The organism is Streptomyces sp. NPDC006435 (assembly GCF_040612315.1).
GTDB lineage: Bacteria > Actinomycetota > Actinomycetes > Streptomycetales > Streptomycetaceae > Streptomyces.
Genome location: NZ_JBEXPY010000004.1, coordinates 270828 through 328498, shown reverse-complemented (window position 1 = coordinate 328498; position 57671 = coordinate 270828). Strand labels below are relative to the sequence as shown.

Annotated in this window: 44 protein-coding genes and 1 tRNA gene (2 of these 45 cut by a window edge); 18 read left to right on the top strand and 27 right to left on the bottom strand. The window is 72.4% G+C overall.

Features of this window, described 5'->3' with window-relative positions; translation table 11 throughout:
• Positions 1 to 2396, top strand: the 3' portion of a protein-coding gene (locus ABZZ04_RS07460; protein WP_356931225.1) for a bifunctional FO biosynthesis protein CofGH. 187 nt of this gene lie to the left of the window's left edge; only the last 2396 of its 2583 coding nucleotides appear in the window; the start codon falls outside the window, past its left edge; it ends in the stop codon at positions 2394 to 2396.
• A 43-nt stretch (positions 2397 to 2439) separates the two neighbouring features.
• On the opposite strand, the gene ABZZ04_RS07455 is transcribed toward ABZZ04_RS07460, so the two are convergent.
• The 5 genes from ABZZ04_RS07455 to ABZZ04_RS07435 form a co-directional block, all read right to left on the bottom strand.
• A complete protein-coding gene (locus tag ABZZ04_RS07455; RefSeq protein WP_356931224.1) occupies positions 2440 to 3723 on the bottom strand; it encodes an MFS transporter in 1284 nt (427 codons plus the stop codon).
• Positions 3720 to 4901 carry a PLP-dependent cysteine synthase family protein gene (locus tag ABZZ04_RS07450; RefSeq protein WP_356931223.1) on the bottom strand — a complete coding sequence of 394 codons (1182 nt, stop codon included), beginning with the start codon at positions 4899 to 4901 and terminating at the stop codon, positions 3720 to 3722. Before ABZZ04_RS07450 ends, ABZZ04_RS07455 begins: the two co-directional genes overlap by 4 nt.
• A gap of 178 nt (positions 4902 to 5079) precedes the next feature.
• The gene (locus ABZZ04_RS07445) at positions 5080 to 5538 is read right to left on the bottom strand and encodes a hypothetical protein (protein WP_356931222.1); all 459 of its coding nucleotides are present in this window, start codon (positions 5536 to 5538) and stop codon (positions 5080 to 5082) included.
• Positions 5539 to 5625: 87 nt separating this feature from the next.
• Positions 5626 to 6264 (bottom strand): hypothetical protein, encoded by a 639-nt coding sequence (locus ABZZ04_RS07440; protein ID WP_356931221.1) that lies wholly within the window; start codon positions 6262 to 6264, stop codon positions 5626 to 5628.
• 75 nt (positions 6265 to 6339) lie between these two features.
• Positions 6340 to 6855 (bottom strand): MerR family transcriptional regulator, encoded by a 516-nt coding sequence (locus ABZZ04_RS07435; protein ID WP_356931220.1) that lies wholly within the window; start codon positions 6853 to 6855, stop codon positions 6340 to 6342.
• A gap of 199 nt (positions 6856 to 7054) precedes the next feature.
• Here ABZZ04_RS07435 and ABZZ04_RS07430 point away from each other — a divergent pair, with 199 nt between their 5' ends.
• The 3 genes from ABZZ04_RS07430 (at position 7055) to ABZZ04_RS07420 (ending at position 12026) form a co-directional block, all read left to right on the top strand.
• On the top strand, positions 7055 to 8230 hold the full coding sequence (locus ABZZ04_RS07430) for an MFS transporter (protein ID WP_356931219.1): 1176 nt from the start codon (positions 7055 to 7057) through the stop codon (positions 8228 to 8230).
• A 78-nt stretch (positions 8231 to 8308) separates the two neighbouring features.
• The gene (locus ABZZ04_RS07425; RefSeq protein ID WP_356931218.1) at positions 8309 to 10690 is read left to right on the top strand and encodes a tetratricopeptide repeat protein; all 2382 of its coding nucleotides are present in this window, start codon (positions 8309 to 8311) and stop codon (positions 10688 to 10690) included.
• Between the two features lie 220 nt (positions 10691 to 10910).
• Entirely contained in the window at positions 10911 to 12026 is a 1116-nt protein-coding gene (locus tag ABZZ04_RS07420) for an ADP-ribosylglycohydrolase family protein (RefSeq protein WP_356931217.1), read from the top strand.
• A 105-nt stretch (positions 12027 to 12131) separates the two neighbouring features.
• Here the strand turns inward: ABZZ04_RS07420 and ABZZ04_RS07415 are convergent, their stop codons facing one another.
• Complete coding sequence (locus ABZZ04_RS07415) at positions 12132 to 12914, bottom strand: SDR family oxidoreductase (RefSeq protein WP_356931216.1); 783 nt, start codon at positions 12912 to 12914, stop codon at positions 12132 to 12134.
• A 96-nt stretch (positions 12915 to 13010) separates the two neighbouring features.
• On the opposite strand from ABZZ04_RS07415, the gene ABZZ04_RS07410 reads away from it, so the two are divergent.
• Positions 13011 to 13850 (top strand): hypothetical protein, encoded by an 840-nt coding sequence (locus ABZZ04_RS07410; protein ID WP_356931215.1) that lies wholly within the window; start codon positions 13011 to 13013, stop codon positions 13848 to 13850.
• 199 nt (positions 13851 to 14049) lie between these two features.
• Here the strand turns inward: ABZZ04_RS07410 and ABZZ04_RS07405 are convergent, their stop codons facing one another.
• From ABZZ04_RS07405 to ABZZ04_RS07395, 3 genes are all read right to left on the bottom strand, one after another.
• Positions 14050 to 14256, bottom strand: a complete 207-nt coding sequence (locus tag ABZZ04_RS07405) for a DUF397 domain-containing protein (protein WP_148836628.1) — start codon at positions 14254 to 14256, stop codon at positions 14050 to 14052.
• A gap of 347 nt (positions 14257 to 14603) precedes the next feature.
• On the bottom strand, positions 14604 to 15473 hold the full coding sequence (locus ABZZ04_RS07400; protein ID WP_356931214.1) for a helix-turn-helix transcriptional regulator: 870 nt from the start codon (positions 15471 to 15473) through the stop codon (positions 14604 to 14606).
• 265 nt (positions 15474 to 15738) lie between these two features.
• A complete protein-coding gene (locus ABZZ04_RS07395; protein ID WP_093540017.1) occupies positions 15739 to 16461 on the bottom strand; it encodes a GPP34 family phosphoprotein in 723 nt (240 codons plus the stop codon).
• Between the two features lie 197 nt (positions 16462 to 16658).
• On the opposite strand from ABZZ04_RS07395, the gene ABZZ04_RS07390 reads away from it, so the two are divergent.
• Complete coding sequence (locus ABZZ04_RS07390; RefSeq protein ID WP_356931213.1) at positions 16659 to 19331, top strand: hypothetical protein; 2673 nt, start codon at positions 16659 to 16661, stop codon at positions 19329 to 19331.
• Positions 19332 to 19570: 239 nt separating this feature from the next.
• Here ABZZ04_RS07390 and ABZZ04_RS07385 read toward each other — a convergent pair whose 3' ends face one another.
• A complete protein-coding gene (locus ABZZ04_RS07385) occupies positions 19571 to 21178 on the bottom strand; it encodes a hypothetical protein (RefSeq protein WP_356931281.1) in 1608 nt (535 codons plus the stop codon).
• Positions 21179 to 21616: 438 nt separating this feature from the next.
• Between ABZZ04_RS07385 and ABZZ04_RS07380 the strand changes: the two genes are divergently transcribed.
• Both ABZZ04_RS07380 and ABZZ04_RS07375 read left to right on the top strand, forming a co-directional pair.
• Complete coding sequence (locus ABZZ04_RS07380; RefSeq protein ID WP_356931280.1) at positions 21617 to 22075, top strand: hypothetical protein; 459 nt, start codon at positions 21617 to 21619, stop codon at positions 22073 to 22075.
• A gap of 65 nt (positions 22076 to 22140) precedes the next feature.
• Entirely contained in the window at positions 22141 to 23403 is a 1263-nt protein-coding gene (locus tag ABZZ04_RS07375; RefSeq protein ID WP_356931212.1) for an ankyrin repeat domain-containing protein, read from the top strand.
• Positions 23404 to 23450: 47 nt separating this feature from the next.
• Here the strand turns inward: ABZZ04_RS07375 and ABZZ04_RS07370 are convergent, their stop codons facing one another.
• The 7 genes from ABZZ04_RS07370 to ABZZ04_RS07340 form a co-directional block, all read right to left on the bottom strand.
• Positions 23451 to 23774, bottom strand: coding sequence for a hypothetical protein (locus ABZZ04_RS07370; RefSeq protein WP_356931211.1), 324 nt, complete (start codon positions 23772 to 23774; stop codon positions 23451 to 23453).
• A gap of 273 nt (positions 23775 to 24047) precedes the next feature.
• Positions 24048 to 25547, bottom strand: a complete 1500-nt coding sequence (locus ABZZ04_RS07365) for an immunity 49 family protein (RefSeq protein ID WP_356931210.1) — start codon at positions 25545 to 25547, stop codon at positions 24048 to 24050.
• A gap of 133 nt (positions 25548 to 25680) precedes the next feature.
• The gene (locus ABZZ04_RS07360) at positions 25681 to 27042 is read right to left on the bottom strand and encodes a lanthionine synthetase C family protein (RefSeq protein ID WP_356931209.1); all 1362 of its coding nucleotides are present in this window, start codon (positions 27040 to 27042) and stop codon (positions 25681 to 25683) included.
• Complete coding sequence (locus ABZZ04_RS07355; RefSeq protein ID WP_356931208.1) at positions 27014 to 28294, bottom strand: cupin domain-containing protein; 1281 nt, start codon at positions 28292 to 28294, stop codon at positions 27014 to 27016. Before ABZZ04_RS07355 ends, ABZZ04_RS07360 begins: the two co-directional genes overlap by 29 nt.
• Positions 28291 to 29556: a hypothetical protein gene (locus ABZZ04_RS07350; RefSeq protein WP_356931207.1), complete on the bottom strand. Its 1266-nt coding sequence runs from the start codon at positions 29554 to 29556 to the stop codon at positions 28291 to 28293. Before ABZZ04_RS07350 ends, ABZZ04_RS07355 begins: the two co-directional genes overlap by 4 nt.
• Positions 29553 to 32132, bottom strand: a complete 2580-nt coding sequence (locus tag ABZZ04_RS07345) for a DUF4135 domain-containing protein (protein ID WP_356931279.1) — start codon at positions 32130 to 32132, stop codon at positions 29553 to 29555. Before ABZZ04_RS07345 ends, ABZZ04_RS07350 begins: the two co-directional genes overlap by 4 nt.
• Before the next feature lie 120 nt (positions 32133 to 32252).
• The gene (locus ABZZ04_RS07340) at positions 32253 to 32420 is read right to left on the bottom strand and encodes a hypothetical protein (RefSeq protein ID WP_356931206.1); all 168 of its coding nucleotides are present in this window, start codon (positions 32418 to 32420) and stop codon (positions 32253 to 32255) included.
• Positions 32421 to 32899: 479 nt separating this feature from the next.
• Here ABZZ04_RS07340 and ABZZ04_RS07335 point away from each other — a divergent pair, with 479 nt between their 5' ends.
• Positions 32900 to 34264: a cytochrome P450 gene (locus ABZZ04_RS07335; RefSeq protein WP_356931205.1), complete on the top strand. Its 1365-nt coding sequence runs from the start codon at positions 32900 to 32902 to the stop codon at positions 34262 to 34264.
• A gap of 62 nt (positions 34265 to 34326) precedes the next feature.
• On the opposite strand, the gene ABZZ04_RS07330 is transcribed toward ABZZ04_RS07335, so the two are convergent.
• From ABZZ04_RS07330 to ABZZ04_RS07320, 3 genes are all read right to left on the bottom strand, one after another.
• Positions 34327 to 36408 carry a restriction endonuclease gene (locus ABZZ04_RS07330; protein ID WP_356931204.1) on the bottom strand — a complete coding sequence of 694 codons (2082 nt, stop codon included), beginning with the start codon at positions 36406 to 36408 and terminating at the stop codon, positions 34327 to 34329.
• 637 nt (positions 36409 to 37045) lie between these two features.
• Positions 37046 to 37222, bottom strand: coding sequence for a hypothetical protein (locus tag ABZZ04_RS07325; RefSeq protein ID WP_356931203.1), 177 nt, complete (start codon positions 37220 to 37222; stop codon positions 37046 to 37048).
• A 53-nt stretch (positions 37223 to 37275) separates the two neighbouring features.
• Positions 37276 to 37351, bottom strand: a tRNA-Arg gene (locus ABZZ04_RS07320).
• 543 nt (positions 37352 to 37894) lie between these two features.
• On the opposite strand from ABZZ04_RS07320, the gene ABZZ04_RS07315 reads away from it, so the two are divergent.
• On the top strand, positions 37895 to 38527 hold the full coding sequence (locus ABZZ04_RS07315; protein ID WP_356931202.1) for a TlpA disulfide reductase family protein: 633 nt from the start codon (positions 37895 to 37897) through the stop codon (positions 38525 to 38527).
• Between the two features lie 15 nt (positions 38528 to 38542).
• Here the strand turns inward: ABZZ04_RS07315 and ABZZ04_RS07310 are convergent, their stop codons facing one another.
• Positions 38543 to 39820, bottom strand: a complete 1278-nt coding sequence (locus ABZZ04_RS07310) for a M6 family metalloprotease domain-containing protein (RefSeq protein WP_356931201.1) — start codon at positions 39818 to 39820, stop codon at positions 38543 to 38545.
• Between the two features lie 293 nt (positions 39821 to 40113).
• Here ABZZ04_RS07310 and ABZZ04_RS07305 point away from each other — a divergent pair, with 293 nt between their 5' ends.
• On the top strand, positions 40114 to 40776 hold the full coding sequence (locus ABZZ04_RS07305) for a helix-turn-helix domain-containing protein (protein ID WP_356931200.1): 663 nt from the start codon (positions 40114 to 40116) through the stop codon (positions 40774 to 40776).
• A 252-nt stretch (positions 40777 to 41028) separates the two neighbouring features.
• The gene (locus tag ABZZ04_RS07300; RefSeq protein WP_356931199.1) at positions 41029 to 42561 is read left to right on the top strand and encodes an MFS transporter; all 1533 of its coding nucleotides are present in this window, start codon (positions 41029 to 41031) and stop codon (positions 42559 to 42561) included.
• 204 nt (positions 42562 to 42765) lie between these two features.
• Here ABZZ04_RS07300 and ABZZ04_RS07295 read toward each other — a convergent pair whose 3' ends face one another.
• Positions 42766 to 43278 (bottom strand): MarR family transcriptional regulator, encoded by a 513-nt coding sequence (locus ABZZ04_RS07295; protein WP_356931198.1) that lies wholly within the window; start codon positions 43276 to 43278, stop codon positions 42766 to 42768.
• A gap of 135 nt (positions 43279 to 43413) precedes the next feature.
• Between ABZZ04_RS07295 and ABZZ04_RS07290 the strand changes: the two genes are divergently transcribed.
• On the top strand, positions 43414 to 44193 hold the full coding sequence (locus ABZZ04_RS07290; protein ID WP_356931197.1) for a class III extradiol ring-cleavage dioxygenase: 780 nt from the start codon (positions 43414 to 43416) through the stop codon (positions 44191 to 44193).
• 54 nt (positions 44194 to 44247) lie between these two features.
• Here the strand turns inward: ABZZ04_RS07290 and ABZZ04_RS07285 are convergent, their stop codons facing one another.
• A complete protein-coding gene (locus ABZZ04_RS07285) occupies positions 44248 to 45339 on the bottom strand; it encodes a questin oxidase family protein (protein WP_356931196.1) in 1092 nt (363 codons plus the stop codon).
• A 470-nt stretch (positions 45340 to 45809) separates the two neighbouring features.
• Here ABZZ04_RS07285 and ABZZ04_RS07280 point away from each other — a divergent pair, with 470 nt between their 5' ends.
• Positions 45810 to 46808, top strand: a complete 999-nt coding sequence (locus ABZZ04_RS07280) for a sigma-70 family RNA polymerase sigma factor (RefSeq protein WP_356931195.1) — start codon at positions 45810 to 45812, stop codon at positions 46806 to 46808.
• Between the two features lie 172 nt (positions 46809 to 46980).
• On the opposite strand, the gene ABZZ04_RS07275 is transcribed toward ABZZ04_RS07280, so the two are convergent.
• The gene (locus ABZZ04_RS07275) at positions 46981 to 47943 is read right to left on the bottom strand and encodes a YafY family protein (RefSeq protein ID WP_356931194.1); all 963 of its coding nucleotides are present in this window, start codon (positions 47941 to 47943) and stop codon (positions 46981 to 46983) included.
• A gap of 281 nt (positions 47944 to 48224) precedes the next feature.
• On the opposite strand from ABZZ04_RS07275, the gene ABZZ04_RS07270 reads away from it, so the two are divergent.
• Positions 48225 to 49838 carry an MFS transporter gene (locus ABZZ04_RS07270; protein ID WP_356931193.1) on the top strand — a complete coding sequence of 538 codons (1614 nt, stop codon included), beginning with the start codon at positions 48225 to 48227 and terminating at the stop codon, positions 49836 to 49838.
• Between the two features lie 259 nt (positions 49839 to 50097).
• On the opposite strand, the gene ABZZ04_RS07265 is transcribed toward ABZZ04_RS07270, so the two are convergent.
• The 3 genes from ABZZ04_RS07265 to ABZZ04_RS07255 all read right to left on the bottom strand — a co-directional run bounded on the left by ABZZ04_RS07265 (position 50098) and on the right by ABZZ04_RS07255 (position 53538).
• Complete coding sequence (locus tag ABZZ04_RS07265; protein ID WP_356931192.1) at positions 50098 to 50871, bottom strand: DUF6227 family protein; 774 nt, start codon at positions 50869 to 50871, stop codon at positions 50098 to 50100.
• Between the two features lie 133 nt (positions 50872 to 51004).
• Positions 51005 to 52183, bottom strand: a complete 1179-nt coding sequence (locus ABZZ04_RS07260; RefSeq protein WP_356931278.1) for a P1 family peptidase — start codon at positions 52181 to 52183, stop codon at positions 51005 to 51007.
• 203 nt (positions 52184 to 52386) lie between these two features.
• Positions 52387 to 53538, bottom strand: a complete 1152-nt coding sequence (locus tag ABZZ04_RS07255) for a low temperature requirement protein A (protein ID WP_356931191.1) — start codon at positions 53536 to 53538, stop codon at positions 52387 to 52389.
• A 305-nt stretch (positions 53539 to 53843) separates the two neighbouring features.
• Between ABZZ04_RS07255 and ABZZ04_RS07250 the strand changes: the two genes are divergently transcribed.
• The 3 genes from ABZZ04_RS07250 to ABZZ04_RS07240 form a co-directional block, all read left to right on the top strand.
• A complete protein-coding gene (locus ABZZ04_RS07250) occupies positions 53844 to 54911 on the top strand; it encodes an MFS transporter (RefSeq protein WP_356931190.1) in 1068 nt (355 codons plus the stop codon).
• A 146-nt stretch (positions 54912 to 55057) separates the two neighbouring features.
• Positions 55058 to 57283 carry a molybdopterin oxidoreductase family protein gene (locus ABZZ04_RS07245; RefSeq protein ID WP_356931277.1) on the top strand — a complete coding sequence of 742 codons (2226 nt, stop codon included), beginning with the start codon at positions 55058 to 55060 and terminating at the stop codon, positions 57281 to 57283.
• A 7-nt stretch (positions 57284 to 57290) separates the two neighbouring features.
• Positions 57291 to 57671, top strand: the 5' portion of a protein-coding gene (locus ABZZ04_RS07240) for a 4Fe-4S dicluster domain-containing protein (RefSeq protein WP_148836600.1). 222 nt of this gene lie beyond the right edge of the window; only the first 381 of its 603 coding nucleotides appear in the window; it begins with the start codon at positions 57291 to 57293; its stop codon lies off the right edge, out of view.

Genomic DNA, 57671 nt, shown 5'->3' with positions numbered 1-57671 from the left:
GGCCGGGGGTGATCACGTACTCCCGCAAGGTCTTCATCCCGCTGACCCGGCTCTGCCGTGACAAGTGCCACTACTGCACCTTCGTCACCGTCCCCGGCAAGCTCCGGCGCGCGGGCCACGGGATGTTCCTGTCGCCCGACGAGGTGCTGGACATCGCCCGCGAGGGCGCGGCCATGGGGTGCAAGGAAGCCCTGTTCACGCTCGGCGACCGGCCGGAGGAACGCTGGCCCGAGGCACGGGAGTGGCTGGAGGCCGAGGGCTACGACGACACCCTCGCGTACGTGCGCGCCATGGCGATCCGGGTCCTGGAGGAGACCGGGCTGCTGCCGCACCTCAACCCCGGGGTGCTGGGCTGGACCGACCTCCAGCGCCTCAAGCCCGTCGCCCCGTCCATGGGCATGATGCTGGAGACGACCGCGACCCGGCTGTGGTCCGAGCCCGGCGGCCCGCACCACGGCTCCCCGGACAAGGAACCCGCCGTGCGCCTGCGGGTCCTGGAGGACGCCGGACGTTCCAACGTGCCGTTCACCACCGGCATCCTCATCGGCATCGGCGAGTCGTACGAGGAGCGCGCCGACTCCCTCTTCGCGCTGCGCAGGACCGCCCGCGCCTACCACGGCATCCAGGAAGTCATCGTCCAGAACTTCCGGGCCAAGCCCGACACCGCGATGCGCGGCATGCCGGACGCCGAGCTGGAGGAGCTGGCCGCCGCCATCGCCGTCGCCCGGCACGTCCTCGGCCCGTCCGCCCGCATCCAGGCCCCGCCGAACCTCGTCGACGCCGAGTACGCGCTGATCGTCGGCGCGGGCATCGACGACTGGGGCGGGGTGTCACCGCTCACCCCGGACCACGTGAACCCCGAGCGCCCCTGGCCGCACATCGACGAACTCGCCGCCCGGACCGCCGAGTCGGGCTACACGCTCCGCGAACGGCTCACCATCTACCCGGAGTTCATCAAGCGCGGCGAGCCCTGGCTCGACCCCCGTCTCCTCCCGCACGTGCGGGCGCTCGCCGACCCGGAGACCGGGCTCGCCCGCGAGGGCGCGATCCCCGCCGGGCTGCCCTGGCAGGAGCCCGACGAGGAGTTCGGCGCCACCGGCCGCACCGACCTGCACCGCACCATCGACACCGAGGGCCGCACCGGCGACCGCCGCGAGGACTTCGACGAGGTGTACGGGGACTGGGAGGCGCTGCGCGAGTCCGCCGCCCCCGGCATGGCCCCGTCCAGGATCGACACGGACGTGCGGGCCGCGCTCGGGCAGGCCGCCGACGACCCGACGAAGCTCACCGACGAACAGGCGCTCGTCCTGTTCCACGCGGAGGGCGAGGCGCTCGACGAGCTGTGCCGGATCGCGGACACCCTGCGCCGCGACGTGGTCGGCGACGACATCACGTACATCGTCACCAGGAACATCAACTTCACCAACGTCTGCTACACCGGCTGCCGCTTCTGCGCCTTCGCCCAGCGGCGCACCGACGCCGACGCGTACAGCCTCTCCCTGGACCAGGTCGCCGACCGGGCCGCGCAGGCGTGGGACGTCGGCGCGGTCGAGGTGTGCATGCAGGGCGGCATCCACCCGGACCTGCCCGGCACCGCCTACTTCGACATCGCGCGGGCGGTGAAGGAACGCGTGCCCGGCATGCACGTGCACGCCTTCTCGCCCATGGAGGTCGTCAACGGCGCCACCCGCACCGGCCTGTCCATCCGCGACTGGCTGACCGCCGCGAAGGAGGCCGGGCTCGACTCGATCCCCGGCACGGCGGCCGAGATCCTGGACGACGAGGTCCGCTGGGTCCTCACCAAGGGCAAGCTGCCGACGGCGACCTGGCTGGAGGTCATCAGGACCGCCCACGAGGTGGGCCTGCGCTCCTCGTCCACGATGATGTACGGGCACGTCGACCAGCCCCGGCACTGGCTCGGCCACCTGCGGACCCTGGCCCGGCTCCAGCAGGAGACCGGCGGCTTCACGGAGTTCGTCACGCTCCCGTTCATCCACACCAACGCCCCGATCTACCTGGCGGGCATCGCCCGGCCCGGCCCGACCGACCGCGACAACCGGGCCGTCACCGCCATGGCCCGGCTGCTGCTCCACCCGCACATCACCAACATCCAGACCAGCTGGGTCAAGCTCGGTACGCAGGGCGCGGCCGAGATGCTGCGCTCGGGCGCCAACGACCTGGGCGGCACGCTGATGGAGGAGACCATCTCCCGCATGGCCGGGTCGGGTTACGGCTCGTACCGGTCGGTCCGGGACCTCGTCGCCATCGCCGAACTGGCCGGCCGCCCGGCGAAGCCGCGCACGACGCTGTACGGGGAGGTCCCGGAGGAACGGCAGCGGGCGGCGGAGGCGTCCGACGGGCACCTCCCGGAGCTGCTGCCGCTGCTGCCGGACTGACCCGCCCCGGCGGCGGAACCGGGGACGGCCACCCGACAGGCTCTCAGGCGGTGACGGGGCGCTCGGGCGGTGACGGGCGGACGGGGGGCGCGTGGAGCCGTCCGGTGCGGGCGAGCGCGGCGACCGCGGCCGCGCACGCGGCCCCGGTCACGGCGAGCGCGGTCCACACGAGCCAGGGCGCGTGGGCGCGGGTGGCGTCCCAGAGCGCACCGAGGGCGAGGTTGCCGAGGGTGATGCCGAGGCCGGAAACGGTGTTGTAGAAGCCGTAGTGGGTGGCGACCAGCCTGTTCCCGGACAACGCCACGACGGTGTCCATCTCGAGGGGGTAGACCACCGCCCCGGCGGCGGCGAGCACGGCCACGGACACGGCGAGGGCCGCGAGGGAGCCGATCACGGACCGGGCGGGGGCGAGGGCCAGAGGCACGAACGCCGCGCCCATCGCGGCGAGCCCGACGGCCAGCGCCCGGTGGGGCGTGAAGCGCCGCCCGGCCCAGCCGGTCAGCCGCAGCTGCCCGGCCACCGCCACCGCGGCCGAGATGACGAACAGCCCGCTCGTCGCCTTCGTGCCGTCCGCGCCGAGGGCGGCGTCGGCGGCCAGCGGCAGCACCAGGTAGACCTGGAAGGTCAGCACGTAGGAGCCGATCATCGCCGCGGAGAACAGCAGGAACGGCCGGTTGGCGGCGACCTGCCGCCACTGGCTCCACACGGTCGGCGTGCCCCCGTCCCCGGCCGCCGCCCGGTGGGGGTCGGTGGCGCGGCGGTCGGGGAGCGCGCGGGCCTGGAGCACGCTGAGGGCGGCGAAGACGACCGCGGCCACGGTGCACACGGTGCGGAAGTCGGCGGCCAGCAGCGCGAGTCCGACCAGCGGCCCGAGGAGCATGCCGGCCTGGTAGTGGACGTTGAACAGGGCGAACGCGTCCACCCGGCGGTCGCCCGCCTCGGCGGCGAGGTACGCGCGCACGGCCGGGTTGAACAGGGCCCCGGCGAACCCGGTCGCCGCCGACGCCACGATCAGGGCGGGGAGGCCGTCGACCCAGCCCAGGAGGGCGAACCCACCGGTGCGCAGGACGCAGCCGACCAGGATCGGGGTCTTGTAGCCGAGGCGGTCGGCGATGGTGCCGCCGATGAGGAACATGCCCTGCTGGGAGAGGTTGCGCACGCCGAGGACCAGGCCGACCGCCCACGCCGCCATCCCCAGCCCCTCCGAGAGGTGGGCGGCGAGGTAGGGCATGAGCATGTAGAAGGCCAGGTTGATGGCGAACTGGTTCACCATCAGCAGGCGCGCGGCCGGGCCGAAGGAGCGAGTCTGTGCCAGGAACTTCCTCATCGGGCCGCTCCCGCCGGGCTCAGGTCCTCCCGGCCGGTGGTGCCGGGGCGGGTCCGGGCGACGGCCCGGCAGCGGCTCCAGCGCGTGACCACCGTCCGGGCGGGGTCGGTGATCTCGTCCGGGTCGTCGGGCGGCTCGTGGCCGAGGAGCTGGTGGGCGCGGCAGTAGTCGTCGTCGAAGACGGTGGAGACGTAGCGGTGCGGGCCGTCGGGGAAGACGGCGGCGATGCGCTGCTCGGCGGGGGACGTACGGGCGAGCCAGCGGGCGACCAGGGCGACCGCGCCGACGCTCCAGCCCCCGGTGGCGTACCAGGTGCGGGCCAGGGCACGGGCTGCCCAGACGGCTTCGGGGGCGGCGACCCAGTGGACCTCGTCGAACAGGTCGTGGGCGACGTTGCGCGGGTGGATGGACGAGCCCAGGCCGCGCATCAGCCGGGGCCCGGCGGGCTGGCCGAAGATGGTCGAGGCGCAGGTGTCCACGCCGACCACCCGCAGCGCGGGGAAGAAGGTGCGCAGCACACGGCCGATGCCCGCGGAGTGACCGCCGGTGCCGACCGCGACGACGAGGGTGTCGATCCGGCCGAGCTGGGCGACCAGTTCGTGCGCGAGGGGCCGGTAGGCGGCCGCGTTGTCGGGGTTGTGGTACTGGTCGGGGCACCACGCGCCCGGACAGCGGGCGAGCAGCTCGGCCACCTTCTCGCGGCGGGCCTGCTGCCAGCCCCCTTCCGGGTGCGGCGTGGTGACGGTGTGGATGTCGACGCCGTAGGCGCGCAGCAACCCGGCGACCTGGGCCTCCATCCCGGGGTCGGTGACCAGCGAGACGGGATGGCCGTAGGTGATGCCGGCCAGGGCCAGACCGAGGCCGAGGGTGCCGGAGGTGGACTCGACGATCCGGGCGCCGGGCGGCAGCGCCCCGCGTTCCCGGGCGGCGGCCACCATGTACAGGGCGGTGCGGTCCTTGATGCCGCCCGGGTTGTGGCCCTCCAGCTTGGCCCAGAAGCCGCGCCCGGCGGAGGAGAACGGCTCGCCCACCCACAGCACGGGCGTGTCGCCCACCAGGGCGGACGGATGGGCGGCCGACCGCGCCGAGGCGGCGAGCAGCCGGGCGGGGGAGACGGGGGCGGGGGAGAGGGAAGCGGGCGCGGGGTCGAGTACGTGGTTCGGTGCGTGATGGTTCATCGGTGACGGTTCTCCCACCGCCGTCGACGGCGGACGGCCGGAGCGGCACGGCGAGAAGCCGGTGCGGTACGGCGGACGGCCGGAGCGGCGGTGTACGGGTGAGGTGGGACATGGCACGGTTCGCCGCCGTCCCGGCACCCGAGGCGGACGCCTCGGGCAACCGGTGCGACGGGTCCGGTCAGTTCCGCCAGACCTGCAGCTCCGCCCGCCGCCCACCACCGGGCGACGGCACCTCGGCCGTCCGGACCGGCGGGGCGCGCCCCGTGGCCACGGACACCACCGCTTCGGTGTGCGGCGGTTCCTGCTGGGGCGTCAGCTCCTTGTCCCCGCCGGGCTGCGCCCACGTCGGCTCGTCGAGACCGGCGCACTGCCCTGGCCCCTGATGCTCTCCGCCGCAGGGACCCGGTGCGTCGGGTGCGTGCCCGGCCGCCGCCCGCGGGGCGGCGTGCGCGGCGGGTGAAGCGTGCGAGGCGTGCGGGGCGGTGTCCGTCACGGCGAGGAGGTCGGTCCGGCCGGGGCCGTCGACCAGTGGGCCGTGGGCGCAGGCCACCACGTGGATCAGCGCGACGAGCACCAGGGCGAGCCACGGCCACCGGGCCGCGGCCCGACGTGACCCGGGCTCCGCGCTGATCCTCACTCACGTAACGTATCCGCACCGCTACATAAAGTTCCTGTCAGCGGTGCGTCGCGTCGCGTCGTGCCGTGCTGCTCCGTGGCGCGGTGCTCAGTTGTCGAACCAGACGACGAGGCGGACGTTCTCGGGGCCGTGGCGCTTGGCGAGGGTGCGCATCACCGTCCACACGTCGCCCCACTGGCCGTCGGGCACCGCCTGCCGCCGGCTGAGGCGTGCGATGCGGAAGAGCCGGTCGCCGTCGAGCCACTCGGTGCCCTCGGGCCAGTGCTCGCCGGCCCACATGGCGGTCCGCGCATCGGTCCCGATGAGTTCGGCCAGGCGCTCCGACGAGGTGCCGCAGCCCTTCCAGGCCCACTGGCCGTCGGGCCCGCGACGGTACTCGAACGCCGAGGGGTGCGGTTCCAGCTCCGCCGGTTCGTCCCAGTCCACCGCGGCCAGTTCCGCCCAGCTGATCCACGACGGGCTGTGGGAGTCGTCGCGCTCCTCCGCGAAGGCGCGGGCGACCGCCCGCGAGGCGTCGGCCGGGAAGCCCCGCCTCGCCGCCAGCGGATCGAACGATGCGTCCCGTACCCCGAAGAGGCAGCCGAAGGAGAAGTAGTTCCGGCCCATGAAGAAATGGTCCAGGTTCCCGACGGGGTGCCAGCGGACATCGGGTCCGTCGTCGTCGGGTTCGGAGGTGTCGACGCAGTCGTTCCTGACCTCGATGTGGCCGTGGATGTCCGTTCCCATGGCGGGGATTCTGGCCGAGGGGGTCCGTGCGGCGCGAACGAATTCGGGGCCGGGGCGGGGCCGGACGTGGTCGGGTCAGCCGGGGCCGGGCAGGCCGGGTTCGGGGCAGCCGGTACTGGTTCGTTTCGGTCCGGGCCGGTCCGGTCCGGGGCCGTCCGCGGGCAGGAAGTCGCCCTCGTACGGGACGCCGGTGAGCGCGGCGTCGACCCGGTCCCGGATGTAGCCGCCGGTCATCGGGCAGTCGAGGGCCCGGTCGGTGCGGCAGCCGAGCATGTGGTCGAGGACCGCCACCGCGCGGTTCAGCTTCTCGATCCGCAGGAGCATCGCGTCCCGCTGCCCGGCGATGAGCGCGAGGCGGTCCACGGCCTTCTCGCTGTCGGCGACGGCACCCGTCTCCGCGAGGGTCAGCATCCCGTCGTCGTGCCAGAGCTGGACGTAGGCGAGCCGGGCGAGGTCCTCGCGGCTGTAGTACCGGACGCGGCCCCGGCGCACGCTGTGCCGGACGAGTCCGCGCTCCTCGTAGAACCGCAGGGTCGGGACGGTGAGCCCGAACGCGGCGGCGACCTCGCTGATCGAGTACAGGTCCTCCACCGGGCACCTCCACCGCCTCGGCCGCCCCCGCGGCACTTGCGCTCAAGCTTACTTGAGCGTGAACGCTGAAGGGGTCGCCCACCCCTGGAAGGTCCCCGTGCCCGTGCCCCTCCCCCCGCCCGCCGTCCGGCCCCCCGGTGCGCCCGCCCCGGCCCCGCGGCGCCCCTCCCCCCGCGAACCGTCCCCCACCGCCTCGGCCGTGCTTCTCGTGACCGGCTTCGTCCTGCTGAGCCTGAACACCCGGGTGGCGTTCGGGCAGCTCGGCCCGCTCGCGCCCGTGGCCGGTCTCGGGACCGGGGCCGTCACCCTGCTCGGCCTGCTGCCGCCGCTCTGCATGGGGGCCTTCGCCCCGTTCGTGCCGCTGGTGCGGCGGCGGCTCGGCGAGGAGCGCGGCCTGTTCGCGGCGAGCGTCCTGCTGCTCGTCGGCGCGGTCGTGCGCGTGCTGGGAATGCCCGGCCTCCTCGTCGGCACCGCCCTGGTCGGTGTGGCCACGGCCGTGGTGAACGTACTGATACCCGTGTTCGTGCGCAGCCGGTTCGCCCCGCGCAGGGTCGGCGTCATGATGGGTGTTTACGCACTGTCGATGGGGGCCGGTTCGGCGCTCGTCGCGGCGCTGATGGTGCCGGTGTGGCGGGCGGGCGGGCACGCGTGGGAGCCCGCCATCGGCGTCGCCGTGATCCCGGCCGCCCTCGCGGCACTCGGCATCGCCCCCCAACTGCGCTACGGGAAAAGGGATGTGGGGCCGGAACGGGTTCGGGTCCGGGTGCGGGCGCGCGTCCTCGGCGGCGGTGGCGGGGGCATCGGCGGTGGCGACCGGGGTCTCGCGTGGAGCCTGATCGTCTTCTTCGGCCTGCAGACCCTGCTCTTCTACACCACCCTCGCCTGGCTGCCCGCGATCCTCGTTGACTCCGGGGTCGCCGAGGGGACGGCCGGGACGATGCAGTCGCTGTTCATCGTCGGCGTCGCGGTCGGCGGCTTCCTCACCCCGGTCCTGGCCGCGGCCCGCACCGACCAGCGCCCCCACCTCCTCGCGGTGATCCTGGTCTGCGCGTCCGGGTACGCGGGCCTGCTCGCCGCCCCCGCGGACGCCCCCGCGCTCTGGTCGTTCGTGCTCGGCGCGGGCCTCGGCGGCGGCCAGGCGGTGACCGGGGTCCTGTACGTGAAACGGGGCCGGGACCACGACCACGTCGCCGCGCTGTCCACGGCGGCGCAGACCGGCGGCTACCTGCTCGCCGCCGCCGGACCGGTCGCCGCGGCCGCGCTGCACACCGCCACGGGCGGCTGGACCGTGCCCCTGCTCGTCCTCGCGGGCGTGCTGCTGCCGAGCGCCGCGACGAGCCTGCGCGCGGGCCACGACCGGCCGGGGCGGGACTGACCCGGACCGCCGTGCGCCCGGTCGCGGGCCGGGCGTACGACGGTCCGGGGCGGAAGCGGGCGCTGGCAGACTGGGGGCATGCCTCCGACCGGTCCGCGCCGCCTGTCCCTCCAGGAGATCGTCGACGGGCACCGACGTGCCGCCTTCGTCGGCCGGGAGGACGAACTCGCCCTGTTCCGTGCCAACTTCGAGGTGCCCCCGGAGGACCCGCGGCACCGCTTCGTGTTCCACGTCAGGGGGAACGCGGGGGTCGGCAAGACGTCCCTCGTACGCGAATGGGAGCGGGCCGCCCGGGAGTCGGGCGCGCTGGCCGCGTGGGTCGACGACGCGGCCGAGTCGATACCCGAGGTACTGGCCTCGGTGGCCGCGCAGTTCGCCGGGCAGGGACACCCGCTCAAGGCGCTGGACCGGCTGCTCACCACGTACCGGCGGCAGCTCCACGAGACGACCGCGGTCCCCGCCGACGGAGAACCCTCCCCGGGCGCCCTGGCCGCGTCGCAGGCCGGGCTGATGGTGGCCGGGACGATACCCGTGCTGGGGGCGCTGGCCGGGGGCCTCGACCCGGCGACGGTGGCCCGGGGCGCGGGGGGACTGCGCGCGGTCTTCGGCGGGCGGGCCCGGCAGGAGGAGGAGGCGAGGCTGTCGGCGGAACCGGTACAGGTCCTCACCCCCGTGTTCGTCGCCGAACTGGAGCGGGTCGCGGACACCGTCCCCTGGGTGACGCTGTTCCTGGACACCTACGAGCGCACCGCCCCGGTGCTCGACGGCTGGCTGACCGACCTGCTCACCCCGCACCGCTACGGGAACCTCCCCGCGAACCTCGTCCTCACCCTCGCCGGGCAGCGCCGCCTCGACCCCGTGCGCTGGTCCGGGTACGGGCGGCTGCTGGCGGACGTACCGCTGGCCCCGTTCACCGAGCGGGAGTCGCGCCGACTCCTCACCGGCAGAGGGGTGCTGGACGAGACCGCCGTACGGGAGGTGCTGCGGCTCTCCGGCGGGCTGCCGGTCCTGGTGTCCACGCTCGCCGCGAACCCGGGCGCGTTCGAGGACGCGAACGCGACGGCCGTCGAGCGGTTCCTCGCGGCGGAGAGCGACCCCGGGCGGCGCGCGGCGGCCCTGGCGTGCGCCCTGCCCCGGCGGCTGGACGAGGACCTGGTCGCCGTGGCGGCACCGGACGCCGGCCCCGGACTCCACGACTGGCTGAACGAACTGCCCTTCGTCGCCGGGCGGTACACCGGCCGGGCCAGGTACCACGACGTGGTCCGCGCCCCGATGCTCAGGCTGGAGCGCACCGCCTCGCCCCGCCGCTGGGCCGAGGCGCACGAGCGCCTGGCCGGGGCCTTCGCCGACCGCCGGGACCGGGCGGCCGAGGGCGTGGCCCCGGACCGGCTCTGGATCGAGGAGCCCTGGCGCGAGGCGGCCCTCGACGCGCTGTACCACCGGCTCTGCGCCCACCCGCGCTCCGCGCTCCCCGACGCCCTGCGCGCCGGGATCGACGCCTGCGGGCAGGACCCGGTGGCCGCCCGGCACTGGGCGCGCACCCTCGCGGAGGCGGGCGAGGACACCGACAGCGCCGTACTGCGCGACTGGGGGCGGGACCTGCTGACCGCGCTGACCGACCACGGGCCGCGCGTCGCCGCCGCCCTCGGGCTGCTGCTGACCCGCGCCGAACTGACCGACACCGACCGGGCGGCCGCCCTCGTGACGCGGGCCTGGGACCACTACCGGGCCGGCGGGGCCGAGGCGGCGCTGTCCGACCACGGGCGGGCCGTCGCGATGGACCCGCGCAACGCCCGGGCGTTCCAGGGGCGGGCCGTCGTGCTGCGGGCGCTCGGCCGGTACGAGGAGGCCCTGGCCGACCTGGACCGGGCCGAGGGGCTCGCGCCCGACTGGGCCCGGTCGGTGCGGGAGCGGGGCGAGACCTACCGGCGGATGGGGCGGCTGGAGGAGGCCCTGACGGTGCTGGACCGGGCGCACGCCATGGACCCGGCCGACGCCGTGCCGCTCGGCAGCCGGGGCCTGGTGCGGCACCGGCTCGGCCGGCACGAGGAGGCGCTCGACGACTTCGACCGGGCGATCGCCCTGCGGCCGGAGTACCGCTGGGCGCTCGTCCGCCGTGCCCGGGTCCGTTCCGTCCTGGGCGACCACGTGGGCGCCCTGGCCGACCTGGACCGGGCCGAGGAACTGGTACCGGGGCGGGCCGGAACGGCGGGGGAGCGGGGCGAGGTGTACCGGGCGACGGGACGTCACGAGGAGGCCGTCGCCGAGTACGGCCGGGCGCTCGCCCTGGACCCGGACTACGCCTGGGCGCTGGGCAGCCGGGCGCTCGCGTACGAACAGTTGGGCCGCACCCGGGACGCGCTGGCCGACCTGGACCGGGCGCTGGAGATCGACCCGCAGTACGCGTGGGCGCGCGAGCAGCGGAACCGGCTGACCGGCGGGACCGGCGGGACCGGCTGAACAGCCGGTCGGCCGACCGGCCGGCCGGGGTGTGGTCCGGCCCGTACGCCTCCGCCCCTGCCCACGCCTGTGTCCATGCCCGTGTCCACCGGTCAAAAACGACCTGCGGGACGTCCGTCCACATACCCACGCGTACTCGTTTCCGGCCCCACGACCCACCGTTCCTGTTCGATTACAGTGCTGCGAAGTCGCGGTCGGTCCGACGGGGAAGAGGGGCGCGGTGACCACAGGAACCACGGCTGTCTGGGGCCGTGCCGAGCAGCAGGACTTCCGCAGCCGGGTGCGCGGGGCGCTGCTGTGCGGGGCCGTCGGCGACGCGCTCGGGGCCGGGGTGAGCGACCTCACGCTGGAGGAGATCCGGGAGGCCCACGGCGCCGAGGCCGTCACCGACCTCGTGCCCGTGCACGGCGCGCGCGGCACCGTCACCGCCATCACCCAGCTCACCCTGTTCACCGTCGACGGCCTCGTCCGGGCCCAGGTCCGCCGCGACATCGGGGCCTGGCACCCGCCCACCGACGTGCACCGCGCCCATCTGCGCTGGGCGGCCACGCAGCACGACTGGGGGCCCGACGAGCGCCGCACGGAGGACGGCTGGCTCGCCCGGCAGGAGTGGCTGTACGCCCGCCGGAACCCCGCCCGGGAATGCCTCACCGGCTTCGGCGACGCCACCATGGGCACGCTCGACCAGCCCAAGAACCCCACCGCCCGGGACTCGGCGGCCCTCACCCGGTCCGCGCCGTTCGGACTGCTCGTCGGCTGGGAGCCCGAACTCGTCCTCCAGCTCGCCGTCGAGTGCGCCGCCCAGACCCACGGCCATCCCGTGGCCCTGCTCTCCGCGGGGGCCTTCGCCGTCATGGTGCACGCGCTGACCCGGGGCGAGACCCTGGACGGCGCCGTCCAGCACGCGATGGCCCTGCTCGCCGGGAAGCCCGGCCACGAACCGGTCTCCGAGGCGCTGAAGCAGGCCCTCGGCACCGTGCGCCAGGGCATCCCGGGCCCGGCCCTGATCGAGTCGCTGGGCGACACGGACTCGGCCGAGGAGGTGCTCGCCGTCGCCGTGTACTGCGCGCTGGTCAGCGAGGACGTACGGCACGGGCTGCGGCTGGCGGTCAACCACGGCGGGCCGTCCGCCGCAACCGGGGCCCTGTGCGGGGCGCTGCTCGGCGCGCTGCACGGCGAGACCGCGCTGCCGCCCGCCTGGCTCGTCGAACTGGAGGGCCGGGCCACCCTGCTGGAGCTCGCCGACGACTTCGCCATGGAGATGACCCAGGGCCCGGCCCTGCACGGCCCCTCCGCCGCCGCCCCCGGCTGGCTGGCCCGCTACCCGCGCGGCTGAGGCCCGCGGGAGAGGCGGGGGCGGGGAAGAGACCGGGGTGCGGACGTGGATGCCGCCGCGTCCGCACCCCTTCACACGTGTCCGCCCCGGCCCGTCCGGCCGGGGCTACCGCATCACTTCACCGGCGTTGACCAGCAGGGACTGCCCGGTGATCGCCCGCGCCCGGTCCGACGCCAGGAACACGGCGGCCTCCGCGACGTCACCGTCCGTGGCCGGTTCGGGCAGCGCCATGCGCTCGGTGAGCCCGCTCAGCACCTCGGCCTCGCTCGTCCCCTCGGCGCGCGCCGTGGACCGTACGTACGCCTGCACCGGCGGGCCCCACATCCAGCCCGGCAGCACCGTGTTGACCCGGATGCGGCGCGGGCCGAACTCCCGCGCCATGGAGTACATCGCCGAGGTGAGCGCCCCCTTCGACGCCGCGTACGCCGCCTGCCGCACCCGGGACGGAGCGGCCACCGAGGACTGCGTACCGATGATCACCACCGAGCCGCCCCGCTCCTTGAGACCGGGCAGGCAGGCGCGGGTCATCCGCAGCGTGCCGAGCAGGTTGACGTCGAGCACCGACCGCCAGACGGCGAGGTCGGCGTCCTCGACCCCGCCGAAGTGACTGTCCAGGGCGGCGACATGGACCACCGCGTCGAGCCGTCCGAACCGTTCCAGCGCCAGCGCGGCGAGCGCCCCGCACTGCGCCTCGTCCGTGATGTCGGTGGCCAGATGGGCGGTGTGCCGGCCCCCGGGGTCGATCCGGGCGGCCGATCCGGCGAGATGCGCGGCGGTGCGCGCGCCGAGCACCGCGTTCCCGCCCTCCCGCACGACCGCCGCAGCGACCCGGTGCCCGAGTCCGGGCCCCACCCCGGACACGACGACGGTTTTCCCCACGAGCGACATCGGCGGCCTCCGGATACCGGTGGTTCTGCACCCTGGCAGTTTTTCTGACGGTGCGTCAGAGTAGGGCGTCGCCGCCGAGCACGGAAGGGGAACGGCATGAGCGACGAGACGCGGAGCGCCGTCTACGGCGAACTGGCAGCGCTGGGGCCGTACGGGGTCCGGCCCGGCCACGCGCTGATCACCCTGGTCGAACCGCACCCGGGCCACGAGTACGCGTACAACCGCTGGTACGAGGACGACCACTACTACGCGGGTGCGATGGCGATGCCCTGGATGTTCGCCGGGCGCCGCTGGGTGGCCACCCGCGAACTGCGGGACCTGCGCTACCCGGAGCGCTCCGCGGTCGCGGAGCCGGTCGGGGCCGGCTGCTACCTGTCCACGTACTGGGTGACGGAGGGGCGCTACGACGACCACATGAGGTGGACCGTCGGCATCAACAAGCGGCTCGACCGGGACGACCGCGTCCACCGGGACCGCACCCATGTGTTCACATCGTTCCAGCACCACGAGGCGACGGTCTACCGGGACGGCGCCGAGGGGCCCCGGGACTTCCACGCCCTGGACCACCCCTACCGCGGGCTGGCCCTCGAAGTGATCGACGCCGAAGGGCCGGAGCAGCGGGCCGAGTTGCTCGAATGGCTGTGCTCGCGGCATCTGCCGGAGCGGCTGGAGGGCTCCCCGGCGGCGATGGTGACCGTCTTCCGTCCGACGCCGCTGCCCGGCGACCGTATGGCCTATGTGCGGCAGGTGGAGGGCGTCGACACCCGGCTGACCCTGCTGTGGTTCCTCCAGGAGGAGCCGGGGGAGTGCTGGGCCGGGCACTTCGCCGGACTCGACGCGGCGGTCGCGGAATCCGGCCTGGGGCGGGTGGAGCTGGTGGCGCCGTTCATACCGACGGTGCCGGGAACCGATCTGTACGTCGACCGGCTGCGCTGAGCGACGAGCGCCGGGGGTTTTCCCGCGGGCCCTCCCGCACGACTTCCCGCAGGCCCTCCCGCGCGACTTCCCGCGGTGTTTCCCGTGCGAATTCCCGCGGGGCGGGCATCGAGCCCCCTCGGCCAGGACGGCGGACCAGTCGAGAGGGCTGACGACAACACCGGAAAGGCGCTGTGATGCGAACGCGCGAATTCATCGGTCAGGCGTCGACGGCACCCTTGCCGACGTCACGCACGAATGCGTTCCACGCGGCGGGGACGAACGTGATCGAGGGGCCTTCGGGGGCCTTCGAGTCGCGTACGTCAATTGCCTGCACGAGAGGGGACTTGACTTCGACGCAGGCGCCGTTGCCCCCGGAATACGAGGACTTCGTCCACTTGTCCGTAGCACCCTGACGAATGGCCATGTTCACTCCGGTTCAAAGAGTCGCGTGAATGACACCGGCGGAGTTCCGTCGGTGTTCCGTTTGGCGTGATCGACGCTACTCGTCACGCCACTTGGGCGAAGGGGGCGTTCACTCGACCGGGTGGTATGTGTTCTGCTCGTCTTCCGCTACGGGTGAGGGGCGGTGTATTCTCCCGCCGCCCCCTCCCGTAACATCACTGCATTTCCCGCATTACGGACTTCGCGGGGCGTTCGGGCTGTCCGGAATTCATGTGCCGGAGGGCCCGATGTGTTTCTCTTCCGCACGGCTTGTTCGCGCTGTTCGTGTCGTTCGCGCCGTTCGGCCGTGCGGATAGGCGCATGTCCCGGTCACGCGCCGTGGAGTTCGACGTACTGCTTCACGATTTCGGCGATGAAGTGCCGGGTCTGTTCCACATTCAGCGCCTGCGCGCGCAGGTGCTCGTACATGACGCTGTACCGCTGGACGTCGTTCGCCTTCTCCAGATAGAGGTCGCTGGTGACGCCCTCGATGTAGACGACGCTGGAGTCCGCGGCGTCCGGGAATTCCAGAATGGCGTACTGGCCGTTGATGCCGGGGTGCGCGCCCATCTCGAACGGCAGCACCTGCACGGTCACGTGCGGCAGCCGGGAGAGTTCGATCAGTTGCTCCAACTGCTCGATCATCACCTGCTTGCTGCCGACCAGCCGGCGCAGCGCGGACTCGTCGATCACCGCCCACAGCCGCAGCGGGTGTTCCAGGTCGGTGATCCGGTCCTGACGGCGGGCCCGGACGCTCACGCGCTTGTCGATGTCGCTCGGCGGGGCTTCCGGCAGCGCGCCGTTGATCAGCGCCTCGGCGTAGCTCCGGGTCTGCAACAGGCCCGGGACCACCTGGGGTTCGTACACCCGCAGCGACTCCGCGTCGGTCTCCAGGCCGATGTAGACGCTGTACGGGATGTCGCCGAAGGCGTGCCACCAGCCCTGCTGGCGGGAGTCCTTGGCCATCTGCATGAGCGAGTCGACGATGCGGTGGTCCGCGACCTCGTACACCCCGCAGAGGTCGCGGACATCGCGCTGGCTGATGGAACGGCGGCCGTTCTCCAGGCGGCTGATCTTCGACTGCGACACCAGCAGTCGCTCCGCCACCTCCTCGGCCGTCATGCCCTTGAGCTCGCGCAGTCGGCGCAATTCCTGGCCCAATCGGCGTCGCCTGACGGTGGGATTGACGTTGGACGGCACGGAAACGGCACCTCCGGCTATGTAGCTGTGCGTATCTACTGCTGAGCAGATTGCCACCACTCGCCCCGGCCGCGCTGGGAAATGGACACACGCACGCGCGCGGGGCAGCCGATGTCTCGGCTGCCCCGCGCTTGGTGCGGCTCCCGGACCGGGTCTCGGGGACGACGGTGCGGCGGTATTCGATTGGTGCCGTGGTGCGGCGACGCCGTGGTGCCGTGGCGTCATGTGGTGCGGTGTGCTGCGGTGCCGGCGCGTCGGTGCGGTCCTAGTGGGCCGCGGTGTGCGCCATGCTGCCGCGGCGGGACTGCGACTGCACTTGCGGTTGCAACGGGACTCCGGCCGCCTGGTTGCGGCGCGGCTGTGCGACCGCCCCGTTCTGGACGTCCATCACGGCGTGCGCCACGAGACCGCCCATCGGGTCGTGCCTGATCAGGTCCCGGAGCCGGGAGCGCGATGAACGCCCCTCGTTCCCGGGATACAGGTGCTTGCCGAGTCCGACCGCGTGGGCCAGCGCGGCGAGCGCCGCGGTCCGCGGGTCCGGCGGTACACCGGTGCGGATCGCACTGTCCAGCCTGGTTCTGATGTCCCGGCTGATTGCCGTGTCCGTCGCCTGGTAGCGAGTCGTCGGCAGCACTCCGCACATCTGGCCCGCCACGGCATGCACCATGCCGCACCGCTCCAGATGAGCGAGGTAGATCTGACGCAGCCCCAGTCGGGGCCCGCCGATCCAGTGGACCGCCCGAACCGGGCTGCCGCGTCGGCGCAGCAGTTCCAGTGCGGAGTCCAGAGTCGGATCTCCTGTCGGCCGTGGCATCACCACGGCGATACGATCCCCGTCAGGGGCTATCCGTCCTGCCAGAGCCAGCTCCACTAGCTGCGCCCCGGCGAGGCCGAGGTCGAGCGACTGCGGCTGCGCTGTGGTACCCGTGGTCGGGTCCAGAGCGAGCAGCAGAAGCTCCTCCGGAATTGTTCTGCGGCTCCTGCCCATCCATGCCTCCCCGCGTGGATGAATGACAGGGTGACCCCTCTCACATTGGTCTGTCGAGAGTGCCTGGGTGCTTTGTATGGGAACCAGTAGGTATGTCGTTCTCGTCTTGCAGCCGGGCCGGTGGTTCACACAGGACACTGGTAGATGGTTTCGGACAGCGCGGGGGGTGTCCCCCGTGCCGCATGTAGGAGGCATCGGTGGCGGGCGAGTCCCCCGACAAGTCGGAGCAGCAGAAGTCGTCGGGAACGGCTCGGAGCGAAAGCGATCCGCGGCTTGCCGTCTTCCGTGAACCGTCCGTGAAGGACGGGACCGAGGGAGGAACGGACACGGCGACGGCCGTGTTCCGCGCGGGAGCGCTCGCCGGGGCCGACGACGAGGGTGAGGGTGCCAGCGGCACCGACGGGTCCGACGCCGCCGGGGCGGACACGGCCACGGCCGTCTTCCGTACGCGGCCGGTCGAGGACGGCGAGGGCCGCGAGGACGCGGAGGGCCGCGAGGACGCGGAGGGCCGCGAGGACGCGGAGGAGCCCGGCGCGACCGGCGCCGATTCCGACGCCGACGAGCCCGAGGGCTCCGAGGGCCCTGAGAGTGCCCCGGATGCCGATGTGGCGGAGGGTGCCGGAAAGGGTGCCGGAGGCCGGGAGGGGGCCTCTGGGGCCCCTGAAGGCGTGGATGAGGGCGCGGCCGGGGCTGCGGATGAAGACGGAGACGCCGACGCGGCCGATTCCGACGCCGATGAGCCCGGTTCCGACGCCGACGCGGTGAACGAGCCCGCGAAGGAGGCGGCGGAAACCGTCACCGAGGAATCGGAGGGCGCCGAGAGTGGCTCGAAGGCTTCGGAGGACTCCGAGGGCTCCGGGGCCGACGAGTCCGGGGAGTCCACCGAGCCCGGGGAGGGCGACGCGCGACTGCGCGCGGCCGTCGCCGCGTGGGTGACCGAGGACGGCGACGAGGAGGAGGCGGCGAAGGGCGGCACCCCGGAGCCTGCCGAGTCCGAGTCCGATGACAAGGCGGACAAGGCGGACGAGGTGGACGGGGCGAAGGCCGACGCGTCCGGGTCCGCCGCCGACGCGGCTGACGAGAAGACGTCTGCCGACGCCGACGTGAAGACCGAGAAGGACACGAAGGCCGAGAAGGCCGCAGGCGCTGCCGAGTCTGAGTCCGGGGCCGGGTCCGACGCGGACGCCAAGGACGGCGAGGACGGCGAAGGCGACAAGGCCGCCAAGGATGCCAAGAACGCCAAGGACGGCGCCAAGGACGACGACGCCGACGGCGACGACAAGAGCGGGATCGACCAGCCGACGGCCATCTTCAGGGCGCCCGCCGCGGCCCGGGTCGACCAGCCGACGACCGCGCTGAAGGTCATCTCGCCCGACTCGAAGCAGGCGTCGGAGCCCGCTTCGAAGCCCGAGTCCTCCGCCGAGCGGACCAGCAAGTTCGTACCCCTGCGCGGGGACGACGCACGACCCGCGCCGGCGCCGCGCGGGTCCGGGACGCCCGCCGCCGCGACGCCCGCCACCGCGACGCCCGGCACACCGCCCCCCGCCTCGCTGAGCACCGCCGAGCGGACCACGCAGCAGCCGATGCCGCCGAAGCCGCCGCTCGACCTGCTGGCCGAGCTGACGAACACGCCGCCGCCGCCGGAGACGCCGGTCCGCACCGCCGTCCGCAGGGTCAAGATCTGGACCCCGCTGGTACTGCTCCTGCTGATCGTCTTTGCGATCGTGCAGATGATGCGCCCGCTCCCGGACCCCGAGCTCCGGATGTCGGCGAAGGACACGTACACCTTCAAGGGCGACAAGCCGTCCCTGCCGTGGCCCGACGAGGGCCAGGGCTACATGGCGGCGACCGGGCTGGGCCCGGTGGGCTCGTTCGGAGAGCAGAAGGCCGTGCCGATCGGCAGTGTGGCCAAGGCGATGACCGCGTACATCGTGCTCAAGGACCACCCGCTGAAGAAGGGCGAGAAGGGTCCCAAGATCAAGGTCGACGCCAAGGGGGAGTCGGACGGCAGGCTGGACGCGGAGGGTGAGTCGACGCTCAACACCGTGAAGGAGGGCGACACGCTCACCGAGCAGGAGGCGCTCTCCGCGATCATGATCCCCTCCGCGAACAACATCGCGCGGCTGCTGGCGCGCTGGGACGCGGGCTCCGAGGAGGCGTTCGTCAAGAAGATGAACGAGACCGCCAAGGAACTCGGCATGAAGAACACCACCTACACCGACCCGTCCGGGCTCAACGCGACCACGGTCAGCTCGGCCGAGGACCAGGTGAAGCTCGGCGAGAAGCTGGTGGAGATCCCGGCGCTGATGGACATCACGAAGCTGCCGTCGTGGACCGACCCGTCGGGCAAGAACTGGCGCAACTACAACACCCTCGTGCCCTACAACGGCGCGCTCGGCATCAAGACCGGTTCCACCAGCAAGGCGGGCGGGAACCTGCTCTTCGCCGCCCACAAGATGGTCGGCGACACCGACCAGCTGATCGTCGGCGCCGTGCTGGGCCAGCACCAGCCGCCCATCATCGACACGGTCAACGCGGTCAGCAAGGAAGTGATGACCGCGACGCAGGACCTGTTGGAGAACGCCCAGGTCGTGAAGAAGGGCGACGTCGTCGGCACCGTCTCTGACGGGATGGGCGGCAGCGTCCCGGTCGTCGCGACCAAGGACGTGTCCGCGGTCGGCTGGGCCGGACTCACCGTCCGGATGGAGCTGACCGACGGCGGCAGGACGATCCCGCACGCGGCCAAGGCCGGCACCCACGTCGGCACGCTCACCGTGGGCGAGGGGACCAGCCAGGTCAAGGTGGCCGTCGCGCTGCAGAACGACCTCGTGGAACCGTCGTTCGGGGCCAAGCTGACCCGGATCGGCTGACCCGGACCGGCCGCTCCCGAGCGGCCGGCCGGACCACCCACCGGCGGCCCCGAAGCACCGTGCCCCGCGACGCGCAGGCGTCGCGGGGCACGGTCGTTCCTTCCGGCTGTCGCCGTCCGTCGCGTCGTCGACCCGGAGCCCCGACCGGGGACCCGGGGCCAGCAGTGCGTCACCGCTCCCCGGGACTCACGGCCCCGGGGACCGACACCCCCGACGGGCACCGATCACGGGCACTCGGGTCACGGGCACTCGGGGGTCACGCCGTTCGACGGGCCGCCGTACGCGGAGCCGAGCCGGACCTCGCCCGCCTTCTTCACGGTCAGCCGGGTGAACTCGCCGTCCTCGGCCAGGCAGCCGTTGTCCGCCCACAGCCACGGCGAGTACGCCACCCGCACGGTCACCGAGCCGGGCTTCGGCATGTTCACCACGAGGCTGGCGCCGTCGGAGTTCACCACCGAGCCGGGCCGGCTCACCAGCGGGGTCGCGTCCTTCACCCGGTAGATCTTCCAGTTGTCGTCCTCCCACACCCGCTCCAGGTAGTCGGGCTCGCTCGACACCAGCTCGTGCTCCAGCTCCGCGGGGCCGTCCGGCCGGCCGTTGACGACCACGACGAAGCCCACGGCCCACTGGGAGAGCCAGGCGCGGTAGGAGGCGGGGGAGAAGGTGCCCGCGGGCACGCTGGTCCCGCCGTGTCCCTCGTAGAACAGCCGCCCGCGTTCGACGTCGGCCTGCCGGTTCCAGCCGCGGGCCATGTTCACGTAGGGGGCGAGGACGGCCGCCTCCCGGTGGTCGCGGGCCGGGACCACCTCGACCCGGGTGCGTTCGCTGCCCAGCCTGTGGAGCTCGGCGACCACGCCCTCGGTCTTGACGGCGTAGTCGGGCACCTTCGTGTTGGTGACGATGTCGGCGATCGTCTTGCCGGACAGCCAGAGCAGCGAGAGGACCAGGGCGACGACACAGCCCACCCGTTGGCGCCGGGGCGTGAACCAGGTGAACGACAGCCGTTCCGGGGGCGCGTCCGCCTCGCCCCGCTCGCGGCCGTTGACCAGGACGGCGAGCAGTGTCACGGGGGCCGCCAGCTCGGTGAGCCGCTCGACGTTCGTCCCGATCGGCGAGGCGATCAGGTAGCAGAGCACCACGCCGAGCGCGTACACCGCCGCCCCGAACCGCACCACCCGCCAGTCGCGCGGCGCCGTCAGCACGATCACCGCGCACAGGATCACCGGCGGCCAGATCCGGTTGAACGCCATGGGCTGCTCGCCCTCGAACGGGAACAGCAGGGTGGTCAGCGCGACGACGACGACCGGCGGCACGACGAGCGAGGCGGCCTTCCCCCACTCGCGGCACAGCAGATGGGCCGCGCCGACCACCAGCAGGAACAGCCCGGAGACGGGGCTGCCCATGGTGGAGAGCGCCGCGCAGACGACCGCGACCACGAGGCGCCGTCCGCTGACGACCGCCAGCACGGCCCCCAGCGCGAAGGCCGTGCCCAGCATGAACGTCGACCGCCCCGACACCACCTGGCACCACAGCGAGAAGGCCACCGTCAGCGAGGGCCACAGGGGCCTGCGCAGTCCGCTGCGCTCGACGAGTGCGGCGGCCAGCCAGGACGACGAGAGCCCGGACAGCAGGGTCACGGGCACCACACCGAGAACCGCCATCACATAGGGCGAGATCACGCTGTAGTTCACGGTGTGCAGTCCGCCGTACCAGAAGAGGTTGTAGGCGGAGCCGGGGTACATCTTCGCGAACTCCGCCCAGGCCTCCTGGGCCGCGAGGTCGCCGCCGCCGGTCGCGAAGACCGCCCACCAGACGCCGTAGAGCGGCAGGACGCAGAGGGTGACCAGGAGCGGCGTGGGAAGCCGCCCGAGCCGCCCCCAGCGCGCTTTCGCGGGGTCGTGTGCGCGTCGCGGGAAGGGGCGACGTGGGGACAGCTCGGCAGAGGTCACTGCGGCGTTCCGTTCCGGTCGGGCGGACGAGTTCTGTGGGGTAGACGCTAACGGCTGGGTTCCGGTGGCCGGCAGGGACTGTGAAGTCCGCGACGGCCCCCGCCCGGCCGCGGCACCTCCGGGAGCCGTCCGGCGCGGGGCCACGACGGTTCGGCGGCGGCCGAAACGTCCCGGACCTAGCGTCGGACCATGACCGGAACGAAGCACGTGCCCGACGCGTCGGGTGCTCTCCACGCCCCCGATTCCCCCGACGCCCCCGATTTCCCCGACGCTCCCGATTCCCCCGACGAGGCCCCGGTGACGGACGACCGTGATCCCGCGCAGGTCGTGACGGACATGGTCGACCACGTCCTGGCCCTCGCCGGGACCTGGACTGCGTGGGACGGCCGCCCCGTCCCCGCCGACGACAGGCTCTACACCCCGCACAAGGCGATCCGTCGTGTCGCCGACCACATGATCGACCACCTCGCGGAGATGGAGGCCCGGCTCGTGGGCGAGGAGACGCGGCCCGACCACTGGCACGCGTCGGCGATCACCACCGCGGCCGACCTCGCGCCGTTCACCGCGGCCGACCTCGACGAGGCGCGCAGCCGGCTCACCCGGCTGGCCAGGATCTGGGCGAACCGCCTGGACGCCCTGGAGCCCGGCGTGCTCGACCGGTCGCCGGGGACGGGGTGGACCTTCCGCGGGCTCGCCTTCCACGTGGCGGAGTCGGCCTACTACGCGGACTGCGTGGGCGCGCTGCCGGCGGACGGCACGTCCGGCCCCGCGCCCGGCCGGACGACGGAGCGGTGACGCCCGTACCGCTCCGCGACGAGGGCACCGGGCGGTACGGGGACGACGTCCTGCACCCTTGACCGGTGAAGAAGAACACGACCGGCGTCCCGGACACCGACTCCTCGCTGATGACCGCGGTACGGGCCGGGGACGCCGGGGCGGTGGAGTACCTGCTCCGGGCGGGCGCCGACCCCGACGCGTGCGACGGGAACGGGACTCCCGCGCTGTGCCCGGCGATCGAGGCGTACGACGCCGCCGTCGCCCGCCTGCTCGCCGAGCACGGCGCCGACCCCGTGCGGACCGGTCCGGACGGGACGTCCCCGCTGCGCAGGGCCGTCGACTCGGGCTCGCCCGCGATGGTCGAGGCCGTTCTGCACGACACCGGCCGGCTCCGTCACCATGAGGCCGAACTGCTGGAGGCGCGGGACCTCGCCGGGCACTGGTACGGGACGGGCGTCGAGGCGGAACTGCGGCGCCGTACGGGCGCGCGGGACGCCGTCACCCGCATCCGGGTCGAGGACGACGAGTTCGACGAGGCCGACGAGTACGCCCTGGGCGGGGCGACCGCGCGCGACGGGCACGCGGCGATCCTGACTCACCTGGAGGCGACGCTCGGGATCCGGACCCCCTTCGGGGAACTGCTGGAGCGGGCGATGGCCCACCCCGACCAGCAGCACGCCGTCTGGACGAGCTCCACCCTGCTGCTGTCCCACCGCCGCGACCGGGAGACCTGGGACGCCGCGGTGGCCCTGTGCACCGGTCCGGACCCGGTGCACCGGCTGTTCGGCGCCGAAGTGCTGCGGCTGACCCACCTGTTCGACGAGAGCGACGAGGACCGGTTCGCCGGCCCCGTGCTGGAACTCTTCCTCGACCGGTCGGCCCGGGAACGGGACGCCGCCGTGCTCGCCGAGGTGCTGACCGGCCTCGCCGAACACACCGACCCGCGCGGCGACGCCGCCCTGCTGCCCCATGCCGCACACCCCGACCGCCGCGTGCGGCACGCCGTGGCCTTCGGCTTCGACAGAGGGGTACCGGCCTTCGCCCCCGCCGTCCGGAAGGCGCTGCTGGACCTGATGGCGGACCCGGACGCGGACGTGCGGCAGGGCGCGTGCCGCACGGTGGCCGACGGCAGGGACCGCGCGCCCGAACTCGCCGATGCCATGGCCGTCCTGCTGGACGACGGGAGCCGACCGGTCCGGGTCGCCGCCGTCCACGGCCTCGCCCGCCACGACGACGGACGCTGCGTGGAGGGAGCGCACCGCCTCCCGCCCGCACCGCCCGGAACCCCGTACGAGTACGACCTCGACGAGGTCTGGCGTTACGAGCTGCGCCGCGACGCCCCCTGAGCCCGCCCTGTCCTGCCCCGCCCCGCCCTGCCCGGCTCCGGGCGGGCTCAGGCGTGCAGACGGTACGCCCGCCCGATCTCGCCCAGGTACTGCCCCGGCTCGAAGCGGACCTCCTCGATCACCCCGCCGTCGGGCCCCGGGCACATCAGCCCGCTCCAGACGACCGTCCCACCGCGCAGCCCCACCCGGACACGCAGCCCCGGACCCCCGTCCCAGGGATGCCCCCGGTGCGCCACGTCCACATCGCGAACGGCATCCGTCGGGTGGAGCGGACCACCGGGGCGCAGGAGCTCCCCCGGGGGCAGACCCACGGCTCCGCTGTCGCTGCGCGCGATCAGGTCGAGCCCGTCGACGAAGAGGTACGTGTGCACGGCGGCGCACACGGGCGGACCCGGACAGACGTCGACGAACAACGAACTGATCCGGCCACGACCGTGACGGTGGTCGTGGTCGTGGTCGTGGCGGTGGACATGGCCCCGGCGACCGGACCGTTCGGCCCGAAGCGCCCCCGGCGGCCTACGCGACATCGGCCCTTCGCTGCATCATGCGGCGATGGTAGTCCGGCCGATTCCCGTCGGAGACCGGGGAGTCGGGGCCGGGGGGCGGGGCCGAGGGCCAGGGGCCGGGGAGCAGGGGCTGGAGGGTCAGGGGCTGGGGATCTCCTCGATCCGTTCGCGGTTGAGCAGGTACAGAGGAAGGTGCGGCAGGTCCGGGGGAAGGGGGAACCCGTGGTCGAAGGCGAGGCCCGCGATCGCCAGCGGCCCCAGCGCCACCCGGGCGCGCGGCGCCGTCGAATCGCCCCAGTGGGCGCCGTGTGCCGCGAGGGCTTCGGCGAGTGTCCCGGCGAAGGCGTCGTGGTTCCGTGTGACGAGATGGTGGAAGAGCGCGATCGGCTGGTAGTCGATCCCGTTCACGAACTCCATCGGCGCGTGGGTCACCTCCCCGGGCTCGGACGCCTTCATGGTGGCGACCAGCTTCTCCACGACCTCGTCCATGGAGCCGTGCTCGGAGAAGTAGGTCTGCAAGGTGTCGATCCAGTGCAGCACGTACACGTCGACGGAGTCGTCCTGCCGCAACGTCTCCAGCGGCACCCGGCACAGTCGGCGGATCCGTTCCCCCTCCCGGCACACGATCGCCAGGTAGAAGGCGTCGAGCCAGGCACGGGCATCCGCGGGCGGTGCGGCGGGCAGGTCCGGCAACTGCCGGACGAGGTCCCCGCCCAGGCGGCACTCCTGCGACCGCGCCCCCGTGAACAGCGCGGAGCCGAGCTGCACGGCGGTGGACCAGGCGTCCCACGTGTCGATGCGAGCCGCCCGGGGGTCGGCGGCGCAGCGCGCATGGGCGTGGGCGACGGCGGAGGCGAAGGCCCCGCCCGGGTCGGCGGCCGGGCCCCGGGAGAGGTCCGCCATCGACTCGGCCGTGGCGCGGGCGAGTTCGGCGGGGTCGGGGGCGGGCGCCCCGGTGGCGGCGCGGGTGGCGAGCCGCCCGGCGCGGTCGAGGCGGACCAGGCCCTTCATCAGGCCGAGCAGCTGTGGCGGCGGCTGGATGGAGAAGGACCGGGTGTCCTCGTCGATGACGGTGAGCGACGTCAGAGCGCCGCGATGCCACCAGTGGACCCGCGGGGACAGCGCGCCCGCCCCGTCCTCGAAGGCGCCCAGCGCGTAGGCGGCGAGATGGTTGACGGCCTCGACCACCGTGCCGTCGGTGATCGGGTGGTACACCAGGTTGTGCCGACTGGGCATGACGACGAGGGCACCGGCCTGCGGAAGCGACTCACCGGTGACCCGCTGGACCGCGGAGGCCAGGAACAGGGCCTGACTTCCGACGAAGTGCGAGTCGCCGTGGAAGGAATGCAGGACCGTCCCCTCGACGGCGATCTCCTCGTGCGTGACGGGTACGCGCATCAGGTTCCCGTACGCGGCCCGCCCCAGTTCCTCCGCGTCGACGTGCCGCACGTCCTGGTCCGTGAGGAGCCGTACGTCGGTGGGCCGGTCGAGGGCGTAGGCGAAGACGAGCCCGTCGGCCACGAGACGTGCGTAACGCAGGGAGCCGGCTATCTCCGGAGTGATCGAGTCGAGGGGCAGCAGCCGGGAGTGCACACCGCGCAGCAGCTCGCCGGTGTCGGGAATGTGATCGGGATTCATTCCATCGACTCTACGAAGACGGCGCACGGGCGAACCACGTGCCCCGCCCCGCCCCCTGACCGGGTCCCGCGACAGCCCCCGGGCCGCCGCGGATCCCGGGCCGACGAACGGTCACGAACACCCGAACGCCCCGTCAGTTCACCAGCAGGGCACTGTCCCACGACGTCGCCGGGGCGTTCCCCGTGGCGTAGGTGTGGAGGGCGAGGGCGATGCCCGCGGCGCCTTCCAGGAAGCCGGGGCGGTCGAGGGCGCGTGGTGCGAGGACGTGGCGGTAGCGGAAGCCGAAGGGGGCCTCGGGGTCGAACCCGTCCATCACCCGCGCCGCCAGCCCGTCGGCGAGGGTGCGGTAGTCCGGGTCGGTGCTGTCGTGCGCCATGCGCAGCACGATCTGGAGCAGGCCCGCCCAGCCGTGGCACAGCGCGGAGTCGAGGATCAGTTCGTCGCTCGCCGAGGCCAGTGCGCCGCGGAGGGCGGCGTGCGCGTCGGCGCGCCAGTCCGCGCGGTCGAGGGCGGCGCCGGCCAGGTACACGGCACGTGCCGCGCCGGCGGCGCCGTAGCACCACGAGTCCCGCCCGCGCTCCGGCGGTTCCCCGCTCCCGAGGTGCGCCGCCGTGACCAGGTGCGGCCAGCGCGGGCCGGCCCCGTCGGTCGTGCGCCAGCGGGTCAGCAGCGCCATGATCCGCTCGACGGCCTCGTCCTGGCGGTCCACCCGGAACCCCGCCCGCCAGGCGACGGAGAGGAGCGCGAGCGGCCCGCAGACACCGTGCGCGAGACCGAAGTTGGCGTGTTCGGCGAGCCCGTGCTCCAGGCCGTCGGTGATCCACCACGGGGGCAGCCGGACGCCGTCGCGCACGATGTCGTCCGCGGTCGCCACGGCCACCAGCGACTCCAGCACGTCGGTCAGCGCGAGCCCCGCCGCGTGCCGCGCGTCCGGTTCGGCCGCCGACTCGTACCGGGCCAGCAGGTAGCGGCCGATGCCGGTGGTGCCGCCGAGGACGTCGTAGCGGTCCCACGCGCCGACCGGCTCCCCGGCGCGCACCCGCTCCAGGCCGGCCCGCGCGCGCCCACGGACCTGGTCGACGATGTGCCGGTCGAGGCCGGCCAGCATCGTGGTGTAGCCGCCGAAGCCGGTGGCCCCGGTGTGCCCGGCGAACGCGAGCGCCACCATGCCGCCGAACAGCGACTGCGGCAGCAGCCGGATCCCGCTGCCGAGCGCCGCGGACAGGTGCGCGTGCGCCCGGCCGCGCAGCTCCGGCGCCCCCGCGGCCAGCTCCGCGAACAGCAGCCCGACCCCGGGGTGGCCGTCGGAGAGCAGCAGCGGGTCCCACACCGGTTGCGGGTCGCCCGGGTAACGCATCAGGTTGTCCGGCACGCCCGCGATCCCGGCCACCCGGGCGGGCTCCGCCAGCCGGTCGGCGATCTCGGCGACGATCCCGGCAGCCGCCTCCCCGAGGGCGGGCGCCCGGTCAGCCGGTGCCGGTGCCGGCGTCGACACCGGTGTCGGCTCCGGCGCGGGGGTCGATACGGGTGACGGCACGGAAACTCTCCAACTCCTGCAAAAGGCTGCGGACTTCCGCGCGCCGGGACTCGGGCAGGTCGCCCACGCGCACCACTTCACCGGCGTCGAGCCGGTCGAGCACCGCGAGGGCCTCGGCACCGGCCGTACCGGACGAGACGTTGCCGTTCGCGGCGAACCTGCGGGAACCGGGGCCGGGCGCGACCAGCAGGGGAGCGCACGCGCGTACGGGGGTGTCGTCGTCGAGCGGGAGGAGCCCGGCGGGCGGCCGGGTCGGCCAGAACCCGCCCGCCGTCCTGACCCGCAGGGCCAGGGCGGTGGCCCGGTCGGCGAACCGCTCCTCGTCCAGCAGCTCCGCGAACGCGTCCACCGCGTCGGCGAGCGCGGTGGGCAGCTCATCGGCCAGCCGCCCGTCCGGACCGGCGTCCGGGGTGAACAGCGGGGCCGACGCCACCGGTTCGGTGCCCCGGAACAGGTCCTTGATCTCGTAGTACGGCCGGTGCTCGCGACGGGGGATGCCCACGTTGACGCTGGTCGCCGGTGCGCCGCCGGTGCTCTCCCCGACGTGGTAGTAACGCGCCGGCCAGTAGAGCAGATCCCCCGGCCCGACCTCGGCGACGAACGAGGACGCCAGGTACGGCTGGTAGTCGAGGACCGTGTGCACCGGGTCGGTCCACGGGCGCTCGGCCCAGAACCGCATCCGCTTGGTGCCCCGCACGCAGAACATGAAGGTGGCGAAGCGGTCCTGGTGCACGCCGACCGGGCTGTGCTCGTAGGAGCCGTGGAACAGCGTGGAGCCCGCGGTGTGCGTGGGCTGGCCGACCCGCTCCCACAGACCGGCGTGGAACCGCTGCGCGCGCGCCCACAAGGGGTGGGAGAACGAGTGGAACCGGTGCACCACGAGGGCGTAGCGCTGCCGGTCCAACCGGTCGGCCATGCGCCGCTCGTAGCCGTCGAACGAACCGTCCGACAGTTCCGGCAGGAGGTCGTACGGCTGCGTCTGCTGCCGCCGCTCCACGAGGAGCTGCACGTTCCCCGGCACGGCGAGCGGATGCGGCGGCCGGCTGCCGAGCACGGCGGCCCCGAACACCTCCGCCTCGGCGAACGGCACGTCGCCGAGGCCCCTGTACAGCACGGGTTCCCGGTCCCAGAACCGGTCGACGAAGACGTCCCAGTCGAAGGACGTCTCGACGGTCACCGCGGACGCGGCCGTATCGGTTGTTCCATTCATCGCGAAGACACCTCGACCACGTCGATGCCGCGCAGCCGGTACAGCTTGTCCAGCAGCGCGAGCACACTCCTGTCGTTCGTCCCGTCGTCGCCGAGGGCCCGGCACACGTCGGTCACGCCGGTCTCCCCGCCGTCGCGCAGGACGGCGAACACTCGGTCGCCCGCGGCCGTCGGCAGGGTGAAGACGTTCCCGTTGACCGCCCACACCTCGCGCCCCGGCCCGTCGGGCATCCGGACGATCTCGCCCGACCGGCGGATCCGGGCCGACGGGGTCAGCGGGACGCCCTCGCGCGGCACCGGGATCGGTTCGAGACCGGCCGCGGAGCGCAGCGCCGCCCAGCGGACCCGCAGCATCCTGCGCAACCGCTCGCCGTCCGCGGCCGTGCGCAACTCCTCGCCCAGCGCGTTCAGCCGGGGCAGCACCCCGTCCGGGTCGTCGATCCGGGAGCCGGGGCCGAACGGGAAGTACGGCACGGTCCCGTCGTCGCCCTGCCGGCCGTGCACCAGCTCGGCGAGCAGGTCCCGCAGGGCGGTGAACGGCAGCCGCCGGTCGACCGGGACCCGCAGGCGCAGCGCCACGCACCCCTCGCGGCAGGTGTCGACGTGGCGCCGGTCGCCCGGCCAGTACAGCAGCTCCCCGGCACCGGCGCTCAGGGTGTGCACGCCGTCCGGCTCCCGGCCCGGGTCGGCGATCGCGGCCGGCGGGGGGCCGCCGCGCTCGTCCCACAGCCGTACGTCCATCCGCCCGCGCAGCACCCAGGTCAGCACCGCGTGCGTCGGCGCCACGGTCGCACCGGCGTGCCGGGTGAACCGGTCGCCGACCAGGATCTCGGTCTCCACCGGGAGGTTCGGCCAGCCGACCACCCGCCACAGCCCGCGGACGGCGTCGCGCACCGCGGACCACGGCGCGAAGTCCAGAAGCAGCGGCTGATGGACCGTCAACAGATATCCCCGGCCGGACACTTCGGCGTCCATCCGGTGGAGGTAGTCGTCCAGGGTCCGGTCGGTGGTGTCCGGCAGCAGCGCGCCGGGCGCGCGCAGCCGGCCGTCGCCCACCAGCAGCCGGACGTCGGGCATCACCCAGAACCGGGTGCCGGCGCGGAACGGGGCGCACGACCGGACGGTCAGCGCGTGGACCGGGCCGAGGCCCACCGGCGGCCGGGCACTCAGCCGGGCGGGTTCCCGGTCCCAGTACCGCTTCCCGAACAGTGCCCAGTCGACGTCGTCGGGCGCCTGCCGGATCTCGTGTGCGGGTGTGGTCATGATGTTTCCCTCCCCGTCAGGGGGAACCGCTGCCGGATCCGTTCCGTGTACTCGGCCAGGGGCTCCATGCCCATCGAGGCGCGTCGGCGGTCCACGTCGTCCGGTTGCCCGATCCGGTACGGCACCAGCTCCCCGTCCACCGGCTCGAACTTCGTGCCGTACACCTGGGGGAGTCCGTCGGCGATGCACAGCTCGTCGGTCAGGGAGGCGACCTCGCGCCACGGGAGGTCACCGCCGGCCGCAGCCCGCCGCATCAGCTCCAGGCAGTGCCGCCGGAAGTCCAGATGGCCCCTCGCGTGCTGCACGAGGCGGCTCGCGGCGCCTGCCGCCGCGGCACCGACCATCGTGCGCCCCGGCCACCCGTGGTCGGCCACGACCCCGGACAGCCAGTCGACGCCGGCGTCGGTCAGGGTCCGCAGGCGGCGTTCGGCGTCCTGGTCGACCATGCCGCCCTCCGCCCACGGCATCCGGAGGGCGCCGTCGAGCCGGTCGAGGCGCAGCAGCCGGCGCCGGATCTCCCCGGCGGGCGACGGCTCGGCCGGGACCTCCGGCGCGTCCACCGCGTCGATGCGCAGCCGTACCTTCTCCCGGTCCCAGATGTAGGTGACCCGCCTGCCCACCTCGGGCCAGTCGAAGCCGACCTGGCCCTCGGTGGGGCTCTGCAGGTGCAGCCGGACGCCCAGCGACCCGTCCGTGACGACGTGCTCGGGCACGTCGTCGAACACGTTCTCCGCCGCGTCCCGAAGCGCCACCCCGAGACCGGCGAGTTCGAGGTAGGCGCCCTCCAGCAGCGACGGCAGCGGGGGCCAGCCGCCCTCGGGTTCCGGCCGGGCCGCGACCCGGGCCGTTCGGAACGAGGGTGGCGGTGGCGGCGGTTCGGCCCGGTCCGTTCCGGACGGCGGCTCGACCGGGGTTGTTCCGGACGGCGGCGCTTCGACGTGGTTCGTTTCGGACGGCAGTGGCGGTGGCTCGACGTGGTTCGTTTCGCACGGCAGTGGCGGCGGCTCGACGCGGTCCGTTTCGGATGGCAGTGGCGGCGGCTCGACCCGCAGCACCGGACCGCCCTCCAGCGAGCGGACGAAGTAGGGCACGTCCATGCGCCGGAGCTGGTCGGTCTCCGCCCGGTCGAAGCGGACGTCCGGCTCGGCGGGGACCGGTGCGGCACCGCCGCCGGACAGCCAGCGCGGCACCAGCGCGTCGAAGTACCGGAACGTGGGCCGGCGCAGCACCCGGACGTAGTGGCCGGTGGTGGCGGTCGACAGGAACCGCCGGATCTCCGGCCGCTGCCGGCACATCAGGGTCCAGGCGTCGAACATGCCGCGCAGCATCGCCGGCAGGTAGGGGCCGTACCCGGCCCGCCCGTCGGTGTCCGCGACGACGTTCCTCGTCTCGTCCCGGGCGAAGGGCCGACGGCGGCGGTACAGGCGCAGCGCCCCCGTCGGCTCCTCGTGCCAGCACACCGGCGGGCCCTCGGCGGAGCACCACCGCGGGGTGTTCTCCAGACCGACGTGGTGCTGGTCGACCTCGGCGGTCGGGTCGTGCAGCAGGCCCGTGTCGTAGAGCCGGGGAATCCGGGCGAAGCAGATCTCCAGGTCGATCGGGTACAGCAGCGGTTCGCGCTCGCCGGGCCGGCTCCCGGTCACCAGGTTGCCGCCGATCATGTCGGTGATCCCGAAGGCGAACGTCGCGGCGGTCAGCGAGCCGGTCCGGTGCCAGAAGCGCGCCGCCTCCGACCGGGTCAGCCGGGTGCCGGTCAGCGACCACGGCCCGGAGGTGCGGATCGGTCCCCACTGCGCGGGCGGTTCGATCCACTCCTGCCACAGATACCCCGGTTCGGCGCCGGGCCAGCAGGAGAGCACCGGCAGCCGGACCTCGCCGGACGCCGCGGGCGCGTCGTTGAGGAGTTCGAACAGGGACGCGGGCGGGCCGGCCGTGCCGCACGCGGTGAACAGCAGCTCGCCGGAGGCGGGGCGCGGCTTGTACGCGACCCGGCCGCCGCCGGCGCAGTCGAGGCGCAGCACCCGCTGGCGGCCGTTGTGGGTCTCCTCGCCGTGGGCCCACAGTCCGACGACCGGTCCCCGAAAGGCCGGGTCCTCGGGCCAGCAGGTATTCATGTCCCGTATCAAACGGTCGAGAAAGAGCGTCAGGAATGCTTCGCAGCGTGCCGCCCATTCCGGCACCCGGCCACGGGTGTAATGCGTCCGGCCGGTCGCGCAGGCCACGAATGCCTCGGAAACGACCGGTCCGAAGATTTCGGCGTTGGTGATGTCGAGTATTCCGATGGCGATGATCTCCGAATGGCGCCGCGCGGCGGAAGCGCACCATTCGTCCAACCGGTCCAGCAGTGCGAGCAGCGGCGCGAACCGCCGGTCCCGGAGGGCGTGTGCGAGCATCCGGGCGTCCGCGGCGCCGCCGAGGAGCCGGTCGACCGTGACCGTTCCCTCCGGTCCGGCCGTGACGACCGGCGGGAAGAGCCCGCCCGCGGTGCCCTTGCGGACGGCGGTGATCAACCGCTCCGCCACCGGCGGGAGTTCGGTGGGGCCGTCCTGACCGGCACTGCCGTCCGGGGCGTGCATCTCCCAGAGCGGATCGGTGTCCGCTGGTGCATCCGACAAGGTCGCCCTCTCGACTCGTTGCCGCGGACCGCGAGGCCGGTGGAGGGTGGCGCCGCCGTCGGCGGCCCCACCCGGCGGGCATCAACAGCAGTAGATGCTCGCGCACGAACCACAGGCGGTACCGCTGCCCGAATTCGTCGGCGACGCAAGGGGCGGGATTTCCTGCTCCAGATCACCGATCACCAGGTCGAATACCTCATCGGCGCTCTGGTCCGCCTCGACCCTGCCCTTTTCCGCGACAGCCTGCATGAACACACTCCTCCCGCGCTGAGTTATGAATTCGCGGCCAGCATGACGGGGATAGAATGTCCATGTCAAGAGGGCGCTGTTTGCCATGTCTACATCGGATCCGGCCGAATTCCGGTGATCTTCGGTCAGTGCCATTCGGCTCGCCCACACTGGGCCTGTCGGTACACACCAGATCCCCGGGAGGCAGCCATGGCTCGCATCGCGTCGTACGTACGTCACCGGCTGGGCAGGATGCGCGGCACGTACCTCTACCCGTACCCGAACTGACCACGCGGTACCTGAACCGGGCACGCCGTGTCTGAACCGGGCACGCTCCGGCCGCGCACCGCGGCGCGGACGTGCGCGGACGAAGGGACTCCGGGGCCGCGCCCGCGCGGCGCAGCCCCGGAACACCAACCGGAAGAACTTCCGGAACACCAACCGTAAGAACTTCCGTAAGAACTTTCGGGAGAACTTCCGGAAGAGCGCGAAGGGATGTGATGACGGTCGTCGACCCGGCTGATGAGCGGCTGCACCGGCCCATGCCGTGGGCCACCGGTACGTCCGGCGCGACATGGCGGCCGTCGGACGCCCACGCGTACGAGCGGGACCCCGCCGGGTTCCTGTCGGCGGCGGTCGACCGGTGCGGCGACACGTTCCGGTTCGGGCGGAACGCGGTCTTCGTCGCCGACCCGGACGAGGTGCACACGGTTCTCACCGGGACGGGGCGCGAGTTCCGCACCGGACGCGACATCCTCGACGGCTTCCGCGGCAACCCCGACGAGATCACCGCACTGTGGCTGCGGGGACGGCGGGCCGGCCGGGCCGGGCTCGCGGCACGCGCGGCCTCGGCCGGGGCGCACCGCATGCACGAGCGGATCCGCACCGACCTGGCCGCCCTCGCCGGACGCCCGGTGGACGTGGCCGACCACGCCCCCGGACTGTGCTCGCGCGCGGCGCTCGCCCACTGCCTCGCCACGGTCCCCGACGAGCTGCCCGCCCGCCTCGCGACGGCCGCCGAACGGCTCACCGGCGTCCTGGACGCGACGCTGCCGTTCCCCGCCTGGGTGCCCGGCTCGGCCGCCCACCGCGCCCGTGCGTCCGTACGCGCCCTGGCGGGCGTGCTGACCGAGGTCGTCGAAGAACGCGGACGGAGGCGCGGCCACGGCGGCACGGAACCCGGCCCCGACGATGCGGAGCCCGGACCCGGCGGCGAGGCCGGGCACGACGAACCCGACCTGCTGGACGCACTCCTGACGGACGCCGACGCCTCCGCCCGGGAGGCGCGGGCCGCCCTGCAGATGATCATCACCGGCACCCATGTGGTCCCCGGCGCCGCGCTCACCTGGCTGATGGCCGAACTCGCCACCCGGAAGGGGCTGTCGGAGTCCATCCGCGCCGAGGTCGCCGCGCACGGGACGACCGGCGACCTGCCGTACACCACCGCCGTGGTCAAGGAATCCCTCCGGCTGCACCCGCCGGTCTGGCTGATGACCCGGGACGTCGCCCTCCCCACCAGGATCGCCGGACACGCCGTCGGCCCCGGCGACCAAGTGGTGTTCAGCCCGTACCTCCTCCAGCGCGACCCCCGCCGGTGGGACGCCCCCGACCGCTTCCGCCCCGAGCGCTGGCTGGACGAACCGCATCCCCGCCGCACCCGTCACGCCTGGATCCCGTTCAGCGGCGGCACCCGGATCTGCGCCGGCTACCGCCTGGGCCTCCTCCAGCTCACCCTCACCGCCGCACTGCTGGCCACCGAGTACACCGTCGAGACCGTGGGCGACATCGACCTGACCCCCACCTACAAGAGCGTGCTCACCCCGACCGACCTACGAATGCGCTGGGACCCGAAACCGCCCCGGTGACCACTCGCCATTCACCCGGCAGTCGGCAGTGCCCTGCCCGAGACCTCATGCCGGCAGTGGCCCTACTCCACCTCGATGCCGTACTCCTGGACCAGTTCCTCCAGGCCGCCCCGGTATCCCTTGCCTCCGCCGACGAACTCCCAGTCGCCGTTCGCCCGGCGACGGAAGGAGCCCAGCACGAGGGCGGTTTCGCCGGGGCGGCCGTCGGAGACCTCCAACTGGTCGAGCGGGGTTCCCCCGGCGTCCAGCAGCCGGATACCGGCGTTGGTGAAGCCGGACAGATCGGCCGCGGGATCGGCGACAGGGTCGATTGCGGCGATGACGACGAGACGGTCGGCGCGCGTCGGCAACGCATCGAAGGAGACCTGGACGGCGGCTCTGTCCGGCGCGACGGGGACGAGCGTGCGGACCGTGCCGTCGGGTGTCCGGGGGTTGTTGAAGAAGACGAAGTGGTCGTCGTCCAGAACGCGGTTGCCGTGACAGACGAGCGCGCACACGTCCAGGGCCACGTCGCCCGACCAGTACATGCCCAACACGTTGTGGTCGTCCGTGCCGGTCCCGCTGTCCGGTGCCGTCCGCTGGGCGGGAACCGGGCGTTCGCCGCTGCCGCCCAGCCGCCCGCGCAGCCCGTGGCGGTGCAGCAGGTCGACCAACTCGGAGCCCGTCACCAGTTCCAGGGGCTTGCCGTTGGCGAAGGCGTGCGAGCCGGGGCCGAATCCGGACGTCGTGACCAGGACGCCTTTGTTGGCACCGGCGTCCTGGACGGTGCCGTACAGGTCGCGGACGGCTGTCGGGGGCACGGTGTTGCGGTAGCGCTTGACCTGTACGACGATCTTGCCGCCGCGAATCGGGGTCGGGTCCAGCGCATCGATGTCCACGCCGCCGTCGTTCGAGCGCTGTGTGGTCACGGCCTGCATGCCCATGGCCCGGAACAGATCGGCGACCAGCGTTTCGAAGGCGATGGGGTCCATCCCGTACAGATCCGGCTCCTCGTCGCCCCCGTGGGTGACGACACCGTTGCCGACGTCTTCGGGTACCCGGCCGGGCCGCACGGACGCGTACTGATCGGGTCGTGACGACAGCTGCCCCCTGAGCCCGTCCACCAGGCAGTTGACGGCGTTCACCTGTTCCAGATGCAGCTCGGCGAAAGTCGAACGCGAAGCCATGACGGTGCCGAGGAACATGGGTGCCCGCCTGCCGGTCGTCGGGTCGTGATCGTCCACGAACCCGTTCAACGCGACCGATTCCAGCGCACCGAACTCATCGGCTGCGAAGAGATCACGCAGGACCAGCAGGAGACACTGCGCGAGTACGTCCCGGTACAGGGCACGACGCTGCGTGACCGGTCGGGGCGACTCCTTCTCCTGATCGGCGTTGATCATGTAGCGCACCGACTTCGCCTCCGGGACGACGTCGTACCTGGGCAGCTCCCAGTTCAGCACCAACTGGCGCGCGCCGGAGTCGTACGCCGCGGACACCTGGCGGGGCAGGTCCTCCGGCCAGCCGGCCGAGGAGTAGAGGGCGGCGGAGAAGTACTCCACCACGGCCTCGGGATCACCGTTGCGAAGCCCCGTCGTCATCTCCGCGATGCCGGCGTTGTGCCGCCGGATCTCGCCCAGCCGGGCCTCGGCCCACTGCTGGTACTGCGACTGGTAGGCGGCCAGCTGCTGCCGGCGCCGTGCTTCCGCCGCCTGCGCGGCGTGCCAGTCGCGCTCGAACCTGGACCGGGCCTCCGCCTGTGCCTGGGCCCGCTGCGCCGCGGTCCAACCACCTTGCGGCTGGTATTGGTTCGGGTCCGGCATGTGGATGGGGTGCGCGAGCTGCCCCGGGGAGAACGCCTCGACCTGCTCCGCCCGGGTCAGTGCTCCGGCCCTGAAGGCCGGAGCCCGGCACCCCGTCGCCAACAGCCCCTGTAAGGACTCGACCCGTGCGTCGAGTTCCTCCGTACGCCGCCGGGCCTCCGCCTCGCGCTGCTCCCGGTACGCCGCTTTCTGCTCCCGCTGGCTGCGCGCGAGTTCCCGCTGGTGAGCGCGCTGCTGCCTTTCCTGATCCCGCTGGTACCTGGCTTGCGCCTCACGTTGACGTTGCTGTTGGCGCTGCGCTTCGGCCCAGACAGCGACCAACCCATTGGAGCGACGGCTCATGCTCTACAGGCCCTCCCCACCAGCGACGTGGCGGGCATGCACCAAGTCCTGGCCCCATGACCAACAGTGATGGGACGACTCTAGTCGGCAACCAGCCGCGCGCCCATGCCCTTGTCATGGTTGGCCCCATTCCAGCCCTCCACCCCGACCTGCGCGTACCGAGGTGAAGCGACACCTGCCGACAGGACGTCCGGCGTCCGGCGTCCGGCCCGAGCCGTGTCGTGAAAACTTCGTGCCGAGGTGCTGCCGGCTGCGGATGCCGGCCCGGTCACCCGGCAGACCTCGTCATCGCTTCTTGCGGAGCTTCCGCATCTTCGCTTCGGCTTCCTTCTTCTTCCGCTGCTCCACCCCGTACGCGGACCAGGGCCCCTGATGCTTGGCGCATCGTGAGCTACCGATGATCGCCTTGCTCCGGCAGCGGCCTCCGCTCTGCGTCGGAGCACCACACTTCGACTGGACCATCCCGCCCCCTTCTGCTCGGACGCCGGAATGCTTCCAGCGCTCGCCACACCGGGGAAGGCGCAATCGTGGCGGACAGCAGCACGGACGGCACACGCCCCGGGAGGCCGCCGGACGTGTGCGCGACGGGAGCAACCTTCCGGATCTTGAACAGCAGGGCTTCCTCGGCCGTCGCCCGTCACGGCCCGGGCCGCTCCACCGCATGGCTCACCGTGACGCCGATCCCGGCCACACGGTTCACGACGCCCGCCCCGGGGAGAACAGCAACGGCGCCGGCGGTGAGGCCGTACGACTCCCGCCCCGTCGACAGCTGCACCGGCTTGCCGTCCGCCAGGAACTCGTACGCACAGCGCATCCCCCGATGCCGCCAAAAGGCCCCGGACCATGACCGGTCCGGGGCCTTTCGCCTGGTGCCCCCGGCAGGATTCGAACCTGCGACACCCGCTTTAGGAGAGCGGTGCTCTATCCCCTGAGCTACGAAGGCGGGGCTGTCGGGCGAGGTGCGGTGCCTCTGCGGTGTTGCTCGTGCAGGTGGCGGGACGTACCGATGACCGACCAGGGACAGCGTAGCGGATCCGTGCCGGGGAGGGGCTTCCATGTCGGAGTGGCCGGGCCGGGGGCGGGGTGGGGGTCTTCGGGGTGGGGGTTTGCCGGGCGAGTGGTGGGGGTGGGGAGGGGGATTCGGGTGGGGATGTTCCGGGGGTGAGGCAACCCGGGGGCGGTGGGGTGCATGTTTACAAGGGAGGGGCTCGTGAGGGCAGTTGGGGGTGGGCGTACCGTTCTGAATGATCAGCAAACGCCGTTGTTCAGTACGAACGGGGGTAATTCGGCATGCCTTGCCGCGCAGGAGTTTCCGGGGTGCTGTCGATGTGGTCGCCGGTCCGTGTGTGGCCGTGACCGTCGGTGAACGGCTGTGCATGTCCGTGCCCTCGGGGTGGCCGTTCGGTGTCCCCGGTGATGTCCCCGGTTGCTGAACCGGTTGTTCCGCTGTCTCGAAGGATCCCTCAAGGAACCCCAAGGACCCCCCATGAAACACCCCTTCGTCCCCCTGCTGGCCGCCGTCATCTGTGCCGCAGCCGTCATAGGCATGATCGTGACCGGAGGTGATCCGGGAACGCCCCGGGGCTTCCACCGTCACAAGGACGGGACCCTCACGATCGATCCCCGGCACCGTCCGGACGCGCCGTCCTTCATGGGGACCGGGGTCGACGGCAGGCCGATGAGCCTCTCCGACCACGCGGGGAAGACGGTGGTGATCAACGCGTGGGCCTCCGGGTGCGGGCCCTGCCGCAAGCAGGTCTCGATGCTGGAGGGGTACCGGAAGAAGGCGGAGGGGCAGGACGTCGTCGTCCTTGGGCTGAACCGGGACAGCTCGCCCAGTGTGGCCCGCGCCTTCGTCGAGGAGCACGACATGTCGTACCCCAGCCTCCTCGATCCCGCGGGGAAGCACCTCCTCACGTTGCCCAAGGGGCTGCTGAGCACACAGGGGGTTCCCGTCACCCTCGTCATCGACCCGCGCGGCCGGATCGCCTCGACGGCGTCCGAGGCGATCGGTGAGGAGCGTCTGGCGGATCTCGTCGCCACGGCGGCGCGGGTGTCGTCGCCGACCCCGTCGTCGTCCGTTTCTCCGTCGCCGTCCGTTTCTCCGTCCGGGAGTTGAGCGGGGCCGGGGCGGTCAGGGGCGGGTGATGCGGACCCGGTAGTTCCCGTCGCTGTCCTCGTCGACCACGGATATGCGTATCCCGTTGGCCCGGTCGGTGAAGGTCTCACCGGGCCGGAAGGGGGCGTCGGACAGTTCGGTGTGCACATTGGGCAGGCGGGTGCAGCCGGTGCTGTCCTCGGTGCTGTCCGCCACGGACACCGGGCCCTGCCCGGTGTCCACGTCCGAGCTCACCCTGTAGATCAGCACGCCCGGCCGGCAGATCGCGTGGTCGTTGCCCGCCCGGGTCCGTACCTCCACCGCGTACCCGGACTCGTTGCTCAGCGGTACGAACGCCAGCTTCGTGCCGCCCCGGGGGGCCAGCGGCCGTAGCACGTGTTCGCTGGTGCCGGACTTCGCGGCGCAGCTGACCTGCGAGTTGTCCAGCCAGCCGAGCTTCCACTTGTGCCAGCCCAGCAGGTCGTTGTCGGCCCCCCAGTCCTCGGACATGATGTCCCAGTGCCCGACCGCTCCGCCGCCCTCCATCGTGTACAGGTCGGGCAGGCCGAAGACGTGGCCGTTCTCGTGCGGCAGGACGCGGTACCCGGTCTTCTCGAACGATCCCGAACCGTCGTCCTGGCGGCTGTAGATGAAGGACGTGTTGGCGAGCGGGACCCCGTCCGCGCGCGGGGCGTCGTCGTTGCCGGAGAAGGTCACGGACAGGACGGTGTCCAGGGCGGAGGGTCCGGCGTTCGGGGTGACCAGGACGTTGACCAGGTCGTACGTGGCGAAGTCCACCTTCGGGTCGGCGGCGGCGACGATGTCCTGGACGAGGTGGCGGTAACCCGGTTCGTACGGTGAGCCGCGCTCGACCCCGTACTCGGAGAACGGCAGTGGCATCCGCAGCCAGGACTTCACGGGGGTCTCGGGGACGTAGGTGAGCCGTCCGTACGAGCTGGTCCGGAACCATTGGGTGGTCTGCGGGAAGAATTCGGCGTACCGGTCCATCGCCGGTTCGGTGCCCGGTGCGTCCGGGAAGTCGATCATCAGGTTGAGGGCGCGGACCTTGCCGGTGGAGCGGGCGTAGCCCTCCGGCGTCGGTATGCCCTCCGACATCTGCACGCCCATCGTCGCGGATATCCGGCACGGGGCTATGCCTGCCGAACGGGCGTTGGACACCGGGCCCGCGGAGGCCCGGCCGGTTATCGGCAGGGTGTTGCTGGCCGTGGCCATTGCCGCTATGACCAGGGCCGTTGCCGATCCGAGCGCGAGCGGGCGGCGGTGCCTGCGTATCCGGTGGCGTGGTTTTTGCATAGAAGCGCCTCGGGGTCCGCGGCAGTCGGCCGACCCTGACTGCGCTCTGCGCATCAGCCTGTGTCGGGTGCTGCGGGGCCGCTCGCTGGGTGCGCCGTTCGGCTGGTTTCCCGATTCCCAGGAGTGAGCCACATCACATTCCGGTGTGGAAATAAGCGGGGAGTCCTTCCCCGTTTGCATCGGTGTCCCCGCGAAACGGGGAGACGGTCCCCGGTTACGGGAGGGGGTCGTCGAGGGGGACACAATGAGAACGAGAACGAGCAACGAGGATCGGAAGAGCGAGGACAGCCGTCGTGGACACCGTCGCCAGTACCGCAGCCGGAACGGCGCAGCCCCGGACATCCCGTCCGCGGGCCGATGCGCTGCGCAACCGGGAGCGGATCGTGACGGCCGCGCGCGAGATGCTCGTCGAGTTCGGGCCGGACGTGCCGCTCGACGAGATCGCCAGGCGCGCCGGCGTCGGCAACGCCACGCTCTACCGGAACTTCCCCGACCGGGCCGCGCTGACGCACGAGGTCGTGCTCGCCGTCACCTCCCGGACCACCGACCGTGCGGAGGAGGCGGCGGCCGAGGAGGCCGACCCCTTCGTCGCGCTCAGTCGTTTCGTGCACGCCGCTGCCGACGAACGGATCGGGGCGCTGTGCCCGATGCTGTCCGGCAGCTTCGACAAGGACCACCCCGAACTGCTCGCCGCGCGCCGGCGCCTCGAAGAGGCCGTCGAGGGGCTCGTGGCGCGCGCCATGTCCGTAGGGCGCCTGCGCACCGACATCGCCGTCGGTGACGTCATGGTCGCCCTCTCCCAGCTCACCCGGCCGCTGCCCGGCACCGGCTGCCTGAACATCGACCGGTTCACCCACCGCCATCTACAGCTGTTCCTGGACGGACTGGAGGCCCCGGCCCGGTCCGAACTGCCGGGAACGGCAGCGACCTTGGAGGATCTGCGGCGCCGGGCGTGACGTCCGCGCCGGGTCCCGACGGGGAACCCGGCGGCGCGTCCGCCACGCCACACCGACCATCCCTCTCCGCCCCACTCCTCCTTCCTTTTTCTCGTCCTCCGTCCGACGGCGAGCGGTAGTCGACCGCTCGGCCGGGACGGGGCGGCCGGTTCGCCCGGTCCGTTCGACGACCCCTTGTCCACGACTCACCGGTTCACGACTCACCGGTTCACGACTTCTCGCGCCCCCGTGCGCCCTTAGGTGGATACACCCATGCCGAAAACAGCCGATCTCCGACTTCCCGACCCCAGCCGCTGGAAGGCGCTGGCGTTCATAGCCCTCGCGCAGTTGATGGTCGTGCTCGACGCCACGATCGTGAACATCGCGCTCCCGCACGCCCAGACGGACCTCGACATCTCCGACGCCAACAAGCAGTGGGTCATCACGGCCTACGCCCTCGCCTTCGGCGGGCTGCTGCTGTTCGGCGGGCGGATCGCCGACCTCTGGGGCCGCAAGCGGACCTTCGTCGTCGGGCTGATCGGCTTCGCGCTGGCCTCGGCGCTCGGTGGCGCGGCGCAGAACCAGGCGATGCTCTTCGGCTCCCGCGCGCTCCAGGGCGTCTTCGGCGCGCTGCTCGCCCCGGCGGCCCTGTCACTGCTCGCCGTGATGTTCACCGATGCCAAGGAGCGCGCCAAGGCGTTCGGCATCTACGGTGCGATCGCCGGTGGCGGTGGAGCCGTCGGCCTGATCCTCGGCGGTTTCCTGACCCAGGTGCTGGACTGGCGCTGGACGTTCTTCGTCAACATCCCGTTCGCCGCCGTCGCCGCCGCGGGCGCGTACTTCGTGATCCGGGAGCCGTCCGGCAGCCGCAACCGTTCGTCGCTCGACGTGCCGGGCGTCGTTTTGTCCGCGCTGGGTCTGGTCTCGCTGGTGTACGGGTTCACCCGCGCCGAGACCGCCGGCTGGTCGGACGGGCTGACCATCGGCATGTTCGTCGCGTCCGGCGTGCTGCTGCTGGCGTTCGTCGTGACCGAGGCCCGGGTCAAGTCGCCGCTGCTGCCGCTGCGCGTCGTGCTCGACCGCAATCGCGGCGGCGTCTATCTCTCGCTGGGCCTCGCCATCATCGCGATGTTCGGGCTGTTCCTCTTCCTGACGTACTACCTCCAGGTCGTGAAGGGCTACTCGCCGATCAGGACGGGCTTCGCCTTCCTCCCGATGATCGCGGGCATGATCACGGGGTCCACGCAGATCGGTGCCCGGCTGATGACCCGGGTCCCGGCGCGCAAGCTCATGGGCCCCGGTTTCCTCGCCGCCGCCGTCGGCATGCTGCTGCTGACGCAGCTGGAGATCGACTCCTCCTACGTCGGCCTCATCCTGCCCGCGCAGCTCCTGCTGGGGCTGGGCATGGGCACGGCCTTCATGCCGGCCATGTCGCTCGCGACGCACGGCGTCGAGCCGCGCGACTCGGGTGTGGCCTCCGCGATGGTCAACACCTCGCAGCAGGTGGGCGGTGCGATCGGTACGGCGCTGCTGAACACCATCGCCGCGTCGGCCGCGACGGCGTACGCCGAGTCCCACGCCGCGCTCGGCGCCACCGCCCCGGAGCTGCTGAAGCTCCAGTCGATGGTGCACGGCTTCACCGGCGCCATCTGGTGGGCGGTCGGCATCCTGCTGGTGGCCGCCGCGATCGCGGTGACCTTCGTCAACGCCGGTCGTCCCACCTCGGCCCCGGTGTCCGGCGGCACGGGGTCGGGTGACGCCGACGGCGTCGAGGACGAGTTCAGGATGCCGGTCGTCGCCCACTGACCGAGGGCGTCCACCGACCGGAGGAGCGGTGGCGCGAACGCGGCCGTGTCCCGGTTTCCGGTCCCGATCCCCGATCGGGCGGAAGCCGGGGCACGGCTGTTCCGTTCCCCCGTTCCCCCGTTCCCTCGTTCCCCCGTTCCGCCGTTCAGTCCCGGCGTTCCGTTCCGCTGGTTCGTTCCGGCGTTCCGTTCCGCGGGCAGGGGTTCAGCGCAGCCACGGCAGGTCTGCGTCCGTGCCCTCCGGCTGGAGTCCGGAGGCGAGGACCTGCATGATCTCGCCCAGCGAGCGCACCTGCTCGGGGGTGAGCCGGTCGAACATCGCCTGGCGCACGGCTCTTACGTGGCCCGGAGCGGACCGGCGCAGCATCTCGTAGCCCTCGTCCGTGAGGACCGCGTTCTGGCCGCGCTTGTCCGACGGGCAGTCCTCGCGGCGCACCCAGCCGCTCTTCTCCAGTCGTGCGACGGCGTGCGAGAGCCGGGAGCGGGTGATCTTGGCGTTCCGGGCCAGCTCGGTCATCCGCATGCGGCGACGGGGGGCCTGGGAGAGCTGGACGAGCAGTCCGTAGTAGATGTGCGGCATGCCGGCGTCGCGCTGCAACTGGCGGTCGAGGTGATCCTCCATGAGCGTGGTGGCGTGGAGGTACGCACGCCAGACGCGCTGCTCTTCGTCGGAGAGCCAGCGGGGCTCGCCGGGGGATGCCGTGGTCATGTACTCCACTGTACGACCTTTTCTTGAAAGTTGAACTAGATAGAGCTAAGGTCTCGGGAGTGGGAAGCTTGAACTTTAAAGAATGCTTCCTCTCGAATGGACCACCAGAAGACTTACCTTGATCAGCAGCGGATGGGGAGTGCCATGACTGTCACCGCGGAACGCATGCCCGCCCTCTACCTCTCCCACGGGGCCCCGCCGCTGGCCGACGACCCGGTCTGGCCCGGTGAGCTGGCCGCATGGTCCGCCGGGCTGCCCCGGCCCAGGGCGATCCTGATGGTCTCCGCCCACTGGGAGGAGGCCCCGCTCGCGCTCGGCGCGACGGAGACCGCCCCGCTCGTCTACGACTTCTGGGGCTTCCCCGAGCACTACTACCGGGTGCAGTACGCCGCCCCCGGCGCCCCGGAACTCGCGGAGAACGTGCGCAAGCTGCTGCGCGGCGCCGGTACGCCGGTCCAGGACATCCCGGACCGGGGGCTCGACCACGGGGCGTACGTACCGCTGGTGGAGATGTTCCCCGACGCCGACGTCCCGGTGCTCCAGATCTCCATGCCGACGCTGGACCCGCAGAAGCTGATGGACATCGGGCGCAGGCTCGCGCCGCTGCGCGACGAGGGCGTCCTGATCGTGGGCAGCGGGTTCTTCACCCATAATCTGGCAGCGCTGCGGCACGCGGGCGGCGTACCCGGCTGGTCGGTGGAGTTCGACGACTGGGGCAACCGGGCGCTCCAGGCACAGGACGTCGACGCCCTGCTGGACTTCGAGCGCAAGTCCCCGGCGGGCCGGCTGGCCCACCCGCGCACCGAGCACTTCGCGCCGCTCTTCGTGACGCTCGGCGCCTCGGAGGGCGAGCTGGACCGGGGCCGCAGCGTCATCGACGGGTTCTGGATGGGACTCGCGAAGCGGTCGGTGCAGTTCGGCTGAGCGCAGGTCGCGGCACCGGGGCGGGGCGACCGGCGGTCCGGTGGCCGCCGCCGGTCACAGTGCCGGCGGGTTGAGTTCGATCGAGCGGAGCGCGGCGGCGAGGGCCGTCGCGTCCCCGACGTCCAGCGCGGTGTCGGTGAACTTGATGGTGTGGTCGTCGCCGTGCGCCGCCGCCCGCGCGAACAGCTCGTCGGCGGAGGCGTCCGCCGGTTCGTACGGGGCGGCCTCGGCCGGGCCGTACGCGGCGGTGACCGCGGCGCTCGCCGCCCACGCGGCCCCCAGGCTCGGCGCCCACAGCGCGCGGGGGAGCGCGGGCAGGGCGCGCAGGACGGCATTGGGTGCGGTCGCGGCGTGCACCAGCATGATCGGCTCGCCGTGCCCGTGCGTGGCGAAACGGTGGGTCGCGGCCCGCACCAGCTCCTCCAGCCGGGCCCGCGCCTCGTCCGGGTCGTCGGCGGACCGCCGCGGCCACACCGGGAACGCGGTGAGCTGTGCCAGCCGGTCCCGGATGCCGCCGCTCTGCTCGGGCACCGGAGGTACGGCGTCCAGTGCGGCGGCGGCGTCCGGCGCGGGCGTCAGCGGCGTCAGGGCGGGCAGCGGCTGATGGCGGGCGGCCCAGTAGCCGAGGCCGTGGGCGAGCTCGGCGACACGGGGCGCGGTCGCCTCGCCGACGAGCAGGGTGCGTACGGAGTGGCCGACCCGGATCACGGGGTGCGTGGCGCCCGCAGCGATGCCGGGGAGCAGTCGCGGCCACCACTCGGCGAGGACGTCCCGCCAGGGGCGCTCGGCGGTCTCGCGCCCGAAGTACTCCGTCCAGTCCGCGATCCGGCGCGGGTCGCCCAGGGCCTCGCGCCAGTTCTCCGCGGTCACCCGGGACGAGGTGTCCGGCATGTCCTCCAGCTTGTGGCCGTAATGGTCCAGCCAGTGGTGGACGGCCGGTGCCTGCCCGTGCCGGACCAGCGCCTCGACGGCCATGGGGGCGTGGTTGCTCAGCCAGCCGTTCCGCTCGGGGCCGGAGGCGTGAAGGCGTTCCAGCGCCTCGTCGAGCGTGCCGGTGGTGTCGTCGGCCGGGATGGCCGTGCCGGCTGCGGCGGCCGTGTCGGCCGGAGCGGGGGCGGGGGTCGCGTTCGTGCTCGTGTCGTCCATACGGGGGGACGCTAGGCGCGGGGCCCGCCCGGAGTAACGGACCGCGGACCCATCGGGCCCGGTCAATGGGTCCTAGACCCATGGCCCGAGGTACGGGCCGGGGTCGACAAGCCGGACATCCCGAGCAACCCGAACGGGGCGCCGGTCGTCTTCGGGGTGGGAACGCAATCGCGGCGGCCACCGTTCGGGTGTGAGAGGGGGCAACGGATGTGAGTGCGGTCTCACGCGCGTAATGGCCATGGATGTCCATGAGCGTCCGTGAGCGTCACCGAATCGCCCCCGATGCCCGGCCTGACCTGCGCTTCTGCCCGGCTTTTCGGCCCTCGTGCGCCCTCGTGGCGGGACAGGGTACTGCATGATCACGAAAATGAGTGCCCCGCGTGGGAATTCTGTCCGGATTCCAGTCGTTGTTTCCATCGGATGCAGGGCACCCGGAAGGGTGTCGCGACCTACTCAGCAAGGGAGCACGCATGGCAACCCGTGCCGTCGCCCGTCGTTCGTCCGCCACCGGTGGGACCAGCCGGGCAAGCAGTGTTCGCGCCGCGGGCGGAGAGATCGCCGATCGCGACCTGGTCGGCATGTACCTGGACGAGATCGCGCGTACGCCGCTGCTCGACGCCGCGAAGGAGGTCGAGCTGTCGCAGGCCGTCGAGGCGGGCGTCTACGCCCGGCAGATACTCGACGGCGCGGTGGACAGCGAAGCCGGCGGAGCCACGCGCGAGGAGCTGGAGGCGCTGGTCGCCGAGGGCGAGCGCGCCAAGGACGTATTCATCCGCTCCAACCTCAGGCTCGTCGTTGCCGTCGCCCGCCGCTACCCGCGGGCCGGGCTCCCCCTGCTCGACCTGATCCAGGAGGGCAACGCCGGCCTGGTGCGCGCGGTCGAGAAGTTCGACTACGCCAAGGGCTTCAAGTTCTCCACGTACGCGACGTGGTGGATCCGTCAGGCCATCACCCGTTCCATAGCCGACCAGTCCCGCACGATCCGGCTCCCCGTCCACCTGGTGGAGGAGCTCGGCCGGATACGCCGGGTGCAGCGCGAGTTCAACCGCGAACACGGGCGCGAGCCGGAGCACACGGAGATAGCCGCCGAGCTGGACTCCACGCCGGAGCGCGTGAGCGACGTCCTGGACTGGGCCCGCGACCCGGTCAGCCTCAACATGTCCGTGGACGACGAGGGCGAGACGCAGTTCGGCGACCTGCTGGAGGACACCTCCGCGGTGTCGCCCGAGCAGTCGGTGCTGACGCTGCTGCGCAGCGAGGAGCTGGAGGACCTGATCGGCAAGCTCGACAACCGCACCGCGTCGATCATCCGCATGCGGTACGGCATCGAGGACGGCCGCGAGCGGACCCTCACCGAGGTGGGCAAGCAGCACGGGCTGACCCGGGAGCGGATCCGCCAGATCGAGAAGCACGCGCTGCTCGAATTGAAGCGAATGGCTCACGACACGGGTTTTGACGCTGCGGCGTGAGCCCCGGTCCAGTAACCTCCGAAATGGGTCACTTCGCGTGACCCCCTGAAGCTGAGTCCCGGCGCCCACCCCCCCCCTGGCGCCGGGGCTCATTTCTTTGCGCCCGCGCCTGTGTCTGCGCCCGTGCCCGTGCCCGCGCCTGTGCTCGTGCTCGTGCTCGTGTCCGAGGGCGTCACCGGGCTGCCGCGCGGCTCAGGCGGGCGCCCAGGTCGTCCAGGTAGTCCACCAGCTGTGGCGGCTCGTGCACCGTGAACTCGCAGTCCACCAGCGCCAGTCGGAGCGCCACCCACTCCAGCGAGTCCGCCAGCGTGGCCCGCAGCCGGCAGCTGTTCCCGCCGGTCGGCTCCAGCGGGCCGATCACGGCAGGCAGCCGCGCGGACACGAACTCGGCCGGTGCCGCGAAGCTCACGTCGACCTCCAGTTCCGGTCGGCTCCGGGCGATGGAACCGGCGAGGAACTCCGCCGCGTCCCCCGTGGGCAGCTCGCGCGGCGCGAACCGGGCCCCGGTCGCGAACGGTTCGCTCACCCGGTCGACCCGGAACGTGCGCCAGTCCGAACGCCCCAGGTCGTACGCGACGAGGTACCAGCGCCATCCCGTGCTCACCAGCCGGTACGGCTCGGCCTCCCGCTTCGTCTCGGCGCCGTCGCCCGCCCGGTACGCGAACCGCAGCCGCTCCCGCCCGGTGACCGCCGACGCCATCACGGTCAGCGTTTGCGGGTCGATGGTCGAACCGTCGCCGCGGGTCAGCGGCATCGTCGCGTTCTGCAGGGTGGAGACCCGGTGCCGCAGCCGGGACGGCAGTACCTGCTCCAGCTTGGCCAGGGCCCGTACGGACGCCTCGTCCACCCCCTCGATGGCATGCCCGGCGCCCGCCCGCAGCCCCACCGCGATGGCCACCGCCTCCTCGTCGTCGAGGAGCAGCGGCGGCATGGCGGTGCCCGCGACCAGCCGGTAGCCGCCGACCGACCCGCGCGTGGCCTCGACCGGGTAGCCGAGGTCGCGGAGCCGGTCGATGTCGCGGCGGATGGTGCGCGGGCTGACTTCGAGCCGTTCGGCGAGTTCGCTGCCCGGCCATTCGCGGGGCGTCTGGAGGAGCGACAACAGGTTCAGCAGTCGTGCCGGGGTGTCGGTCATGGGCTCAGCCTTCTGCCGGTCTCGGCGGTCTCGGCGGTCTCGGCGGTTTCGGAGTTCTCGGTGGTCTCGGTGGTCTCGGAGTTCTCGGTGGGCGTGGTTGATCGTGATGGTCGTGAGAGTGACCTTGGTTACCTCGGCGACCTCAGCGGTCTCGGTGGTCCCCGTGGCCCCTTGGGTTCCGTGGTCCTGACGGTCCCGGCGGTCCCGGCGGTCCTGCGGTCTCCTCAGGATGCTCGCCCATTGGGTCACGAACTGTCCTAATGGACCTCTAATTTCTTCCCATGACTTCTTCCACATCTCTGCCGTCCGCGGCATCCGGGCCCGCAGGGCCCTCGGCACCGTCGGACCGGCGACGCTGGTTCGCGCTCGCCATCGTGATGACCGCGGCCTTCATGGACCTGGTCGACGTCACGATCGTCAACATCGCCATCCCGAGCATCCAGGAGGACACCGGCGCCTCGTTCAGCTCGATCCAGTGGATCACCGCCGGATACGCCCTGGCCTTCGCGGCCGGGCTGATCACCGGCGGCCGGCTGGGCGACATATACGGCCGCAAGAAGGTCTTCCTCATCGGGATCGGCGGCTTCACCCTGGCCTCCGCGCTCTGCGGCTTCGCGGCGAGCCCGGAGATGCTGGTCGCCTCCCGCATCCTCCAGGGCGGTACTGCCGCACTGATGGTCCCGCAGGTGCTGTCGATCGTGCACGCCACGTTCCCGGCGCACGAGCGGGGCAAGGTCTTCGGGCTCTTCGGCGCGATCGTCGGCCTCGGCGCCGTCTCGGGACCGCTGCTGGGGGCGCTGCTCACCGAGTGGAACATCGCCGGCCTCGAATGGCGGCCGATCTTCCTGATCAACCTGCCGGTCGGCATCGTGGGCCTGGTCCTGGGCCGGAAGTTCATCACGGAGTCCAAGGCCCCGAAGGCGCTCCGGCTCGACCTGATCGGTGTCGCCCTGGTGACCCTGGGCATGCTGATGCTGATCTACCCGCTGACCCGTGGGCGCGAGCTGGGCTGGCCGCTGTGGGGGTACGTGTCGATGGCCGGCAGCCTGCTGGTGTTCCTGGCGCTCGTGGTGTTCGAGCGGGCGAAGGCGCGGAAGGACGGTTCGCCGCTGGTCGAGCTGTCGCTGTTCCGGGTCAAGAGCTTCGCCGCGGGCATCGCCGTGCAGCTGACCTTCGGCGTCGGGCTCGGCATCTTCTTCCTGGTCTGGACGCTCTACATGCAGATGGGGCTCGGCTGGAGCGAGTTGCGGGCCGGTGTGACCGGTGTGCCGTTCTCGGTCGCCGTGTCGTTCGCCGCCGGGATCTCCGTACAGAAGCTGGTGCCCCGCTTCGGCCGGAAGGTGCTCCAGGCGGGTGCGCTGCTGATGATCGCCGGTCTGCTGATCTACATCTGGGAGTCCGGCCGGTACGGCATGGACATCACGTCCTGGCAGATGGTGCTGCCGCTGGTCGTCATGGGGGTCGGCATGGGCCTGATCGTGGCGCCGCTGACGGACGTGGTGCTGTCCGAGGTGCCGAAGGAGCACTCCGGTTCGGCGTCCGGGCTGATCAACACCGTGCAGCAGATGGGCAACGCGCTCGGGCTCGGGCTGGTCTCGGTCGTCTTCTTCGGCGCGATCGGGGACGGGCTGAAGCCGCAGCAGGTGGGACCGGCGTTCGGGGAGGCGTTCCGGGACTCGCTGTGGTGGGTGGCCGGGGTGCTCGCGGTGATCTTCCTCGTGATGTTCGCGCTGCCCGCACGGCCTCGGCAGCACGTGGAGGGCGGCGACGGCACGGACGACGCGTCGGACACGGCGGATGTGACTGATGCGGCCGACGTGGCGGACGTGGCTGGGAGCACGGCGGTGGCGGCGGACGGTCCGGGACTCTCCAAGGAGCCCGCGCTGACGCCCTGAACCGTGCGGGCCCAGGGGTCGTACGGGCCCTGAGCCGTACAACCCCCTGGGCCTCGCCGGAAGAACGCGCAGATGCCCGCACCGTCCTCCGGGTGCGGGCATCTGCGCGTTCGCGCGCGGGAGCGGCCGAGGCACGTGAGCCGGGCCCGGGGCGGTGGCCCGGAGCGCGTGAGCCGGGGTCGGGCCCGGGGCCGGGGCCGGGCCCCGGGATCGGTGACCCGAGGTCCGTCAGCCGAGGTCCGTGACCCGAGGACCGGGGTCAGCCGATGCGCGTGCGGCTCTCCATCGCTCCGCGCGCGGTGGCCTCGTCGCTGTACACCTCGCACATGTGGCGGCCGTCGGGCGTGGCGGTGTGCTCGACCTCCCACAGACTCGTCTCGCTGCCGTCGAGCAGCAGGAAGGCGTGCTCGTACAGGGTGAAGCCGGCGTTCCGTCCGTCGACCCTGCACTGCCGCCCGAAGACCTGGGTGATGTGGTGGGCGAAGGCGGCGCGCAGCAGTCCGGCGGTCTCCTCGCCCGGCACGTCGCTGTTCTCCGCGCGGCGCAGGACGCGGCGGGCGTGATCGGCGGAGTTGTCCGGGGCGTACGTGCGGGGCAGCGGGGCCGGAGGAGCCGTCATCAGGAACGTGAGCACCTCCAGGTCGGTCTGCGACCCCTCGTCCCCGAACATCGGGGCCTCGCCGAAGCTGCCGGACAGCCGGGCGGCGGCGAGCCGGACGTCGGCCTCGTCGTCGTACAGCTCGTGGTGGCCCAGGTCGTACGGCACGGGCCCGGTGCGGAGGCCCGTCGCGCCCCGCGGACCGCTGTGCACCAGCTCCCACAGAGTGAGGGCGGTGCCGTCGGACAGCAGATACGCATGCCGGTGGATCTCACGGTGCAGAACGGAACTGTGGTGCGAGGAGTGCAGGGAACTGCTGTGGGCGAGCGCGGTACCGAGTCTCTCGACCGTACTGTCGGGCAGGTCGAAAGAGTTGAGTGCCCGTCGCATGAGTCGGTCGAGATGCTGCTCGGTTGTCTCGTACGGATCGCTCAAGGTGCTGTCTCCAGGCCGTTGCCGCGTGTTACTTGCTGCGTGCTTAACGTAGTCCCTGGGTCCGACATTGTGACCGGGTTCATGAAAACGTATGGCGCACGCGGATGGTTCCTGCCGCTTCGTCCGAACTTCCCTACCCCGTGGGCGAGTCGGGAACCGGATGATCATGTTCCATCTGCTCCGTCTGTTCCAGCCGTTCCAGTCGTTCCAGCCGTTCCAGTCGTTCCGTCCGCTCAGGGCGTATGTGTGTGCGGTAGAGGTCGCTGTACGAGAGGTGGCTTCCCCCGTCGGGGCCGCCGTCGACGGTCCGGGCCGCACGGATGCCCTTCACGATGGCACGGGTGAGCGCGTCCGCGCCGGCCGCCAGCAGTTCGTTGAGCGCGATCGGGTTCTGCGGGTCCAGTTGCCGGGCGCCGGTGGCCAGGGCGAAGACCGTGTCCCCGTCGGTGAGCAGGTGCACGGGGCGGACGGCGCGCGCCAGCCCGTCGTGCGCCGTGCCCGCGAGCTTCTGGGCCTGGGCCCGGGTGAGGTCGGCATCCGTGGCGACGACGGCGAGCGTGGTGTTGAGCGGAGGACCCGCTTCCGTGTCCTGGGCGTCGGTGAGGCGCCGTTGCGCCGCGCGATGGACCTCGGGCGCCGGGTGCGCCGGTGGCTCGGCCGCGCCGTACTCCCCGTACAGCACCCCGGTACGCGGATCGAGCACCGAACCCGCCGCGTTCACCACGGCCAGGACGCCCACCGTGATGCCGGACGGCAGCCGCACGCTCGCCGTGCCCACGCCCCCCTTGAGCCGGCCGGCGAGCGCGCCCGTCCCCGCGCCGACGTTCCCCTCGGCGACCGGGGCGCCCGGCTCCGTGCCCGCCGCGTCCTCCACCGCCGCGCGGCCCGTCGAGGCGTCCGGGCGGGCCCGCCAGTCGCCGCCCCGCCCCAGGTCGAAGACGCAGGCGGCCGGGACCACCGGCACCACCTGCGACGGGTCGGGACCGACCCGCACCCCGCGCCCCTGCTCCTCCAGCCAGGCCATCACGCCGGACGCCGCGTCCAGGCCGTACGCGCTGCCGCCGGTCAGGACGACGGCCTCGACGCGCTGCACCAGATTGCGCGGATCGAGCGCGTCCGTCTCCCGGGTGCCGGGGCCGCCGCCGCGTACGTCCACGGCCGCGACCGCGCCGCCCTCGGGGGCGAGGACGACCGTGGTGCCGCTCAGCGCCCCCTCGCCCGCCACCTGCGCGTGGCCGACGCGCAGCCCCGCGACATCGGTCAGGGCGTCGAGGGGGCCGGTGGCGTCGGCCGGCGCGTCGGGGGAGCGCATCAGTCCCGGGCCGGGGGACGGCTCCGGATCCCGAACCGGCTCCGGGTTCGGGGCCGGGTTCGGGCTCGGCGGTTCTTCCGTCATGGCGTACTCCTCACGCTCCCCACGCTTGTCGTGTGCACCGTGCTCCATGCCCCGTCACCCGTGCTTCCGTAATCCCCGTCACCCGTGCTTCCCGCACTCCCCGCCTCCTCCTGCCGGGCTCACCCGGCCACGTCGGGCCGCCGTGACAGCAGCACGCTCACGGCCACGGTCGTCGCCGCCACCAGACCGGCCACGAAGACCGCCCAGGAGCCGACGAACGTACAGACCAGGATGGCCAGCGCGGCCAGGGGGAGGGGCAGTTGCTCCGCGAGGTCGCGCTTGAAATGGCGTGCGTGCAGTGCCCACACCGTCAGCATGAAGAGTGCGGAGGGCACGGTCACCGCGGCGGCGGCCACCTCGGTCGGGACGTGGGCCTTGCCCACGGCCTCCTCCACCGCGACCTCGATGCCCGCGCCGATGGCGGCCGCGGAACCGAAGATCAGGTAGTGCCCGTATCCCCAGACGAACGCTTCCCTGCTGCCGCGCAGATAGTCATGGATCGGCACGGCGAAGTAGATCCACCAGGCGGAGAAGACGATCAGCAGCCCGCCCGCGGCGATCGGCAGCAGTTCGGCGAGCGCGTCGTGCTCGTCCAGGGCCTCCTGGACCGCGACCGTGGCCGCCGCGATCGTCTCGCCCAGCACGATGATCGTGAACAGGCCGTACCGCTCACCGATGTGGCGCGGGTGCCAGCTGGTCGAGCGGTCCCGCTCGGCGATCGCCGGAACGGACATCTCCGCGAGCACGAGCACGACGAAGGCGGCGGCGCGGACCCCGGCCGATGAGTCGTCGGGCAGCGCCAGCATGGCGATCCAGCCCAGCTGCACCACCATGATCCCGACGGCGTACCGCAGCGCGACGCGCCGTTCGGCGCCCTCGGTGCAGTGCGCGGCGCGCAGCCACTGGCTGGTCAGCGCGAGCCGCATCACCACGTAGCCGATGACGACGACCGTCCAATCGCCCGCGTCGAAGGCGCGCGGCACCCCGGCGGCGAGGACGAGCACACCGGTGATCTGGACGAGCGTGACGACGCGGTACAGCGGGTCGTCGGTGTCGTAGGCCGAGGCGAACCAGCTGAAGTTGACCCAGGCCCACCAGATGGCGAAGAAGACGGCCGCGTAGCTGCCGATTCCGGTGAGGGCGTGGCCCTCGGCGACGGCGTGGACCAGGCGCCCGCCCGCCTGGGCCACGGCGACGACGAAGCACAGGTCGAAGAAGAGCTCCAGCGGGGTCGACGCGCGATGTTTCTCGGTGCGGCTGCGAGCCGTCATTACAGGCATGGAAGGCAGCACATCAGACGGGGCCCGGCCGTGCCGAACGGGGCGCACCCCGGACGGGCGAGCGGCGTCACCCCACCGATCCGTAAAACAGGACCGATCGTCACATACGACCCTACGGTGACGGGGTGACCGAGCCACCAGAAGCCTCCGCCGCAGCCGAACGGCCCGCCCCCGGCGCACGCACCGGCCCTGCCGGAGCCCTTGGCGCCCCGACGCCGACCGGGTCGGGCGAGCTGGACGGGACGGGCGGGACGGGCGGGTCGGGTGGGTCGGGTGGGCCAGGCAGGTCGGACGGGATGGGTGGGTCGGACGGGGCGGCCGGGGGCCGAAGCGCCGGGGCCCGCTCCGTCACGGCGCGCGCGACCGCGGCCGGTGTCGCCGTCTCCGTCCTGCTGATCCTCGCGATCGTGTTCGGGAGCCGGCTGCTGGAGAACTTCGACTCCGCGCTCCTTCCGTACGCCGTCGCCACCGTCTTCCTCGCCTTCGGCGTCGCCCACCGCTACACGGTCTGGGTCTCCGCGCCCGGTGCCCGGCGCCTGTTCAAGCAGGGGTGGCGGAGCTTCTTCTCCGCGGCCAACTTCCGCAAGGCGCCCACCGCCCTGCCCCGGATGATCGCCACCTACCTGGGCTTCCAGAAGTTCCTCGGGGCCCGTTCCCACGCCCGCTGGGCCGCCCACCAGCTGATCTTCTGGGGCTGCGTCCTCGCGGCCCTGATCACCTTCCCGCTGACCTGGGGCTGGTTCACCTTCACCTCCGGCACCGGTTCGGGACCCGGCTACGAGATGCGCATCTGGGGCTTCAAGATCATCGGGTTCGACTCCCTGAACGTCCTGGGCTGGCTGATGTTCCACGGCCTGGACATCGCCGCCGTGCTCGTCATCCCCGGCGCCTCGTACTTCCTGTGGCGGCGCATGAAGGACCGCGGCGCCATCACCGGCCAGCGCTTCGCCTACGACCTGGTCCCGCTGATCGCTCTCATCGTCATCTCCGTGACCGGTCTGCTGCTCACCTTCTCGTCGATCTTCCTGCACGGCGGCGGATACGAGTTCCTGGCGGTCCTCCACATGGTGTCGGTGGTCTTCACCCTCATCTACATCCCGTTCGGGAAGTTCTTCCACATCGTCCAGCGCCCGGCCGCGGTCGGCATGCAGCTGTTCAAGTACACCGCCCGGCAGGACCAGGAGGTCTTCGGCTGCCGCCGGTGCGGGGAGCCCATCGACACCGGCCCGTACGTCGAGAACCTCCGCGGCACCATGCGCGACCTCGACCTCGGCTTCGACGAGTGGGCCGAATACTGCCCGCGCTGCAAGCGGGTGCTGCGCGGCAGCGCCTATCTGACCCAGGTGAAGAAGGGCTACCGGTGACTGCGGACCCGCGAGCGGCCGGCTCGCGCACGACGGCCGACCCCCGTGCGACGGACGGCTCCCGTACGACCGGCTCCCGTGCGGCCGTCCCCCTCGACCCCTCCCTCGCCCCGCCCGGCACCCGGGCCTTCCGGGATGCGGGAGGCATCCCGGCCGACCGGTGGCGCGCCGACCAGGACGGCGAGACGCTCGTCCCCACCCACTGCTGTTTCTGCGGGGTCCAGTGCGGGATGTATCTGCGCGTCGACCACGGCGGCAAGGTCTTCGGGGTCGAACCCCGCAACCACGACATCAACCGGATGCGGCTGTGCCCCAAGGGCATCAACGCCTATCAGCAGGTCAACCACCCCGACCGGCTCACCGCCCCGCTGATGCGCCGCTCCCGCGACGAGGACTTCCGCGAGGTCTCCTGGGACGAGGCGCTGGACTTCACGGTCTCCGAGATCAGGCGCATCCAGCAGAGCCACGGAAACGACGCCTTCGGGCTCCTGGGCGGCGCCAGCCTCTTCTCCGAGAAGACCTATCTGGTCGGCAAGTTCGCCCGGGTCGCCCTCAAGTCCCGGCACGTCGACTACAACGGCCGGCTCTGCATGGTCAGCGCGGCGGGCGCCAACAAACTCGCCTTCGGCATCGACCGGGCCGGCAACCCCTTCTCCGACATCCTGCTCACCGACTGCCTGCTGATCGCGGGCTCCAACGTCGGCGAGTGCTTCCCCGTGATGACCCAGTACGTGTGGGGGGCCCGGGACCGCGGCGCGAGCCTGATCGTCGTCGACCCCAGGGAGACCGCGATCGCCCGCACGGCAGACATCCACGTCGCCCTCAGACCCGGCACCGACTCGGCCTTCTTCAACTCCGTGCTCCACGTGGTCGTCGAGGAGGGACTGACCGACGAGGCGTATCTCGCCGCCCACGCCACCGGCTGGGAGGAGGTGAAGGCCAAGGTCGCCGAGTACCCGCCCGCCAGGGCCGCCGAGATCTGCGGGGTGCCCGCCGAGCAGATCGTCCAGGTCGCCCGCGCCTTCGCCCGTGCCCCGAAGGCCATGGCCTGGCACGCCCGGGGCATCGAGCACCACTCGCAGGGCGTCGAGAACTGCCTCAGCGTGATCAACCTCTGCACCGCCACCGGCCACATCGGCAGGCCCGGCGCCGGCTACGGCACCATCACCGGCCAGGGCAACGGGCAGGGCGGCCGCGAGCACGGCCAGAAGGCCGACCTCCTTCCCGGCGGCCGCTCGATCATGAACGAGGAGCACCGCAGGCAGATCTGCGAGATCTGGGGCATCGAGGAGTCCGAACTCCCGCCCGCCGGCACCTCGATGATGGAAATGGTCTGGCAGATGCAGCGCCGTGAGATCCGCGGCCTGATCGGCATCTGCAACAACCCCTTCGTCTCGCTCCCCAACTACGCGGTGGTCAAGGAGGGGTACGACGCCACCGAGTTCCACGCCCAATTCGACTTCTTCCTCTCCGAGACCGCCGCCAACGCGCATGTCGTCTTCCCCGTCACCACCTGGGCCGAGGACGAAGGGGTGATGGCCAACGCCGAGGCCCGGGTGGTCAAGCACAACAAGGCCCAGGACCCGCCCCCCGGCGTGCGGACCGACACCTGGGTGATGTGCGAGCTCGCCAGACGTCTCGGCGCGGGCGACAAGTTCGCCTTCCCCGACTCCCGCGCGGTCTTCGACGAACTGCGGATCGCCTCCGCCGGCACCGTCAACGACTACTACGGCATCACCTACGAACGGCTGGAGGAGACCGGCGGGATCGCCTGGCCCTGCCCCTCCACCGACCACCCCGGAACACCCCGGCTCTTCGAGGACGGCCGGACCTACCACCCCGACGGCAAGATCCATCTGCAGGTCGTCGAGTGGCACTCGCCGATGGACCCGTACGACGACGAGCACCCCATGTCGCTCACCACCGGGCGGACCGTCGCCCACTTCCTCTCCGGCAACCAGACCCGCCGCCTGGGTGCCCTCGTCGAACAGACCCCGCGCCCCTGGGCGGAGATCCACCCCTCCCACGGATTCCGCAACGGCGAACCGGTCCGCGTCGTCACCCGGCGCGGCAGCGAGGTCTTCCCCGCCCTGGTCACCGAGGCGATCCGCCCCGACACCGTCTTCATCCCGTACCACTGGCCCGTCCCCACCGCGGCCAACGCCCTCACCATCGACGCCCTCGACCCCCGCTCCAAGATTCCCGAGTACAAGGTGTGCGCCTGCCGCATCGAGCACGCCGAGAAGATCGACGAGGTCCCCGCGCCGCCCGTCGCGCCCGGCCACGTCGCCTACCCGGAGACCCAGGTCTCCCGCACCGACCCGCTGCCGCCCACTTCCCCCCAGGGCCGCGGCACCTCGGAGAGGGGCTGATCGCCGCATGATGGGCCGAACGATCTTCATCGACCCCGGGCGCTGCATCGGCTGCCAGGCATGCGTCTCCGCCTGCCGGGAGTGCGACTCGCACCGCGGCAAGTCGATGATCCACCTCGACTACACCGACGAGGGCCATTCCGTGGCCTCCCTTCCCACGGTCTGCATGCACTGCGAGGACCCGGTCGCGCCGTGCGCCGAGGTCTGTCCCGCCGACGCGATCCTGGTGACCGCGGACGGGGTGGTCCAGCAGGCCGACACCACCCGCTGCATCGGCTGCGCCAACTGCGTCAACGCCTGCCCCTTCGGCGTCCCGAAGATCGACCTGGGGGCGAAGCTGCAGATGAAGTGCAACCTCTGCTACGACCGCACCGCCTACGGCCTCGCC

Coding starts and splice junctions, on each gene's coding strand:
- ABZZ04_RS07455 (WP_356931224.1), bottom strand. CDS start 3,723: ATGAGGAAGTTCCTGGCACAGACTCGCTCCTTCGGCCCGGCCGCGCGC.
- ABZZ04_RS07450 (WP_356931223.1), bottom strand. CDS start 4,901: ATGAACCATCACGCACCGAACCACGTACTCGACCCCGCGCCCGCTTCC.
- ABZZ04_RS07440 (WP_356931221.1), bottom strand. CDS start 6,264: ATGGGAACGGACATCCACGGCCACATCGAGGTCAGGAACGACTGCGTC.
- ABZZ04_RS07425 (WP_356931218.1), top strand. CDS start 8,309: ATGCCTCCGACCGGTCCGCGCCGCCTGTCCCTCCAGGAGATCGTCGAC.
- ABZZ04_RS07415 (WP_356931216.1), bottom strand. CDS start 12,914: ATGTCGCTCGTGGGGAAAACCGTCGTCGTGTCCGGGGTGGGGCCCGGA.
- ABZZ04_RS07410 (WP_356931215.1), top strand. CDS start 13,011: ATGAGCGACGAGACGCGGAGCGCCGTCTACGGCGAACTGGCAGCGCTG.
- ABZZ04_RS07405 (WP_148836628.1), bottom strand. CDS start 14,256: ATGGCCATTCGTCAGGGTGCTACGGACAAGTGGACGAAGTCCTCGTAT.
- ABZZ04_RS07395 (WP_093540017.1), bottom strand. CDS start 16,461: ATGGGCAGGAGCCGCAGAACAATTCCGGAGGAGCTTCTGCTGCTCGCT.
- ABZZ04_RS07380 (WP_356931280.1), top strand. CDS start 21,617: ATGGTCGACCACGTCCTGGCCCTCGCCGGGACCTGGACTGCGTGGGAC.
- ABZZ04_RS07365 (WP_356931210.1), bottom strand. CDS start 25,547: ATGAATCCCGATCACATTCCCGACACCGGCGAGCTGCTGCGCGGTGTG.
- ABZZ04_RS07355 (WP_356931208.1), bottom strand. CDS start 28,294: ATGAATGGAACAACCGATACGGCCGCGTCCGCGGTGACCGTCGAGACG.
- ABZZ04_RS07350 (WP_356931207.1), bottom strand. CDS start 29,556: ATGACCACACCCGCACACGAGATCCGGCAGGCGCCCGACGACGTCGAC.
- ABZZ04_RS07345 (WP_356931279.1), bottom strand. CDS start 32,132: ATGCACGCCCCGGACGGCAGTGCCGGTCAGGACGGCCCCACCGAACTC.
- ABZZ04_RS07340 (WP_356931206.1), bottom strand. CDS start 32,420: ATGCAGGCTGTCGCGGAAAAGGGCAGGGTCGAGGCGGACCAGAGCGCC.
- ABZZ04_RS07335 (WP_356931205.1), top strand. CDS start 32,900: ATGACGGTCGTCGACCCGGCTGATGAGCGGCTGCACCGGCCCATGCCG.
- ABZZ04_RS07330 (WP_356931204.1), bottom strand. CDS start 36,408: ATGAGCCGTCGCTCCAATGGGTTGGTCGCTGTCTGGGCCGAAGCGCAG.
- ABZZ04_RS07325 (WP_356931203.1), bottom strand. CDS start 37,222: ATGCGCTGTGCGTACGAGTTCCTGGCGGACGGCAAGCCGGTGCAGCTG.
- ABZZ04_RS07315 (WP_356931202.1), top strand. CDS start 37,895: ATGAAACACCCCTTCGTCCCCCTGCTGGCCGCCGTCATCTGTGCCGCA.
- ABZZ04_RS07310 (WP_356931201.1), bottom strand. CDS start 39,820: ATGCAAAAACCACGCCACCGGATACGCAGGCACCGCCGCCCGCTCGCG.
- ABZZ04_RS07300 (WP_356931199.1), top strand. CDS start 41,029: ATGCCGAAAACAGCCGATCTCCGACTTCCCGACCCCAGCCGCTGGAAG.
- ABZZ04_RS07290 (WP_356931197.1), top strand. CDS start 43,414: ATGACTGTCACCGCGGAACGCATGCCCGCCCTCTACCTCTCCCACGGG.
- ABZZ04_RS07285 (WP_356931196.1), bottom strand. CDS start 45,339: ATGGACGACACGAGCACGAACGCGACCCCCGCCCCCGCTCCGGCCGAC.
- ABZZ04_RS07280 (WP_356931195.1), top strand. CDS start 45,810: ATGGCAACCCGTGCCGTCGCCCGTCGTTCGTCCGCCACCGGTGGGACC.
- ABZZ04_RS07275 (WP_356931194.1), bottom strand. CDS start 47,943: ATGACCGACACCCCGGCACGACTGCTGAACCTGTTGTCGCTCCTCCAG.
- ABZZ04_RS07270 (WP_356931193.1), top strand. CDS start 48,225: ATGACTTCTTCCACATCTCTGCCGTCCGCGGCATCCGGGCCCGCAGGG.
- ABZZ04_RS07260 (WP_356931278.1), bottom strand. CDS start 52,183: ATGCGCTCCCCCGACGCGCCGGCCGACGCCACCGGCCCCCTCGACGCC.
- ABZZ04_RS07255 (WP_356931191.1), bottom strand. CDS start 53,538: ATGACGGCTCGCAGCCGCACCGAGAAACATCGCGCGTCGACCCCGCTG.
- ABZZ04_RS07250 (WP_356931190.1), top strand. CDS start 53,844: ATGGGTGGGTCGGACGGGGCGGCCGGGGGCCGAAGCGCCGGGGCCCGC.